Source organism: Sphingopyxis microcysteis, from assembly GCF_012274265.1.
In the GTDB taxonomy this organism is placed as follows: Bacteria; Pseudomonadota; Alphaproteobacteria; order Sphingomonadales; family Sphingomonadaceae; genus Sphingopyxis; species Sphingopyxis microcysteis.
This window is the reverse complement of sequence record NZ_JAANYY010000003.1, coordinates 667385-725055: the sequence shown is the minus strand read 5'-3', so window position 1 is coordinate 725055 and position 57671 is coordinate 667385. Positions and strand designations below refer to the sequence as shown.

Annotated in this window: 49 protein-coding genes, 2 tRNA genes and 1 riboswitch (2 of these 52 running past the window's edge); of the genes, 22 read left to right on the top strand and 29 right to left on the bottom strand. The window is 66.3% G+C overall.

Translation table 11 applies throughout. The features are described 5' to 3' along the window. The 3 genes from G9408_RS11180 to G9408_RS11170 all read right to left on the bottom strand — a co-directional run. Nucleotides 1-819, bottom strand: the 5' portion of a protein-coding gene (locus G9408_RS11180; protein WP_168454035.1) for a hypothetical protein. 15 nt of this gene lie to the left of the window's left edge; the window shows 819 of its 834 coding nt (coding positions 1-819); its start codon is at nucleotides 817-819; the stop codon falls past the left edge of the window. A gap of 59 nt (nucleotides 820-878) precedes the next feature. Then, nucleotides 879-2198 (bottom strand): homoserine dehydrogenase, encoded by a 1320-nt coding sequence (locus tag G9408_RS11175; RefSeq protein WP_168454034.1) that lies wholly within the window; start codon nucleotides 2196-2198, stop codon nucleotides 879-881. A 112-nt stretch (nucleotides 2199-2310) separates the two neighbouring features. Next, nucleotides 2311-3171 (bottom strand): hypothetical protein, encoded by an 861-nt coding sequence (locus G9408_RS11170; protein ID WP_235957687.1) that lies wholly within the window; start codon nucleotides 3169-3171, stop codon nucleotides 2311-2313. A 298-nt stretch (nucleotides 3172-3469) separates the two neighbouring features. Between G9408_RS11170 and G9408_RS11165 the strand changes: the two genes are divergently transcribed. The 5 genes from G9408_RS11165 (at nucleotide 3470) to G9408_RS11145 (ending at nucleotide 7119) form a co-directional block, all read left to right on the top strand. After that, nucleotides 3470-4126 (top strand): energy transducer TonB, encoded by a 657-nt coding sequence (locus G9408_RS11165; protein ID WP_120217831.1) that lies wholly within the window; start codon nucleotides 3470-3472, stop codon nucleotides 4124-4126. A gap of 60 nt (nucleotides 4127-4186) precedes the next feature. Further along, nucleotides 4187-4999, top strand: a complete 813-nt coding sequence (locus tag G9408_RS11160) for a MotA/TolQ/ExbB proton channel family protein (RefSeq protein WP_232014753.1) — start codon at nucleotides 4187-4189, stop codon at nucleotides 4997-4999. Between the two features lie 124 nt (nucleotides 5000-5123). Next, entirely contained in the window at nucleotides 5124-5645 is a 522-nt protein-coding gene (locus tag G9408_RS11155; RefSeq protein ID WP_120217832.1) for an ExbD/TolR family protein, read from the top strand. Nucleotides 5646-5680: 35 nt separating this feature from the next. Beyond that, complete coding sequence (locus G9408_RS11150; RefSeq protein ID WP_120217833.1) at nucleotides 5681-6106, top strand: ExbD/TolR family protein; 426 nt, start codon at nucleotides 5681-5683, stop codon at nucleotides 6104-6106. Nucleotides 6107-6576: 470 nt separating this feature from the next. Then, nucleotides 6577-7119: a superoxide dismutase family protein gene (locus G9408_RS11145; RefSeq protein WP_168454032.1), complete on the top strand. Its 543-nt coding sequence runs from the start codon at nucleotides 6577-6579 to the stop codon at nucleotides 7117-7119. A gap of 241 nt (nucleotides 7120-7360) precedes the next feature. Here the strand turns inward: G9408_RS11145 and G9408_RS11140 are convergent, their stop codons facing one another. Further along, nucleotides 7361-8959 carry a spinster family MFS transporter gene (locus G9408_RS11140; RefSeq protein ID WP_120217834.1) on the bottom strand — a complete coding sequence of 533 codons (1599 nt, stop codon included), beginning with the start codon at nucleotides 8957-8959 and terminating at the stop codon, nucleotides 7361-7363. Between the two features lie 107 nt (nucleotides 8960-9066). Between G9408_RS11140 and G9408_RS11135 the strand changes: the two genes are divergently transcribed. Next, nucleotides 9067-9549: a low molecular weight protein-tyrosine-phosphatase gene (locus G9408_RS11135; RefSeq protein WP_168454031.1), complete on the top strand. Its 483-nt coding sequence runs from the start codon at nucleotides 9067-9069 to the stop codon at nucleotides 9547-9549. Here G9408_RS11135 and thpR read toward each other — a convergent pair. Next, entirely contained in the window at nucleotides 9462-10073 is a 612-nt protein-coding gene (gene thpR, locus G9408_RS11130) for an RNA 2',3'-cyclic phosphodiesterase (protein WP_168454030.1), read from the bottom strand. The genes G9408_RS11135 and thpR overlap by 88 nt on opposite strands. Before the next feature lie 139 nt (nucleotides 10074-10212). Between thpR and G9408_RS11125 the strand changes: the two genes are divergently transcribed. Continuing rightward, nucleotides 10213-10941: a Bax inhibitor-1/YccA family protein gene (locus G9408_RS11125; protein ID WP_120217836.1), complete on the top strand. Its 729-nt coding sequence runs from the start codon at nucleotides 10213-10215 to the stop codon at nucleotides 10939-10941. Nucleotides 10942-11016: 75 nt separating this feature from the next. Then, on the top strand, nucleotides 11017-11913 hold the full coding sequence (locus G9408_RS11120; RefSeq protein ID WP_168454029.1) for a DUF2785 domain-containing protein: 897 nt from the start codon (nucleotides 11017-11019) through the stop codon (nucleotides 11911-11913). Nucleotides 11914-12006: 93 nt separating this feature from the next. Here the strand turns inward: G9408_RS11120 and G9408_RS11115 are convergent, their stop codons facing one another. Beyond that, complete coding sequence (locus G9408_RS11115) at nucleotides 12007-12642, bottom strand: glutathione S-transferase family protein (protein ID WP_168454028.1); 636 nt, start codon at nucleotides 12640-12642, stop codon at nucleotides 12007-12009. 104 nt (nucleotides 12643-12746) lie between these two features. On the opposite strand from G9408_RS11115, the gene G9408_RS11110 reads away from it, so the two are divergent. Beyond that, nucleotides 12747-13508: a competence/damage-inducible protein A gene (locus G9408_RS11110; RefSeq protein WP_168454027.1), complete on the top strand. Its 762-nt coding sequence runs from the start codon at nucleotides 12747-12749 to the stop codon at nucleotides 13506-13508. Here G9408_RS11110 and G9408_RS11105 read toward each other — a convergent pair. Continuing rightward, entirely contained in the window at nucleotides 13481-14731 is a 1251-nt protein-coding gene (locus G9408_RS11105; protein WP_168454026.1) for a TCR/Tet family MFS transporter, read from the bottom strand. The two genes, G9408_RS11110 and G9408_RS11105, sit on opposite strands and share 28 nt — an antisense overlap. 143 nt (nucleotides 14732-14874) lie before the next feature. Between G9408_RS11105 and G9408_RS11100 the strand changes: the two genes are divergently transcribed. Beyond that, nucleotides 14875-15651: a transglutaminase-like domain-containing protein gene (locus tag G9408_RS11100; RefSeq protein ID WP_168454025.1), complete on the top strand. Its 777-nt coding sequence runs from the start codon at nucleotides 14875-14877 to the stop codon at nucleotides 15649-15651. 103 nt (nucleotides 15652-15754) lie between these two features. Here G9408_RS11100 and G9408_RS11095 read toward each other — a convergent pair. Together G9408_RS11095 and G9408_RS11090 are read right to left on the bottom strand one after the other, a co-directional pair. Beyond that, a tRNA-Gly gene (locus G9408_RS11095) sits at nucleotides 15755-15828 on the bottom strand. 48 nt (nucleotides 15829-15876) lie between these two features. Then, nucleotides 15877-16347: an Lrp/AsnC family transcriptional regulator gene (locus G9408_RS11090; protein WP_168454024.1), complete on the bottom strand. Its 471-nt coding sequence runs from the start codon at nucleotides 16345-16347 to the stop codon at nucleotides 15877-15879. A gap of 97 nt (nucleotides 16348-16444) precedes the next feature. On the opposite strand from G9408_RS11090, the gene putA reads away from it, so the two are divergent. Further along, entirely contained in the window at nucleotides 16445-19540 is a 3096-nt protein-coding gene (gene putA / locus G9408_RS11085; protein WP_168454023.1) for a bifunctional proline dehydrogenase/L-glutamate gamma-semialdehyde dehydrogenase PutA, read from the top strand. 178 nt (nucleotides 19541-19718) lie between these two features. On the opposite strand, the gene G9408_RS11080 is transcribed toward putA, so the two are convergent. Then, complete coding sequence (locus G9408_RS11080; RefSeq protein WP_210423316.1) at nucleotides 19719-20669, bottom strand: tetratricopeptide repeat protein; 951 nt, start codon at nucleotides 20667-20669, stop codon at nucleotides 19719-19721. A 158-nt stretch (nucleotides 20670-20827) separates the two neighbouring features. Here G9408_RS11080 and gdhA point away from each other — a divergent pair, with 158 nt between their 5' ends. The 5 genes from gdhA to G9408_RS11055 are packed head-to-tail and all read left to right on the top strand — an operon-like array spanning nucleotide 20828 to nucleotide 31932. Beyond that, nucleotides 20828-22183, top strand: a complete 1356-nt coding sequence (gdhA, locus tag G9408_RS11075) for an NADP-specific glutamate dehydrogenase (RefSeq protein WP_168454022.1) — start codon at nucleotides 20828-20830, stop codon at nucleotides 22181-22183. Nucleotides 22184-22235: 52 nt separating this feature from the next. Further along, nucleotides 22236-23684, top strand: coding sequence for a multiheme c-type cytochrome (locus tag G9408_RS11070; protein ID WP_168454021.1), 1449 nt, complete (start codon nucleotides 22236-22238; stop codon nucleotides 23682-23684). A gap of 3 nt (nucleotides 23685-23687) precedes the next feature. Further along, a complete protein-coding gene (locus tag G9408_RS11065; protein WP_168454020.1) occupies nucleotides 23688-25667 on the top strand; it encodes a heme-binding protein in 1980 nt (659 codons plus the stop codon). A 3-nt stretch (nucleotides 25668-25670) separates the two neighbouring features. Then, nucleotides 25671-27602 carry a hypothetical protein gene (locus G9408_RS11060; RefSeq protein WP_235957686.1) on the top strand — a complete coding sequence of 644 codons (1932 nt, stop codon included), beginning with the start codon at nucleotides 25671-25673 and terminating at the stop codon, nucleotides 27600-27602. A gap of 7 nt (nucleotides 27603-27609) precedes the next feature. Then, the gene (locus tag G9408_RS11055) at nucleotides 27610-31932 is read left to right on the top strand and encodes a hypothetical protein (protein ID WP_408021872.1); all 4323 of its coding nucleotides are present in this window, start codon (nucleotides 27610-27612) and stop codon (nucleotides 31930-31932) included. Between the two features lie 397 nt (nucleotides 31933-32329). Here the strand turns inward: G9408_RS11055 and G9408_RS11050 are convergent, their stop codons facing one another. Continuing rightward, nucleotides 32330-34423, bottom strand: a complete 2094-nt coding sequence (locus G9408_RS11050; protein WP_168454019.1) for a RelA/SpoT family protein — start codon at nucleotides 34421-34423, stop codon at nucleotides 32330-32332. Between the two features lie 259 nt (nucleotides 34424-34682). On the opposite strand from G9408_RS11050, the gene G9408_RS11045 reads away from it, so the two are divergent. The 3 genes from G9408_RS11045 to G9408_RS11035 all read left to right on the top strand — a co-directional run bounded on the left by G9408_RS11045 (nucleotide 34683) and on the right by G9408_RS11035 (nucleotide 37196). Continuing rightward, nucleotides 34683-35204, top strand: a complete 522-nt coding sequence (locus G9408_RS11045) for a winged helix-turn-helix transcriptional regulator (RefSeq protein ID WP_168454018.1) — start codon at nucleotides 34683-34685, stop codon at nucleotides 35202-35204. Nucleotides 35205-35268: 64 nt separating this feature from the next. Continuing rightward, complete coding sequence (locus G9408_RS11040; protein WP_168454017.1) at nucleotides 35269-36393, top strand: sensor histidine kinase; 1125 nt, start codon at nucleotides 35269-35271, stop codon at nucleotides 36391-36393. Further along, nucleotides 36390-37196: a LytR/AlgR family response regulator transcription factor gene (locus G9408_RS11035; protein WP_120217847.1), complete on the top strand. Its 807-nt coding sequence runs from the start codon at nucleotides 36390-36392 to the stop codon at nucleotides 37194-37196. The genes G9408_RS11040 and G9408_RS11035 overlap by 4 nt, the downstream gene beginning before the upstream one ends. A gap of 101 nt (nucleotides 37197-37297) precedes the next feature. Here G9408_RS11035 and ribA read toward each other — a convergent pair whose 3' ends face one another. The 4 genes from ribA to G9408_RS11015 all read right to left on the bottom strand — a co-directional run bounded on the left by ribA (nucleotide 37298) and on the right by G9408_RS11015 (nucleotide 42677). Next, nucleotides 37298-38362, bottom strand: a complete 1065-nt coding sequence (gene ribA / locus G9408_RS11030; RefSeq protein ID WP_168454016.1) for a GTP cyclohydrolase II — start codon at nucleotides 38360-38362, stop codon at nucleotides 37298-37300. Further along, nucleotides 38359-39153: an exodeoxyribonuclease III gene (gene xth / locus G9408_RS11025; protein WP_168454015.1), complete on the bottom strand. Its 795-nt coding sequence runs from the start codon at nucleotides 39151-39153 to the stop codon at nucleotides 38359-38361. The genes ribA and xth overlap by 4 nt, the downstream gene beginning before the upstream one ends. 354 nt (nucleotides 39154-39507) lie before the next feature. Beyond that, nucleotides 39508-40161, bottom strand: a complete 654-nt coding sequence (locus tag G9408_RS11020; protein WP_168454014.1) for a LolA family protein — start codon at nucleotides 40159-40161, stop codon at nucleotides 39508-39510. 203 nt (nucleotides 40162-40364) lie between these two features. After that, complete coding sequence (locus G9408_RS11015; RefSeq protein ID WP_168454013.1) at nucleotides 40365-42677, bottom strand: FtsK/SpoIIIE family DNA translocase; 2313 nt, start codon at nucleotides 42675-42677, stop codon at nucleotides 40365-40367. Nucleotides 42678-42798: 121 nt separating this feature from the next. Between G9408_RS11015 and G9408_RS11010 the strand changes: the two genes are divergently transcribed. After that, entirely contained in the window at nucleotides 42799-44040 is a 1242-nt protein-coding gene (locus G9408_RS11010) for an FAD-dependent monooxygenase (protein WP_168454012.1), read from the top strand. A gap of 293 nt (nucleotides 44041-44333) precedes the next feature. Further along, entirely contained in the window at nucleotides 44334-45035 is a 702-nt protein-coding gene (locus G9408_RS11005; protein ID WP_168454011.1) for a sigma factor, read from the top strand. A 7-nt stretch (nucleotides 45036-45042) separates the two neighbouring features. Here the strand turns inward: G9408_RS11005 and G9408_RS11000 are convergent, their stop codons facing one another. After that, nucleotides 45043-45693, bottom strand: a complete 651-nt coding sequence (locus G9408_RS11000) for an LON peptidase substrate-binding domain-containing protein (protein ID WP_168454010.1) — start codon at nucleotides 45691-45693, stop codon at nucleotides 45043-45045. After that, entirely contained in the window at nucleotides 45693-46604 is a 912-nt protein-coding gene (locus tag G9408_RS10995; protein ID WP_168454009.1) for a tetratricopeptide repeat protein, read from the bottom strand. Before G9408_RS10995 ends, G9408_RS11000 begins: the two co-directional genes overlap by 1 nt. A gap of 192 nt (nucleotides 46605-46796) precedes the next feature. Here G9408_RS10995 and G9408_RS10990 point away from each other — a divergent pair. After that, nucleotides 46797-46871: transfer RNA gene (locus tag G9408_RS10990), tRNA-Gly, on the top strand. Between the two features lie 255 nt (nucleotides 46872-47126). Here the strand turns inward: G9408_RS10990 and G9408_RS10985 are convergent. The 12 genes from G9408_RS10985 to G9408_RS10930 form a co-directional block, all read right to left on the bottom strand. Further along, entirely contained in the window at nucleotides 47127-47402 is a 276-nt protein-coding gene (locus tag G9408_RS10985) for an HU family DNA-binding protein (protein ID WP_088440085.1), read from the bottom strand. A gap of 114 nt (nucleotides 47403-47516) precedes the next feature. Further along, on the bottom strand, nucleotides 47517-48047 hold the full coding sequence (gene cobU / locus G9408_RS10980; protein ID WP_168454008.1) for a bifunctional adenosylcobinamide kinase/adenosylcobinamide-phosphate guanylyltransferase: 531 nt from the start codon (nucleotides 48045-48047) through the stop codon (nucleotides 47517-47519). Continuing rightward, nucleotides 48044-49501: a cobyric acid synthase gene (locus G9408_RS10975; protein ID WP_168454007.1), complete on the bottom strand. Its 1458-nt coding sequence runs from the start codon at nucleotides 49499-49501 to the stop codon at nucleotides 48044-48046. The genes cobU and G9408_RS10975 overlap by 4 nt, the downstream gene beginning before the upstream one ends. Beyond that, entirely contained in the window at nucleotides 49489-50427 is a 939-nt protein-coding gene (gene cbiB / locus G9408_RS10970; protein ID WP_168454006.1) for an adenosylcobinamide-phosphate synthase CbiB, read from the bottom strand. The genes G9408_RS10975 and cbiB overlap by 13 nt, the downstream gene beginning before the upstream one ends. Beyond that, nucleotides 50420-51388, bottom strand: coding sequence for an aminotransferase class I/II-fold pyridoxal phosphate-dependent enzyme (locus G9408_RS10965; RefSeq protein WP_168454005.1), 969 nt, complete (start codon nucleotides 51386-51388; stop codon nucleotides 50420-50422). Before G9408_RS10965 ends, cbiB begins: the two co-directional genes overlap by 8 nt. Continuing rightward, nucleotides 51385-52131, bottom strand: a complete 747-nt coding sequence (locus G9408_RS10960; protein WP_168454004.1) for an adenosylcobinamide-GDP ribazoletransferase — start codon at nucleotides 52129-52131, stop codon at nucleotides 51385-51387. The genes G9408_RS10965 and G9408_RS10960 overlap by 4 nt, the downstream gene beginning before the upstream one ends. Next, the gene (locus G9408_RS10955) at nucleotides 52128-52697 is read right to left on the bottom strand and encodes a histidine phosphatase family protein (protein WP_168454003.1); all 570 of its coding nucleotides are present in this window, start codon (nucleotides 52695-52697) and stop codon (nucleotides 52128-52130) included. Before G9408_RS10955 ends, G9408_RS10960 begins: the two co-directional genes overlap by 4 nt. Continuing rightward, a complete protein-coding gene (gene cobT, locus G9408_RS10950; RefSeq protein WP_168454002.1) occupies nucleotides 52694-53710 on the bottom strand; it encodes a nicotinate-nucleotide--dimethylbenzimidazole phosphoribosyltransferase in 1017 nt (338 codons plus the stop codon). Before cobT ends, G9408_RS10955 begins: the two co-directional genes overlap by 4 nt. After that, on the bottom strand, nucleotides 53707-54114 hold the full coding sequence (locus G9408_RS10945; protein WP_168454001.1) for a DUF1636 domain-containing protein: 408 nt from the start codon (nucleotides 54112-54114) through the stop codon (nucleotides 53707-53709). Before G9408_RS10945 ends, cobT begins: the two co-directional genes overlap by 4 nt. After that, a complete protein-coding gene (locus G9408_RS10940) occupies nucleotides 54114-54662 on the bottom strand; it encodes a hypothetical protein (RefSeq protein ID WP_168454000.1) in 549 nt (182 codons plus the stop codon). Before G9408_RS10940 ends, G9408_RS10945 begins: the two co-directional genes overlap by 1 nt. Beyond that, nucleotides 54662-56611, bottom strand: coding sequence for a TonB-dependent receptor plug domain-containing protein (locus tag G9408_RS10935; RefSeq protein WP_168454128.1), 1950 nt, complete (start codon nucleotides 56609-56611; stop codon nucleotides 54662-54664). The genes G9408_RS10940 and G9408_RS10935 overlap by 1 nt, the downstream gene beginning before the upstream one ends. A 143-nt stretch (nucleotides 56612-56754) precedes the next feature. After that, nucleotides 56755-56939: riboswitch (cobalamin riboswitch) on the bottom strand. Between the two features lie 246 nt (nucleotides 56940-57185). Next, nucleotides 57186-57671, bottom strand: partial view of a S41 family peptidase gene (locus tag G9408_RS10930; protein ID WP_168453999.1) — the final stretch only. The gene runs 984 nt beyond the window's last position; only the last 486 of its 1470 coding nucleotides appear in the window; its start codon lies off the right edge, out of view — the gene reads right to left on this strand; the stop codon is at nucleotides 57186-57188.

The window sequence follows — 57671 nt, the reverse complement described above, 5'->3', positions numbered from 1 at the left end:
GCTCGCCGCGACCTCGGGCTCACTGGCGCGGTAAAGCCCGGCGGGGATCAGGATCTGGCCGAGGAAATAGAGCGCGAACAGCAGGATCCAGCCAAAGCTCATCAGTGTTTCGATCGTGCTGCCCGGCGTATTGTTCAGGATCACCGCGCCGTGGACGATGATCAGCCCGGTCGCTGCGATGCCATAGGGCAGGCCGTAGAGCAGGTAGAAACCGAACAGCCGCCACTGTGCGGTGCGGGTGCGCCGCCACGATTCGACGAAGGCCGCGAGCGGCTCTAGTTTGCCGCGCCCGCCCATGATCGCACCGGCAAGGCAGAGGCGCGCCGCGATCCAGCTACCGACGAGCGCGACTATCAGGCGATAGAGCGCAAGCGCGACGATGAACGCGTCGCTGACGCCATACAGGGCGTAGGTGACGAGGACAAACAACGGCAGCGCCGCGATCAGCCCGAAGCCGATCGCGAGCACCAGGTTGGCGAGCAGATAGGCGACACCCGCGACCATTCCGTACATCACTTCGGACAGGTAGCCTTCGCGGAGGTCTGCCTGAAGGCCGTTCCACGCCGCCAGCATCGCGCCTGCAACGATCACCGCGACGATGCCGAGCAGATAGAGCGGGCCGGTGATCGATCCGCCGACGCGGTAGGTCCAGGGATCGGACAGGATCGCCATCACCGCGCGCAGGCTGAAGATCGGTTCGCTCGACAGCAGCAGGAAGGGGACGACCACCCCGATCGCGACATAGACCGCCAGCATATTGCGGTGCGCGGTCGCCAGCGCCCACGCCTCGGCCAGCCCGCGCCGGATTTCGATGTCCATAATTGCCCCCCTGCTCCCCGCCACCGGGGTAACAGCGCGCGCGGCGATTTCAAGCCGGGTTACAGCGCCAGGATCGGCATCAGCATCGGCGTTCCGACGACATGGTCCGACCCCGCGAGGATCGCGAGCGCCGCGTGGATCGCGCTTGCCGGTCCTTCATGGGTGACCAGCACGATGACGACGCCGTCCTCTTCATCGGTGCCGCGCTGGATAAAGCTTTCGATCGAGACCCCGGCATCGCGCATCGCCGTGGCGATTTCGGCGAGCACGCCGATGCGGTCCTCGACGATCAGGCGGACATAATGTTTGCCGACCCGCGCGCCGGCATCGGCGACCGGCGCCGCGTCGAGCGAATCGACGGGCATGGCAAAGGCGGGGCCATATTCGTCGCGCGCGATGTCGATGATGTCGGCGACGATCGCCGACGCGGTCGGCCCCGCCCCGGCGCCCGCGCCCTCAAAGAACAGCCGCCCGACAAAATTGCCCTCGGCGACCACGGCGTTGAGTGCGCCGGGGACATAGGCCAGCGGGTGATCGGCGGGGACCAGGCACGGCTGGACATGCTGATAGAGCCCGCCTTCGCTGCGTTCGGCCATGCCGATCAGGCGGACGCGGTGGCCGAGCGCTTCGGCCTCGCGAATATCGGCGGCGATGAGCCCGCGGATGCCGTCGGCGGCCACCGCCGCGATGTCGAGCCGGGTGCCGAAGCACAGCGCCGCCAGGATCGACAGCTTGTGCGCGGCGTCGATGCCGTCGACGTCGAACGTCGGGTCGGCCTCGGCATAGCCTTCGGCCTGCGCGGCGGCGAGGGCATCGGCAAAGCTCGCGCCGTTCCGCTCCATTTGCGTCAGGATATAATTGCAGGTGCCGTTGAGGATGCCATAGACGCGCGCGATTTCGTTCGCCGACGCGCCTTCGCGGATCGCCTTGATCACCGGAATGCCGCCCGCCACCGCGGCTTCATATTTCAGCGGCGTGTCGCGCTCCTCGGCGATTCGCGCGAGGTCGAGGCCATGATGCGCGATCATCGCCTTGTTCGCGGTGACCAGCGCCTTGCCCGCGCCCAGCGTGTGGCGGGCAAGGGTGAGCGCCGATCCGTCGGCGCCGCCGATCATCTCGACGACGACATCGACATCGTCGGCGGCGACCAGCGCGTCCATGTCATCTTCCCAGCGATAGCGCGAAAGGTCGATGCCGCGGTCCTTGTGGCGGTCGCGCGCCGACACCGCGACGATCTCGATCGCGCGCCCGGCGCGGCGGGCGATCAGGTCGCGGTTCGTTTCGAGCAGGCGCACGACCCCGCCGCCGACCACCCCGATTCCGGCGAGCGCGACGCGCAGCGGCGGACGGGGAGCGGTCGGGGCGGGATGGGGCGACATGCTGGACTCCGTATTTCAATGCGGAGCCGCGCCCCGCCGTTGCGAGCGCCCTATCGGCTTTTGCCATCGAAACAACCCCGGCGCAGCTAGGCGGCGCCCAAGCTGGCCTTTATCACCCCACCGGCGGTTTGCGCGTCCGCGTACATTGGCCGAGCGCGCCGAGCACGATGCCATAGTCCGACGCGGCCTTGCGGCGATCCTCGGGCGCGGTGCCCGCCAGCTTGTTCAGCGGCAATTGCCGCGGCAGCCCGCAGGCGAGTCGGTACCAGGCCAGCGTCCCGCGCGCCGGCACCGCCGCCGACCCATCGACGATCTCGCCGAACGCCGCCGCCCAGCGCCGCGACCCGTCGGCGGCGGTCAATATGGTCAGCGACACCGGCTCGCCGGTGCTGGTGTTGAGGAACAATTGCGTCTCGCCCTCGCCGGGCAGGGTGCCGGGGACGTGAAAGCCATTGGCAATGCCGGTGATCGCCGGCGGCGCGCCGGGTTTGACCAGTTCGGTCAGCACAGCGCGCAATTGCGCCTCGGTCGCCGCATCCCATGGCAATTGCGCATCGGGGGCGACCAGCCGGACGCTGCTGGTGCTGTTGCTGCCTGCCGCGGCGCCCGCGACAGGGCGGGCAAAGAGCAGGACCGGCGCCTTCTTTTTCAGCTTCTGCGGCTTGCCCTTGGCGTCCAGCGGCAGGTCGACCAGATAGGAAATGCGCGATGCCAGCGGACCCGCGCCGCGAATCAGGCTGACCACATCGGCCTCGACATAGAATCGGCTTTGCCCCGCGCCGACACCCGGCGCCTGCGCGGCTTTCAGCGCCACCGCGCTGTGGATGCGCGCGTGCAGCGCGATCGGCGCCGCGGTCGCCAGATCGGCGATGTCGGCATAGCTGTACGGGCTCGCCGCGGCGGTCGGCGGCGTCGGCTGCATCGCGGAAACGCCAGCGAATCCGGGGGTCAGGGCAAGAAGTCCGGCGATCATAGCCGATCGGTACACGCGCATGGTCGATTACTTTCCGTTGCTTTCGGTCAAATATGACACCGGTGGCGCCGTATCAGTCCCCATCATGGGACAAGCCACATTAACCGCTGATAAAGGGTTTGCGAACTCGGCGCCACCGCGATAGGACGGGCGACGAAGCGTCCGGTCAGAACATAATAAACCGAACGTAGCTCCGCCGGGTCTGTGGAACGCATCGGAATCATCCGAGCATTTGGCAACGGGACCCGTCGGGTGGGAATTGGTGTCAGGATGATCTAGCAAGGAGCGTCGTCCCTGAATGGCTTATGGTGATAATGTCGACCCTAAAAACAGGGTAGTGGCGATTGTCTTGGTTGGTCTGCTTACGGCGGTTCTGGGCTATGGCCTGGTCAACGGCCTGAATATCAGCATCGTCAAGAAACTCGCCGAAAAATTGGACGTGGTGGACGTGGAAGAGCCGCCGCCGCCGGAAGAGCCGCCGCCGCCGCCGCCGCCGGACAACAAGCTGCCGCCGCCGCCGCCGGTCGTGACGCCCCCGTCGCCGATCCCGCCGCCGGTCACGACCAATACGGTCCAGTCGGTGCCCAAAGCGCCGCCGACGCCGCCGCCGCCGGTCTATACGCCGCCTGCGCCGCCCGCGCCGCCGCCCGCACCCGACCTCAGCCAGGCGGGTACGCCGCGTGGCAACCCCGGTCGCTGGGCGACGAACGACGACTATCCGGCGCGCGCCATGCGTGAAGAACGCGAAGGCACGACCGGGTTCCGCGTCACCTATGGCGTCGATGGCAAGATCACGTCGTGCGACGTGACGTCGTCGAGCGGTCATGCCGATCTTGACGCGGAAACGTGCAAGCTCATCCAGCGTCGTGGCCGCTTCAACCCGGGCAAGGACCGGGCGGGCAACCCCACGGGCGGAACTTACAGCAATCGTATCCGGTGGCAGATCCCGCGCTGATCCAGCGCGCGGTCGTCTGACTTCGAATTTACCAGAATTTCTTGAGAGGGAATATCCAACATGTTTAATCTGATCGCAAATGCCGCTGCTGCGGCGCCGGCACATGATGCAGGGCTCAGCCTGATGCCCGCTTCGATGTGCGTCAAGGAAGAGGGCGCCAGCCCCTATGGTATGATCCCCGCGCTGTGCGAGGGCGGCATCGTGTCGCAGGTCACCTTCCTGGTGCTGCTGATCATGTTCGTCGGCACGCTCTACATCCTGTTCACCAAGCTGTTCGAACAGAATAAGGTGATGAGCCAGGGCAAGGCGGTCGACGCCAATTTCTGGCGCGCGCCGACGCTGGCCGATGGTGCGGCGAAGCTCGAAAAGAACAGCGCCTATCGTCAGGTCGTCGAAGACGGCCTGCGCGCCAACGAAGAGCATAACAAGCTGACCGACCCCGTCGAAGCGCACGACTGGATGCACGGCACGCTCGAGCGTTCGCAGAACCACATCAACTCGAAGCTGAACAGCGGCCTCGCCTTCCTCGCGACCGTGGGTTCGACCGCACCGTTCGTCGGTCTGTTCGGTACCGTTATCGGCATTCTGCGCGCGCTGGTGAAGATCGGTGCGTCGGGTCAGGCGTCGATCGACACCGTGGCCGGTCCGGTCGGTGAAGCGCTGATCATGACCGCGATCGGTCTGATCGTGGCGGTTCCCGCGGTGCTCGCGTTCAACTGGCTGCAGAGCCGTAACAAGGCGATCGCGCGCCGTCTGTCGACCTTCTCGAACGACGTGCTCGGTTCGATCATGTCGAACGGCCAGGTCAAGCCGGTCGTGACCGGCCCGGCACCGAAGGCTGCTGCTCCGGCTGCGGCCCCGAAGAAGGCCTGATCGGGCCGAAGGGATCCCTGCCTGCCGCAATCGTGGCAGGCGGGGTCCGCTGGACAGGGCGATACGCCGGTGGCGCACCGACCCGATGTCCGTGACAGAAATTTTGTGACAGGATACTGATCCTATGTCGATGAGTGTAGGCGACAAGGGCGGCGAAGACGCCCCGATGTCCGAAATCAACACGACGCCGCTGGTGGATATCATGCTGGTGTTGCTCATCATCTTCCTCATCACGGTTCCCGTGGTGCTGGAGACGGTGAACCTCGAACTGCCCGACGTGGCGTTCGAAGTGACGACAACGAAACCCGAAAACGTGCTGCTGTCGATCCGTTCGGCGGACACCGACGGCGACGGCCTGCCCAATCCGGAAAGCACCGCTTGCGAAGTTTACTGGGGCCAGGCTCCGGTCGATTCGAAGCAATTGCTGGAACGCGGCCAGGCGAAACTCGAACAGCTGCTCGAGGATATCGGCGGCCCGCAGAACATCACCGAAGAAAACTTCCCCGAAGTGCACATCCGCGGCGACGTCAACACGCCGTATCAGTGCATCGGCGGGGTGATCTACACGATGCAATATGCCGGCTTCCAGAAGATCGGGTTCATTTCCGAACCGGCTGCTGGTTCGGGTACCGTTGGCCGCCTGTAACGGCGCCCGACGTTTAGGAATGAAGGAATAATCGCATGTCCATGGCAGTTGGAGAGCGCGACGACAATGAACCGATGATGGACATGAACACGACGCCGCTGATCGACGTCATGCTCGTGCTTCTCATCATGTTCATCATTACCATCCCGGTCCAGACCCACGCGGTGAAGATCGATCTGCCGGTGCCGACCGATGCCGAAAGCAATGTCGACCCGGAAAAGAACAAGGTGATGATCGACCCCGCCGGGACGATCACCTGGAACGGGACGCCGGTCGACCTGGCGCAGCTGGCGCAGTATCTGGAACAGACCAAGGCGCTGCCGGTCGAGCCCGAACTGCAGGTCCAGCCCGACCCCTTCTCGCGCTATATCGTCGTCGACAATGTGATGGCGGTGATCAAGCGCAGCGGCGTCGGCAAGCTGGGCTTCGTCGGCAACGAACAATATGCCCGCGTCTTCTGATCTTTGATCAGCGCCGTTCGGCAAAACAGATGGGGCCGCGAAGCAATTCGCGGCCCTTTTCTTTTTGGGGCAGGCGAGGATGAATGGCGAGGTTCGATCGCTTGCGGACGCAACCGATCCTCCCCCACCGGGGGAGGGGGACCACCCGAAGGGTGGTGGAGGGGCACAGGAGGTTACCGCAGCGCCGGGCTGGAAGAGCCAAGCGTTCGGGGAACGTCGCAATGGATCACGACTTCGGCGGCAAGGCAAACCGATGGTACCCCTCCACCAGCTTCGCTGGTCCCCCTCCCCGTTCCGGGGAGGATCAGCAACGCCCGCCCCCACCCCAAACCGACTATCCCCTTGGAACTTGCGCCAAAACGCGCCATCGTCGCGGCGAGGGGATCGAAACGCGCCGACCGGACGTTTTGATTCCGATGTTGATGACAGGGAGCAGCATGATGACGACGGGTTCGTACCATAAACCGGCCATGACCGCGGGCCTCGCCCTCTTCGGCGCGCTCGCGCTCGCTGGCTGCGCCAATATGGGCAAGGCGCCGACGTCCAAGCTGCCCGTCCCCGACGCCTATGCCAATCTGGTCGACGCGCGCGGCGCCGACCGCGGGCGCGTCGACATCTTCAAGGATGGCAGCGGGCTGCGGCTCGAACTCGTCGCGCGCGGCTTTGGCGCGGGCACCTATGGCATGCACGTCCACGCCACCGGGCTGTGCGACGCTCCCAAATTCACCACCGCCGGTCCGCACTGGAACCCCACCGGTGCGCAGCATGGCCGCGAAAACCCGATGGGCGCGCATCATGGCGATTTACCCAATCTGGTCGTCGAACCCGACACCATCGGCCGCGCGACGCTGCAACTGGTCGGCACCCGCCTGACGGGTGACGGCGCCATGCTCGACGCCGATGGCGCGGCGTTTGTGATCCACGCCGGTCCCGACGATATGAAAACCGACCCCAGCGGCAACAGCGGCGACCGCATCGCCTGCGGCGTGATTACGGCGACGCCTGCGGACTAGGGTCCCTGCTCAGCCTGAATCATATCACCGTAGCCCTGAGCCTGTCGAAGGGCGCCTCTCGGCGATAGGCGCCCCTCGACGGTCTCAGGGCTACGGATCAATTTGAACAGGACAGACTCAAGGGCGCGATCACTCCGATTTGAATCGTCATCCCGGCGAAGGCCGGGATCTCGACCTTGCAACCGAACGCCCCGATGAAATCCCGGCCTTCACTGAAAACGCATGTCGCCCCGCTTGCGGATCAGCCCGCGGCGGCGCGTTCGACGATCGTCGCTTCGGCCTGCGGAACGGCGCGATAGGCATAGAGCAGCAGGACCAGCGCGATCGGTGCCACCCCGATCAGCGACAAAATCCCCGTGCGCAGGTCGCCGACCGGTTTGCCGTCGACGATCGTCCCCGCCAGATCCGAAATCTGCCCGACCATATACGGGCCGAACGACAGCCCGACCAGCGTGGTGCCAAGGAAGAAGGCGGCGGTTGCCGTTCCGCGCATCCGCGGCAGCACCAGATCCTGCGTCGTCGCGGCCGCGGCACCAAGCGCGGTCGCGCCGAACATCCCGGCCAGGAAGTTCATCACATAGAATAGCGTGCTGTTGTCGGTCGTGTAGCCGATCCAGATCGGGATGATCGGCGCGACGACGCCAAAGATGATCATCAGGATGCGCCCCGCCGGGTTCTTCGCGCGCAGCGCGTCGGCAAGCCGCCCGCCCAGGATAACGCCGACGAAACCGCTGATCGCGCCATTGGCGCCCAGCCAGAAGGCCAGTTCCTGTTTGGGCAGTCCCAGCACGATCTCGGCGTAGGGCGCCGACCAGAAGGCGAGGGCATAGGCGGCGAGGCTGACCATGCCGTAACCCAGCGTCGTACAAATGAACGCCGGGGTGCCCCAGATCAGTCGGAAGGTCGCGCTATCGCGCGCGCGGAGCGTGCAGGCCCAGGAAAAGACCGCATAATAGCCAAGGCCGACGGCCGACCATTGCGGCAAATTGCCGGTCAATTCGATCATCCACCAGGCAAAGGCCGCAATGGCGGCGGCAAAGCCGATGTTGATCGCCAGCGCTGCGGGGCCGCGCTGCCACGCCCCGATCAGCGTGAAGGGCGGGACGATCGTCGACAGGTCCTGGGCAAATTGGCGGAACGGCGCGGGCGAGCTGGGGCTTGCCACCCCGTCCATCGCGCCGCGCACCGGTTCGCGCAGGGTCGCGACCCACAGCGCCACGAGCAGCCCGGGGATGCCGACCGCCAGGAAGGCCGCCTGCCAGCCGACGAGGCCCAGCGGGCCGCCGCCCGGATAGGCATCGTTCCATGCCTTGACGATCAGCGCGCCGATGAACAGCGAAACGCCGCCGCCGATATACAGCCCCGACGAATAGATGGCGAGCGCGGTGGCGCGCTGTTTCTTGGGGAAATAGTCCGAAATCAGCGAGTAAGCGGTGGGGCTCGCGGTCGCTTCGCCGACGCCGACGCCCATGCGGGCAAAGGTCAGCGTGATCTGGTCGCGGGCAAAGCCTGACAGCGCGGTCATCGTCGACCAAAGCGCGAGCCCGATCGACAGCAGCTTCACCCGGCTCCAATTGTCGGCGAGCCGCCCGAGCGGAATCCCGAACAGCGCGTAAAAGACCGCAAAGGCGGCGCCGCCGAGGAAGCCCATGTCGGCGTCGGTCAGCCCCAGGTCGGCCTTGATGTCGACGGCAAGGATGCTCAGGATCTGCCGGTCGATGAAGTTGAGGATATAGACGACGACCAGCACCGACAGCACATACCAGCTGTAGCCGGTGGCTTTCGGTTCCTGAAATTCCGGCGCTGCGGCCGCGTTGGTTTCGCTGGCGGTCTCGGCCATCTGGCAACCCTCTCCCTGACCCACTATCTGTTATCGCTCATGGCTAGCAGAGCCGAAAAATGGCGCAAGTTGAAAGTCGGTTCAACTTTGGCGCGAACAGGAGCGACATGAGCAACAATAGCGACAATGGCCCGGCGATCCTGTTCCTCTGCCTCGGCAATATCTGCCGCTCGCCGCTCGCCGAGGGCGCCGCGCGCGCGGCTTTCGCCGCCGCCGGGATCGCCGCGCGGCTCGATTCGGCGGGAACCGGCGACTGGCATGTCGGCCATCCGCCCGATCGCCGCGCCGCGGCCGAAGCGCGGCGCCGCGGCACCGACATTTCGGACCTGCGCGCGCGGCAATTGGCGGTGGAGGATTTCTACCGCTTCGACCTGATCCTCGCCGCCGATGCCACGAACCTGCGCGACGCCCGTGCGCTCGCGCCCGCCGATGCGACCGCGCGCGTCCGGCTGATGCTCGATCTCGTCCCGGGGCGGCAGGGCGAAAGTGTGACCGATCCCTATTATGGCGCCGACGATGGTTTTGCCGCGACCTGGGCCGACGTCAGCGCGGTCGCCGCCGCGCTCGTCACCGAAACGTCCAAAGGATAGCGCGCCACGGGGTGATAGCGCGACCCGCCATGGCCCATTTCGCTTTCGTAGAGGATAACGTGGTCGAAGACGAACGGCGCGCTCGCCAGATCGCCGTGCTGTGCCAGGAAGGGCGCGACCGGCCCCGCCGACCGGTTGAGCCGCGCCAGCGCGATGTGCGGGACAAAGGCGCGGGGTTCGGCGTCGATGCCGACGCGCCCAAGCAATTGATCGACCTTGCGGTGCAGTCCCGCCAGCGCCGCCGCCGGCTCGACCCCGGCCCAGACAGTGTGTGGCCACCCTTTGCGCTCGAACATTCCCACCCCGGCGATCCGCGCGATGATCGAAGGCGCATGGAGCGCGCCGAGCGCGGCGGCAACGTCTTCGGCGCGGTGGCGGTCGACCTCGCCGATAAAGCGCAGGGTCAGGTGCAGCTGGTCGTCATCCTGCCAGCGCGCCGCCGATATGCCGTGCATCGCGGTGCGCAGCAGGTCGCGGACGGGGCGCGGCGGGCGCAGCGCGACGAACAGGCGGTGGGTCGACATGGCCCCGGCAGCATAATCGCTCGCGCAGCCGCAGCCACCGAAACTTGGGCCATTTCCGGTTTCGCTTGAAAGCCGGAGAGAAAATCACGATATTGCCACCTACGGTCGGTATGGGCTGACCGGTGATGGAGTAATGACAATGGCGAATTGGAACGACCCCAATATGGCGGCTTCCGGTTTTGGGGCCGGCGCGAACGCAATGGACCAGGCCGTCGATGCCGGCCTGCGGTCGTACATGCTGTCGGTTTACAATTATATGGCGTCGGGCGTGCTGCTGACGGGTATCGTCGCGCTGCTCGCCTTCCAGTCGGGCTTTACCGCCTCGATGGTCGGCACTCCGCTGATGTGGGTGGTGATGCTGGCGCCGCTGGCGTTCGTGCTGGTGCTGAGCTTTGGTATCAACAAGCTGTCGACGACGGCGGCGCAGGCGCTGTTCTGGGTCTATGCCGCGGTGATGGGTCTGTCGATGTCGACGATCTTCATCGCCTTTACCGGCACGTCGATCGCCACGACCTTCTTCGCGACGGCGGCGGCCTTCCTTGGTCTCAGCCTCTATGGCTACACGACCAAGAAGGATCTGTCGGGCTTCGGCACCTTCCTGATCATGGGTGTGGTGGGCATTCTGGTTGCGATGCTGATCAACCTGTTCGTGCAGTCGAGCGCGCTGGCGATGGCGATCAGCGTCATCGGTGTGCTGCTGTTCGCAGGCCTGACCGCCTATGACACGCAGAAGATCAAGAGCATGTATTTCTATGTCCGCGGGACCGACTTTGTCGGCAAGTCGGTGGTGATGGGCGCGCTGACGCTCTACCTCGACTTCGTCAACATGTTCACCTTCCTGCTCAATCTGCTGGGCAGCCGCGAATAAGCGGACGGACATCGAACAAACAACGGAGCCCGGCGGAGCGATTCGCCGGGCTCTTTCTTTGTGAGGGGGATGAGGATGAAACGGATTTGGGGCGCGGTCGGTGCCGCGATGTTGCTGACGGCGCTGCCCGGCGCGGCAAACGCCAATGAGGCTTGCGCGGTCGCGCGGCCCGACGATGGCGATCTCAAGGCCTTTGCCGGTCGTTATTTTGCGGTCGCCGACCATGCCGCGATCGACGCCCTAATTGCCTGCCTCGGCGACCCCGATCCCGCGGTTCGGGACGATTTTGCTTTCGCGCTGTGGACGCAGGGACTGCGCGGCAAACATCTGAAACCCGATGGCCTCCGCTACGCGATGCAGCGGCTGACGGCGATCCTTGCCGCGCCCGACGACCCCGCGGGCTTTCGCCGTCCCTTCGCCGTGCTGGCGCTGTCGGAAGTCGCGCGCGCCGACCGCGTCGAACCCTTTTTGACCGAAGCCGAATTGCACGCGCTCGCCGCAACCGGCGCGACCTATTTGCGCGGCGTCACCGACTATCGCGGTTTTGTCGAGGGGCAGGGCTGGCGGCACGGGGTCGCGCACGGCGCCGACCTGTTGATGCAGCTGGCGCTTAATCCGCGTCTGGCGCGCGCCGACGCCGACCTGATGCTCGGCGCGATCGCCGCGCAGGTCGCGCCGGCGGGATCGCATCCCTATGTCCATGGCGAGGCGCGGCGGCTGGCGCGGCCACTTCTGTTCCTGGCGAAGCGCACCGACATCGACGATGCCGCGTGGGCGGCGTGGTTCCAGACGCTGCACCCCAGCGATGCGGCGCGCTGGAAAGCGCCCTATGCCAGCGCTGCGGGGCTGGCGGCGGTCCATAATAGCACGGCCTTTGCCGACGCCGTCTATGTCGCGGCGAGCGAATCGCAGGATCCGCAGGTGCGACGGCTGGCGCCGCTCGCCGCCGGATTGCTGAAAGCGCTGCCCTAGCTCCGCTGCTTCATTCAAACCGTAGCCCTGATCCGGTCGAAGGGCGCTTCTCGGCGAGGCGCCCTTCAACAGGCTCAGGGCTATGGTGAGAATTTACGCCGGATTCGCCGCCTGCATCTCGGCGATCAGCGCATTGTCGATCGCTTTCGCGCGCTGGTACGCGGCGCGTGTCCGCAAAGGCGCAACATAGGCCTCGAATGCCGGGCGCGAGGGGATCGTCCCAAATTGCAGCCCCCAGTCGAGCTGGCTGCCGACATAGACGTCGGCGGCGCTGAACCGATCGCCCGCCACGAAAGATTTGCTCGTCACTGCGGTTTCGAGCGCATCGAGCGCCATTGCCAGCGAACCGAAACCCGCCATCCGTTGCTGCTCGCCCTCCGGCTCCAGCCCGAACTGTTTCGATATGATCGCCTGTTCGACCGGCCCGGCGGTGAAGAACAGCCAGCGATAATAATCGGCGCGCGCTGCGGTCGGCGGCGCCAGCCCGGCAGCGGGGAAGGCGTCGGCCAGATAGGCGCAGATCGCGGCGCATTCGGTGACCACGCGGTCGTCATGGACGATCGCGGGAACCTTGCCCATCGGATTGATCGCCAGATAGGCGGCGTCCTTCATCGTCGTGCCATAATCGAGGATGCGCGGTTCGTAGGACGCGCCGACCTCCTCCAGCATCCAGCGGACGATCTGGCCGCGCGACATCGGGTTGGTGTAGAAAATCAGCTCGTCGGCCATCGCGTTTCTCCCTTGCGCATTACGAGTCGACATTGAACATAACAAGAACAAGGATGCGGGTCCACCGGACTTGTTTTGTCACGGGGTGCGGTTAAGGCAGAGCGATGAGCGAAGAACGCATCTGGACCGCCGCCGTGCTGGTGATTGGCGACGAGATTCTCTCGGGCCGCACCCAGGACAAGAATATCGCCCAAATCGCGACCTGGCTGGACGCACAGGGCATCCGGCTGCGCGAAGTGCGCGTCGTGCCCGATGTCGAGGACGAGATCGTTGCTGCACTGAACGCGGTGCGCGCGCGCTACGATTATGTTTTTACCACCGGCGGCATCGGCCCGACGCACGACGACATCACGGTCGATGCGGTCGCCAAGGCGCTCGGCGTCGGCGTCATCGTCCACCCGGAAGCACGCGCGATCCTTGAACGCTATTATGGCGGGCGCGGGCTGGAACTCACCGAGGCGCGGCTGCGCATGGCGCGCACCCCCGACGGCGCGGAACTGATCCCCAACCGCATGTCGGGCGCGCCGGGCATCCGCATCGGCAATTTGTTCGTGATGGCGGGGGTGCCGCATATCACCGCGGGGATGCTCGACGCGCTGACCGGCCAGCTGGAGGGCGGCGCGCCGCTGATCGCGCACACGATCGGCGCCTGGTCGCCCGAAAGCGAGGTCGCCGACCTGCTGCGCCAGGGCGAAAAGGAGCATCCGGGGGTCGTGATCGGCAGCTATCCCTTTTTCCGCGACGGCAAGGTCGGCGCCAATTTTGTGATCCGCTCAACGTCGGCGGCGGACGTCGCCGCCTGTGTCGCAATGCTGACGGCGGGGCTTGAGGCTGCGGGCTATGCGGTGACCGACGGCGGCATTTGATCGCCCGCGTCGTCGCTGGTCCGGGTGACCCGCGGCAAGCGGCGCAGCATCAGGATCGCGAGCAGGCCAAAGATTGCCGCCACAATGAACGCGGCGCCCGGGAAATGCACCGGGGCCGCGGCGGCGGTGAAATAGGCCATGGTGCCGGTCAGCACGATCGGCGCAACCAGCTGGCCCAGCCCCATCGCCATTGCCGAAATCCCCTGCACCTCGCCTTGCGTGTCGGCGGTGGCGCGGCGCGACATCAGCGCGTTGAGCGACGGCTGCACCGGTGCCTGCAAGGCGATCGGCAGCAACAGCAGGAACGCGCCCCAGGTCGAGGTGACAAAGGCATAGCCCAGATAATTGGCGACGGCGATCGCGATGCCGATCGTCGCCGCATCGCGCTCGCCAAAGCGCGCGACCATCGGGCCGACAACGAACGTCTGCCCCAATGCGATCATCACCCCGACCGCCGCGAGGCTGGCGCCGATCATCCCCGGCGTCCAGCCGAGCTGCGCGATGCAGTAAAAGCTCCACGTCATCGGATAGACGAGGCTCGCGATCTGCCATAACGTCAGCACGCTCGCGACTCCGCCCATGCCGGGCAGGCTACGCATCGTTGCGAGCGCGCCGAGCGGATTGGCACGCCGCCAGTTGAAGGCGCGGCGGCGCTCGGGCGGCAGGGTTTCGGGAAAGATGAACAGGCCATAGAGCATGTTGGCGGCGGCGAGGATCGCCGCGGCGACGAAGGGCGCGCGCGGGCCGATCTCGCCCAGAAAGCCGCCGATCGCCGGACCGGCGACAAAGCCGACCCCGAACGCCGCGCCGACGAAGCCGAAATTGCGCGCGCGCTGCTCCGGCGGGGTGATGTCGGCGATCGCCGCCTGCGCCGCGGCATAGCTGCCGCCGAACACCCCTGACAGTGCCCGCGCGACGAACAGCCATGGCAGTGTTTCGACGATCGTCAGCAGCGCATAGTCGATCGCGAGCCCGCCGAGCGACAAGAGCAGCACGCGCCGCCGCCCGAAGCGGTCGGACAGATTGCCGAGCACCGGCGACGCCAGAAAGGTCGCGACCGCCATCACCAGCCCGATCCACGCTCCGACCTCGATTGCGTGGGGCAGGTCGATGCGCCCGACCTCCATCACGAGCTGCGGCAGCACCGGCATGATGATCCCGAAACCGACCGCGTCGATAAAGATGGTGGCGACGATGAAGGGGATGGTACGCGATGCGGTCACAAAATGCCCCGACGAAGAATGGGTTGGCGGCTCATAGCGCGCGGGCGCCAAATCGCGCCAATGCTTTTCGTCGATATTTTCGATTGTGCCGATGTTTTTCTGGCCCTAGCGGCACCGATCCCGTTTTGGAGCGTTCCCAGCCGATGAAACTCGAAATCACCGCCGCGCTGGACTATCGCCTCGGCGATCCGGTCGACCTGATGCTGCATATCGAGGCGGCGGCAATCCCCGAGCAACTGATCCTGAACGCGGTGCTCGACGTCGGCGACTGCGAGTATTTTGCCCGCGTTCCCGCGCAGGACATGATCGGCGACCGCATCTGGCTGCGCCGCGGCGGCGAGCTCAATGTCCGGTACCGCACGACGGTCGAAATCGTGCGCAATGTGGTTGACTACCGGAGGCTCGACAAGGTGCCGATGCACCGATTGCCGGGCGAGACCGTCCAATATCTCAACGAATCGCGTTATTGCCCAGCGAACAAGTTCATCCACTTCGTCCAGGACGAGTTTGGCGATGCCGAGGGCGGCGCCAAGATCGGGCGGATGCGCGATTGGATCGAGGCGCATTTCACCTATGTGTCGGGGTCGAGCGACGCCGAAACGGGGGCGCTCGACAGCTTTGTTGAACGGCAGGGGGTGTGCCGTGACTATGCCCATGTGATGGTCAGCCTGGCGCGCGCCGCGGCGATCCCGGCGCGCATCGTCAGCGTCTATGCGCCGCACGTCGAACCGCAGGATTTCCATGCGGTGGCCGAGGTGTTTCTCGGCGGTGCCTGGCATCTGGTTGATGCGACAGGCATGGCGAAAGCGAACGAAATGGCCAGGATCGCCGTCGGCCGCGACGCAGCCGACATCAGCTTTCTGACCGCCTATGGCGAAATCGAGCTGCTGAACCAGCAGGTGACGGTACAAGCGATTTAAGGTGGCACCGGCATGGCAAAGCCATGCCGTCGATCCTCGCTGCGCGAGGTCGGCCGGACTTTCGCTGATCGCGATTTAGCTCCGCTAGACCGCTGCGAAAGTCTGGAGCGGGTGAAGGGAATCGAACCCTCGTCGTAAGCTTGGGAAGCTTCTGCTCTACCATTGAGCTACACCCGCCCGGGGCTGCGCGATTGGCACAGGTGAAGGCGGCGGTCAATATCGCGGTCAGCGCGCCGTTTCGCTGATCGTTTCCATCGCGACGAAGGTCGAAGTGCTGGCGACGTGCGGCAGGCTGGAGATTTTTTCGCCGAGCACGATGCGGTAGCGGCGGATGTCGGGGGTGCGAACCTTGAGCAGATAGTCGAAGCTGCTGGCGATCATGTGGCATTCCTCGACCTCGGGGATTGCGCGCACCGCCGCGTTGAATTGCTTCAGCGCCGCCTCGCGCGTGTCGGACAGCTTGACCTCGGCAAAGGCGACATGGTCGAGGCCGACCTTGGCGGGGTCGACGATCGCGGCAAAACCCGTGATCACGCCCTTGTCGACCAGCCGACGGACACGTTGCTGGCACGGGGTCTTGGATAGGCCGACGCGCTGCGCGAGGTCGGTGAAGGTGATGCGGCCGTCGCGGCGCAGAATCGACAGGATTTTGCGGTCAAAGTCATCCATATCGACTGTAGTTGGCGCATCTCTCATATCAATCGACTAAATTAGATCTGAAAATAGGTCAAAAGATATATTTTCTGGCGACCAAATGGTCGGATTGCCGTATCGTCCTGCGCTATGGTGCGGCATGACCGAACTCACTGCCCGCGCGCCCCTTCGCGCCCTCGCCCGCCGCAACGAGGCCGACATCGTCGCCGACCTGCGCGCCGCCCTTGCCACCGCGCCCGCCAGCGTCGAGGCGGTGACCCGGCGCGGGCTCGACCTGATCCGCAAGGCCAAGGCCGAGGGCGACCGCGAGACGCTCGTCGCGCAGCTGATGAACCGCTATCGCCTGTCGACCGAGGAAGGCGTCGTGCTGATGTGCCTCGCCGAAGCGCTGCTGCGCGTTCCCGACAGCGCGACCGCCAATGCGCTGATCCGCGACAAGATCGCCGGGCGCCACTGGAAAGAGGGCGAGGATGAGGACAGCCCGCTGATCGTCGCGCTGTCGGCGCGCGGCCTGTCACTGGGGTCGGCGACGCTGATGCTGGATGCGATGGGCAGCAAGGCGAACCCGCTGACCCTGCTCAAATCGATGATCCGCCGGTCGGGCGAGCCGGTGATCCGCCAGGCGGCGCTCGCGGCGATGAAGCTGCTCGGCCAGCAGTTCGTGATGGGCGAGACGATCGACGCCGCGGTCAAGCGCGCCAATAAGGAAAAGTCCGAGCTTGCGAGCTTTGACATGCTCGGCGAGGCGGCGCGCACCGCGGAGGATGCGGCGCGCTATTATGACAGCTACGCCGATGCCATCACGCGGATCGGCAAGGATGCGAAGCCGGGCGATCCGCACGCGAATCATGGAATTTCGATCAAGCTGTCGGCGCTGCATCCGCGCTATGAATATCTTCAGCGCGACCGGGTGATCGGCGAGCTGGTGCCGAAGGTGATCGAACTCGCGAAAGCGGCGCGCGCGGTCAACATCCCGCTGATGATCGATGCCGAGGAAAGTGACCGGCTGGAACCGCATATGGATGTGTTTGCGGCGCTGATCGACGCGGGCATCGCCGACGGCTGGACCGGCCTCGGCATCGTGATCCAGACGTATCAGAAGCGCGCGCCGGCGGTGATCGACTGGCTCGCCGAACGCGCCCGGACGCGCGGGGTGAAATTGTCGATGCGCCTCGTCAAGGGCGCCTATTGGGACACCGAGATCAAGCGCGCGCAGACGCTGGGCCTCAGCGACTTTCCGGTGTTCACGGCAAAACTCCACACCGACCTCAACTATATGCGCTGCGCCCAGCTGCTGCGCGACGCGCAGGATTGCATCTATCCCGCCTTTGCCAGCCATAATGCGATGACGCTGGCGTTCGTCGCCGAGCTGTTCGCGGGCGCCGATTACGAGTTGCAGCGGCTGCATGGCATGGGCGAGGGCGCACATGACGCGCTCGTCGCGCTGTTCCCGCCGCCGCGCCCCGTGCGCGTCTATGCCCCCGTCGGCACCCACCGCGACCTGCTCGCCTATCTGGTCCGCCGCCTGCTCGAAAATGGCGCGAACTCCAGCTTCGTCCATCAATTTTCCGACCCCGACGTCAGCGCCGAACAGCTCGCGGTCGATCCGCGCAGCGTCGCCAGCGCGGCCTCGTCAAAGATCGCAACCGGCATCGGCCTGTTCGATCCGGCACGCCGCAATTCGCGCGGCTATGACCTTGGCCAACCCGGCGTCCCCGAAGCGCTGGTCGCTGCAATCGGCGCGGCGCGGCGCAGCGACAGGGTCGCCGCCCCGATCGTCGGCGGGGTGACGCGCGGCGGCGCGGCCGAAGCGGTGCACAATCCTGGCACCGGCGCCATCGTCGGACAGGTGATCGAGGCGGACAAGGCCGTGGTCGATGCGGCAGTTGCCGCGGCCATCGCCGCGCAGCCCGACTGGAGCCTCGCTGGCGGTGCGTTCCGGGCCGAGCGGCTCGAACGGGCGGCCGACCTGCTCGAGGAACATGACGCGCTGTTCCTCGGCCTCGCGATCGACGAAGCGGGCAAGACTTTGGTCGATGCGATCGCCGAAGTGCGCGAGGCGGTCGATTTCCTGCGCTATTATGCGGGCCAGGCGCGCGCCGACTTCACTTACCCTGTCGAACTCCCCGGCCCGACCGGCGAGCGCAACGAGCTGATGCTTGAGGGCAAGGGGGTGTTTGTCGCCATCAGCCCGTGGAACTTCCCGCTCGCCATCTTCCTGGGGCAAGTGTCGGCGGCGCTCGCGGCGGGCAATGCGGTGCTTGCGAAGCCCGCCGAACAGACCCCGCTGATCGCCCACGCCGCGGTCGAACTCCTCCTCGAAGCGGGGATTCCCGGTGATGTGCTCGCGTTCCTCCCCGGCCGCGGCGAGACCGTCGGCGCGGCGCTGACGGGCCATGCCGACATCAGCGGCGTCGCCTTCACCGGATCGACCGAGGTCGCCCGCGCGATCAACCGCGCGCTGGCCCTCCGCGACGGGCCAATCGCGACGCTGATCGCCGAAACCGGCGGCGCTAACGCGATGATCGTCGATTCGACTGCGCTTCCCGAACAGGTCGCGCGCGACGCCGTCGCCAGCGCCTTCCAGTCGGCGGGGCAACGCTGTTCGGCGTTGCGGCTGCTGTGCGTGCAGGAGGATGTCGCCGACACGATGATCGCGATGGTCGCGGGCGCGATGGCCGAGCTCAACATCGGCGACCCGGCGCTGCTGGCAACCGACGTCGGTCCGATCATCGATGATGAAGCGCAAGCGAACATCGCCGCCTATGTCGCCGAAGCGCGCGCTGCCGGGCGGGTGATCGCCGAAGCGGCGCGCACCGATCTGCCCGCGGGCGGTCATTTTGTACCGCCGGTGGTGATCCGCCTCGATCATGTCACCGACTTGAAGCGCGAGATTTTCGGCCCCGTGCTGCACGTCGCGACGTGGAAGGGCGGCGAGCTCGACGCGCTGATCGACGCGATCAACGCCTCGGGCTATGGCCTCACGCTCGGTGTGCATACGCGGATTGACGGGGTCGCGGCGCATATCGCGGCGCGCGCGCAGGTCGGCAATGTCTATGTGAACCGCAACCAGATCGGCGCGATCGTCGGCTCACAGCCCTTTGGCGGGCGCGGGCTGTCAGGGACCGGGCCCAAGGCGGGCGGGCCGCACTATCTGCACCGCTTTGCTGAGGAAAAGACGATCAGCACCGACATCACCGCCGCGGGCGGCAACGCGGCGCTAATGGCGGGTTAGAAGCGTTTCGCACGAAGACACAAAGGCACAAAGAGCGTTTTGTCCCGTTCGCCCTGAGCTTGTCGAAGGGCCGTTCTTTCTTTTGACCGCGGAAGAAGAACGGTGCTTCGACAAGCTCAGCACGAACGGAGAGTGGATGGTCTTCGTGTCTTTGTGTCTCCGTGCGAACCAAATCATTCTACGCCCCCGGCACGCCCAGCAACTGCGCTTGCGCCTTGAGCCGCCCCGCCGCGCCGGGGTTCGCCGCAATCCCGTCCTTCAGCGCCTGCGTGGCTTTCGCCGTCTCGCCCAGCGTCATCCGGCTGCGCATCAGCATGATCCAGCGGTCGACATCGGCTGGATTCGCTTTCAGCTTGGCCTCCAGCCCGTCGACCATGCCCTGGATCATCGCATCCTGCTGTCCCTTCGGCAGCTGTGATGCCGCTTCCATGTCGGCGCGGCTCGGCCCCGGGATCGCGCGCGCCGCGACGGGCATCTCGTCGGCGGTCAGCGGGCGCGGCTGCGTGCTGGCGAGCCGCGCGGCGACGTCGATCTTGTGGATCGCGCCGACCTGTTCGATCGTGCGGCGGAGGTCCGCTTCCCACGGCGCCCCCTGCGGCGTGTCGGCGAGCAGCGCAAACCAGTCGTCGATCGCGCCCTGATGATCGCCGCCGATGTCTTTCTTGACTGCCAGGAAATAGCGCGCGCGCGGATCTTTGGCATCGAGCGCGATCGCCTTGTCGAACGCGGCAAGCGCCGCGGCGGGCATCGGGTCGCTGTCGCTGCCCATCACCCGCGCTTCGCCCAGCGCCGACCAAAGGCCCGCCGAACTGGGGGACAGCGCGGTCGCCTTTTCATACGCCGCCGCCGCCGCGCCAAATTCGCCAAGGTCGAATCGCGCCGCGCCCAGTGCGGTCCAGGCGTCGGCGCTGTTCGGCTCGCTTTTCGTTCGCGCCTCCAGCGCGGCGAGCTGGTCGCCGGGCGCAGCTGCATTTGGCGCCGCCGGGTCGATCGCGGCAGGCGCCGAATCGCGCCAGATCGCATAACCGATTGCGGCGGCGAGCAGCACGACTGCGGCGATCAGGATGGCGCGGTTGGTACCGGTCATGCCGCGCTGCTTGTCGTCGGCCATGCTCTTGGTCTCGCTCATTTTTGCCCCTTTACCCGGCGCGCGAAAAAATGCCGCCTGTGCGCGCTGTCATATTGCCTTTGCTTGGCGATGGTGTAGCCTTTGACATACAAGGTCGGTCAACGATTAAAATATCGTCGGGGTCGCACCGGCTTTCCCAGTCATCAGGGGAGGGGTGCATGGCAGTATCGGATCACGTCGATTTTGCGACGTTCATGGAGGGCGTGAAGAAACGCAACCCGGGGCAACCCGAGTTCGTCCAGGCGGTGCAGGAGGTGTCCGAGGACATCTTTGATTTTATCGCCGACAAGGAAGAATATCACGCGCAGCAGATTTTGCGGCGGATCGCCGAGCCCGACCGGGTCGTGTCGTTCCGCGTCTGCTGGGAAGACGACAACGGCAATATCCGCGTCCAGCGCGGCTGGCGCGTCCAGAACAATAACGCCATCGGCCCATACAAGGGCGGCATCCGGTTCCACCCGTCGGTCACCGAATCGGTGCTGAAATTCCTCGCCTTCGAACAGACGTTCAAAAATGCGCTGACCGGGCTGCCGATGGGCGGCGGCAAGGGCGGGTCGAACTTCAATCCCAAGGGCAAGAGCGTGCGCGAGATCATGCGCTTTTGCCAGAGCTTCATGACCGAGCTGTATCGCCACATCGGCGCCGACATCGACGTCCCCGCGGGCGACATCGGGGTGGGCGGACGCGAAATCGGCTTCATGTTCGGCCAGTATAAGCGGATCACCAACGAATTTACCGGCGTGCTCACTGGCAAGGGGCTGGAGTGGGGCGGTTCGCTGATCCGCACCGAAGCGACCGGCTATGGCGCCGTCTATTTCCTCGCCAACATGCTCGCTGCCAAGGGGCAGGATCTGGTCGGCAAGACCGCGGTCATCTCGGGGTCGGGCAATGTCGCGACGCACGCGGCGGAAAAGATCGTCCAGCTGGGCGGCAAGGTGCTGACACTCTCCGATTCGGGTGGCTTCATTCACGATCCCGACGGCATCACCCAGGAGAAAATCGACTGGGTGAAGGCGCACAAGACGCACCGCCGCGGCCGGATTGAGGAATATTGCGACGAATTCAAGGGCGCCACCTTCACCGCGGGCAAGACCCCTTGGGGCGTCAAATGCGACGTCGCCTTGCCATGCGCGACGCAGAACGAGCTGCTCGGCGACGATGCCAAGACGCTGGTCGCCAACGGCTGTATCGCGGTGTCGGAAGGTGCCAACATGCCGACCAACCTTGAGGGCGTGCACGTGTTCAAGGATGCGAAGATCATGTTCGCGCCGGGCAAGGCCGCCAATGCCGGCGGGGTCGCGGTGTCGGGGCTGGAAATGAGCCAGAACAGCGGACGCCGCAGCTGGAGCGAGGCCGAGCTGCAACAGATGCTGAAGGACATCATGGACGGCATCCACAAAAGCTGCCTGACCTATGGCGATCGGGGCGGCGGCTATATCGACTATGTGAAGGGTGCGAATATCGCCGGTTTCAAGAAAGTCGCTGACGCGATGCTGGCTTTCGGGGTAGTGTAGTTGCGGTCCTGAGCGCAAAAGCGCCGGACCGGGGGAAAAGGGGTATTCGCGAATGACGACGCACGCTGGAAAGGGGCGCGGCGATCGGGTCTGGGCGGCGCTTGCTGTTCTGGCGCTGATGCTGCTCGCGATTGCGGCGTTCGCCTTCGCTCCCCCGGCGCAGTCGCAAGGCGACGTCGGCGCCCGCTACACCGGGGTCGCTTCGTGCGCGGGATCGACCTGTCATGGCCGGATGGAAGGCGACGGCACCGTCGTCCGCCAGGACGAGCTGATGAAATGGCAGGAACCCTCGACCCCCGGCGGCGCGCACAGCCGGGCCTGGGCGGTGCTCAGTAACAACCGCAGCCAGTTCATTGCGCGCAACCTCGGCATCGGCGACCCTGCCACCGCGCAGATGTGCATCGGCTGTCACGCCACCGCAGGAGCGGTCGCCGCCAAGGGCGCAATGCGCGGCAGCGTGCCGACCGAGGATGGGGTCGGGTGCGAATCCTGCCACGGTCCCGCGGGCGGCTGGCTTGCCAGCCATTATGCCGGAGTCGGGACCAGCGCCAATCCCGACGCCGAAATGCGCCAGAAACATCTCGCCAATCTGGCGGCGGGTCTCAAGAAACTCGAGGATCCGGTGGTCCGCGCCGGGGTTTGCGTCGATTGCCACTTCGGATCGGCGACCGACGGCCAGTTCGTCACCCACCGCATCATGGCGGCGGGGCATCCGCGCATCGCTTTCGAGCTCGACCTCTTCTCGACCCTGCAGGCGCATCATCAGGAAGATGCCGATTATGGCTGGCGCAAATTCGGTTCGGCGACCGGGCGCACCGACCATGTCCAGATGTGGGCGGTGGGACAGGCGACCGTGATCGAACGCAGCCTCACATTGTTCCAGTCGCGCCGCGGCACCGAGGGGATGTTCCCCGAATTCTATTTCCTCGACTGCCACAGCTGTCACCGCCGCATTTTCGATCAGGCGAAGCCGGTTCGGACCGGCGTTGACAATCCGGGGCGCCAGATTCCCGAGGGGATGCCGCCCTATAATGACGAAAATCTGATCATGCTCGCCGCCGCCGCCCGCATGGCGTCGCCCGCACTGGCCGACCAGCTGGCGGCGCGCACCGTGGCGTTCCACAAGGCGATGGCGACCGACCGGGCGAGCGCGGTGCAGGCGGCGGCGCAGCTGTCGCAGACCGTCGCGGCGCTCAAGAGCGCCTTTGCGGCGCGCAGCTTTTCGGGCGCCGACGCCTTTGCGATGGTCGACGCGATTTCGGCGAAAGCGATCAACGATCGCTTCACCGACTATTCGGGATCGCAGCAAGCGGTGATGGGGGTCGATACCTTGCTCAACGCGATGGTGTCGTCGGGGCGCGTCACCGTCGGCGCAGCCGCGGGCATCCGCAGCGACATCGACCGCGCCTATGCTGCGGTGAAGGACCCCAACGCGTACAAGCCCGCCGAATTCCAGGCATCTTTCGGCAGCGCGGTGCGCGCGATCCGGGCGCTGCGGTAAGTCATGCAGGGCAAGGCGCATCTTTTCCGCTCGGCGGCGTTTGCGGCGATGGGGGCGCTGCTGCTGACATCGTGCGGCGGTGGCGGGGGCGGTGGCAGCACCCCGACCCCCAGCCCAGCGCCCGCACCGGCGCCCACCCCGACCGGCGGCCTCTATACCCCGCCTGCCGCCGAAGCGCTGACCGTCGCCGACGTCGAGCGCGTAATGGCGCAGGCGATCGCCGAAGCGCAGGCGCGTAATCTGCCGTCGGTGATCGCGGTGACCGACCGCGTCGGCAATGTGCTCGGCGTCTTCCGCATGACCGGCGCGCGCGCCACCGCGACGACGTCGGCGGCGCCGAACGGCATCAGCATCGACGCGCAGAACGTCACTTTCCCTGCCGAGGGCGGCGCGATCGCCAAGGCGGTAACCGGCGCGTATCTCTCGAGCGGCGGCAACGCCTTTTCGACGCGCACCGCCAGCCAGATCGTGCAGGAACATTTCCCGCCCGCACCGACCACGGTCGGCCTCGAAAGCGGCCCCTTGTTCGGGGTGCAATTTAGCCAGCTGCCGTGCAGCGACCTGTCGGCGCGTTTCGGCGCGGCGGGCAGCGCGGCGCTGATCGGCCCGAAACGCTCGCCGCTCGGCCTCGCCGCCGATCCCGGCGGGCTACCGCTCTACAAAAATGGCGTGCTCGTCGGCGGCATCGGGGTGATGGGCGACGGCGTCTATGGCAGCGACCCCAACATCCTCGACATCGACAACGACGCCGAAGAGTTCATCGCGCTCGCGGGGACGCGCGGGTTCGAGGCGCCGTCGACGATCACCGCCGACAAGATCACCGTCGACGGCACAAGCTTGCGCTTTTCCGACGCGACCTTTGCCGGGGTGCAAACGAGCGGCAGCGCCAGCTTTGCCAGCCTCAACGGCAGCGCGGGCAATCTGGTGGCGGTGATCGGCTATGCCAATGCCGCGATCACCGCGGGGGTTGCCTATGGCAGTGAGGCGTCGGGCATCCGCGCCGCGACCGCTGCTGAATTTTCGAACCGCGACGCCTTTATCCTGACCGACGGCAGCGGGGCGAACCGCTATCCGCTCCGCGCCGGGACCGATGGCGCAACCAACAGCGCGCCACTGACGCAGGCCGAAGCCCGCGCGGTGCTCGAGGAAGCGTTCACGGTGATGAGCCGCGCCCGCGCCCAGATCCGCCGTCCGCTCGACAGCCGCGCGCAGGTGACGATCAGCATCGTCGATACCCATGGTTCGGTACTCGGCATCGTACGCTCGCCCGACGCGCCGATATTCGGCACCGACGTCAGCTTGCAGAAGGCGCGCACCGCAGCCTTCTTCTCGCATCCGCAGGCCGGCGCCGAGCTCAGCGCCAACGCCAGCGCCGACATCCGCCAGTTCGTTCCCGCGACGCGCAGTTTTCTGAACAATTCGGCGGCGCTCACCGGGACGATCGCCTTTTCCGACCGTGCCAATGGCAACCTGTCGCGCCCCTATTTTCCCGACGGCGAAGTCGGACGGCCGCAGGGGCCGCTGTCGCGCCCGATCGCGCAGTTCAATCCCTTCTCGACCGGGCTGCAATCGGCGCTCATCATCGGCAATCTCGGTGCGCATCTGGGGTTTGTTTCGGGCGCCAGCGCGACCGACACACCGGCACGCTGCACCACTTTGCCCGACGTCGCGGCGGGGCAGAACCGGCTGCAGAACGGCATCCAGATCTTCCCCGGCTCGGTCCCCATCTATCGCGGCAGCCAGCTCGTTGGCGCGATCGGCGTGTCGGGCGACGGCATCGATCAGGATGACATGATCAGCTTCCTCGGCGCGCATAATGGCGGCGCGCGCGTCGGCGGCATCGGCAATGCGCCAAGGACGATCCGGTCGGACAATGTGGTCGTGACGCTCGCCGACAATCGCACCGTCCGGCTGCGCTATATCAGCTGTCCGTTCGCGCCGTTCCTCGACAGCGCGACGCAAAATGTCTGCGACGGACTATAGGCGATGATGACGGGGGGCAGCCTGTGGCCGATCATCGCAACGCTCGCGGCGCAGGGCGCGCCGGGGGGCGAGGTCGCGACGCCGCCGCCCACGCCTGCCGATCCCGCAGTCGCAAAGGACACCGCGACCGCCGAGCAGCCTGTCGACGAACTGACGCCGCCGCCACCGCCGGTCGACTGGCAAGAGATGATCAAGGACGATCTCGTCACCCAGATCATCGAGGGCCGCCGCCGCCCCGGCTATCGCCCCGACCTGCCTGATGCGTTGACGCAGGACAATGTCGGTGCGCTGCGCCCGCCGCCGCCGCAGGCGTTTCCGGGGATGGAGGACCAGCTGCCGGTCCCCGACCGCTGGCGCCTCATCGAAAGCCTGGGGGTAGTCAAGGAACGCTGGTTCGATCCTTATCACCAGAACACCTACAAGGGTGACCGCGCGATCGATCCGGCGAAGGTGCCATGGCTGCCGATCAAGGGCGACGACTGGTTCATCGTCGCCAATGCGGTGTCCGACACGGTGTTCGAACCGCGCACCTTCCCGATCCCCGTCGGGGTCCAGACCACCGAACGGCCGGGCAGCCTCGACGTGTTCGGCAAGGACCGCAGCTTTGTCTTTGCGCAAACCTTCATCGTCGGCGCGGCGCTGATCAAGGGCTCGACCGCGTTCAAGCCGCCCGACATCGAATATCGCGTCACGCTGGCGTACCAGGCCAATTATGTCGACGTCCCCGAACGCCGCGTGCTCGACGTGCGCCCGTCGAAGGCGAGCCATCGCTACGACGCGTTCCTGGGGGTGCAGGAATTGTTCGTCGACAAACATCTCGGCAACACGTCAGACCGTTATGATTTTTACTCGGTGCGGCTCGGCATCCAGCCGTTCCAGAGCGACTTTCGCGGCTTCCTGTTCAACGACAGCCAGCTCGGGCTGCGTTTCTTCGGCAATCGCGACAACAACCGCTTCCAGTATAATTTCGCCGCCTTCTGGCGGCTCGAAAAGGATACCAATTCGGGGCTCAACGACATCACCCAGACCCCGCGCGACGATTTCGTCCTGACCGCCAATCTTTATCGCCAGGATTTCCCGGTCGTCGGGCTGACCAGCCAGGTCAGCGTGACGTACAACATGAACCGCGAAAAAAACGACGTTCAGATCGACCATAACGGCTTTCCGGTGCGTCCGGCGCTGCTTGGCGACCTGCGCGGGCGCGAATATGATGTCGTCTATCTGGGCTATAGCGCCGACGGGCGGATCGGGCGGATCAACCTGACCGCCAGCTTCTATGCCGCGCTGGGCGAAGACCGGAACAGTTTCTTCACCAGCAAACCGGCGCAGATCCGTGCCGGGTTCGGCGCGGTCGAACTCAGCTATGATGTCGACTGGCTGCGCTTTCGCCTCTCTGGCCTTTACGCCACCGGCGACGGCGACCCCTATAACAACACCGAGGGCGGCTTCGACGCGATTTTCGAGAATCCGATCTTCGGCGGCGCCGACACCAGCTACTGGATCCGCCAGACGATTCCCTTTGCCGGCGGCGGGCGCGTCATTTCGGTCAACGGCCGCAACGGCATTTTGAACTCGCTGCGCTCGTCGAAAGAGGAAGGGCAGTCAAATTTCAACAACCCCGGCACCGTTTTTATCGGTGCGGGCGCCGATTTCGACCTGACCCCCGAATTTCGCATCAGCGCCAACGCCAATCATCTGTGGTTCGCCGACACGTCGAGCCTGCAGGCGCTGCGCATGGAAGGCTCGATCCCCAAGGACATCGGTTTCGACCTGTCAGTGGCGACGATCTGGCGCCCGAAAGCGACGCAGAACATCGTCGGGCGCCTCAGCGGCGCGGTGCTGCTGCCGGGCAAGGGGTTCAAGGACCTGTTCGACAACAAGCAGAAGAACGACGCCTATGTGTCGATCCTCGCCAATGTGATCTTGAGTTTCTGAGATGCTGATGCGCAAACTCTTTGCCCTGTTGGCCTTCATCGCGATGGGCGCCGCCTTCGGCGCCAGCGTTACGCGCGCCGCCGAGGAAGAGAAACCGCTCAAGATCACCTATCGCTTCACCCCGCCCGCGCCGCGCGAGCAGAGCGAGGCCGATGTCGCCGCCAAGTCGGAGGGTTGCTACAGCTGTCACACGCGCACCGACCAGCCGTCGATGCACGCGACCCCCGCGGTTCGGCTCGGCTGCACCGATTGCCACGGCGGCGACGCGAGCCAGGTCGGCACGCCTTCGCTGGGCTATAAACATCCGACGAACAAGGCGGTGATGGCGCTCGCGCATCCGCAGCCGACGCTGCCCGGCGCCTGGCACGACAGTTCGGCCAACCCCGTGCGCAGCTACACCTTGCTCAACAAGGAATCGCCCGAATTCATCCGCTTCGTGAACCCCAGCGATTACCGCGTCGCGCGCGAGGCGTGCGGCGCCTGCCACCTCGAGGTGATCGAGGCGACCGAACGCTCGCTGATGTCGACCTCGGCGATGCTGTGGGGCGGCGCGGCGTACAATAACGGCATCGTGCCCTATAAGAATTACGTGTTTGGCGAGGCATATACGCGCGACGGCAAGCCCGCGTGCATCCTCTCGCCCTCGTCGCGGCTGACGAAAGAGGAATATGCCGAGGCGTGCAAGCCGAGCTTTGGCTTCGACAAGATATTGACCGACGAAGAGAAAAAGCGCGGCGCGCTCGCGAAAATGTACCCGCTGCCGCGCTGGAGCGTCATCCCGCCGGGCGACGTGTTCCGCGTCTTCGAACGCGGCGGGCGCAACATCAACACGCAATTCCCCGAAATCGGCCTGCCCAATCCGACCGGCAGTATCCAGCGGCTCGAGGAGCCCGGCCGCCCCGACCTCAAGCAATCGAACCGCGGCCCCGGCACCGGGCTGCGCGTCGCGATCCCCGTGCTCAACATCCACAAGACGCGCCTCAACGATCCGCTGATGTGGTTCATGGGCACCAACGACCAGCCGGGCGACTATCGCCATTCGGGCTGTTCGGGCTGCCATGTCGTCTATGCCAACGACCGCGAACCGCGCCACAGCCTGACCTATGCGAAGTTCGGCCGCGACGGCGAAACCGACACCGTCGACCCGACGATCCGCGAGAAACGATGGACCGGCGGCGGTTACGACGGCGGCAAGAAGCCCGCGGGCGGCGGTCATTCGGACGCATCGCATATGGCGCCCGATGATGGCTTTGTCGGCGGCACCGGCCATGGCGGCTTGATCGACCCCGCCGCCGCGGCGCCCGGCGCTCCGCAACGCGAACCGCGCCCGCGCCGCGAATCGGGGCATCCGATCAGCCACGCCTTCACCCGCGCGATCCCGACCTCTCAGTGCATGACGTGCCACATGCACCAGCCGAATATCTTCCTGAACTCGTACCTCGGCTACACGATGTGGGATTATGAATCGGACGCGCCGCAGCTGTGGCCGGGGCCGGACAACACCGCGCCGCGCCCGCCGGGGATGAGCGACGAAGACTATCAGAAAAAATACAAGCAACAGCGCTACCCGACCGCCGCCGAGGCGCATGCCGTGCTCGAACGCAACCCCGAGGGCGCGGCGACGCGCGGGCTGTGGGCCGATGTCGAATTCCTGCGCGACGTCTATGACGTCAACGACACCAACAAGGACACGCAGTTCGCCGATTATCATGGCCATGGCTGGAATTTCCGCGGCATCTTCAAACGCGACCGAAACGGCAATCTGCTCAACGCCGACGGCAATATGTCGACCTATGGCACCGATACCGCGAACATCATCGACCCCAAGGATCCCGAAAAATGGCGCAAAAGCTGTAGCCATTACACCGATTCCAAGGAGCGCGACCTCTGCCTGGCGAGCGCCGATCCGGAGCGGCCCGGGGTCGAGGGCAAGTTTGTCGCGCCCGGCATCAACCCCGGCAAGGCGGTCCATATGATGGACATCCATGCCGAAAAGGGCATGCAATGCGCCGACTGCCACTTCGCGCAGGACAGCCACGGCAATGGCTATATCCAGGGCGAGGTTGCGAACGCGGTCGAGATCAGTTGCAAGGATTGCCACGGCACCGCCGACGCCTTCCCCAACCTCTTGACCTCGAACGTCGCGGCACGGCCGCAGGGCAATAATCTCGCGCTGCTCCGCAATCCCGACGGGCGGCGGCGCTTCGAATTCCAGTATAATGACGATGCCGAGGTCATCGGCCTGATCCAGCGGTCGATCGTCGATCCCAAGCTCGAATGGCAGGTCAGCCTGGTCAAGCAGGCGGTGACCCCCGGGCCGCATTTCAACGCCAAGGCGGCGCGCGCCAAGCTGATGGCGCGCAGCGGATCGGACGACGGCAAGTTCGAATGGGGCCCGGGCGTCGCCAAGGAAGATCGCGCGCATGGCGACGACAAGCTGACCTGTTTCACCTGCCACCTGTCGTGGACGACCAGCTGCGGCGGGTGCCATTTGCCGATCGAGGCGAACTGGAAGACCAAGATGCACCATTTCGAGGGGGAGGAGACGCGCAACTTCGCCACCTACAACCCGCAGGTGGCGCGTGACGAAATGTTCCAGCTTGGCCGTCACCAGCTGACCAAGCCCGGCGAACCCGGCCCGAACGGCGAGGTGCGCGGCATCATCACCCCGGTGCGTTCGACCTCGGCGCTGATCCTGTCGTCGACGAACATCAATCGCGAGCGCATCTATGTGCAGCAGCCGCCGATCTCGTCGGCGGGCTATTCGAGCCAGGCCTTTGCGCCGCATTTCCCGCACACGGTGCGCCGCCAGGAAACCAAGCAGTGCAGCGACTGCCATGTCTCGGCGAATGACGACAATAATGCGATCATGTCGCAGCTGATGCTGCTTGGTACCAACTTCGTGAACTTCGTCGGGCTCAACGTCTGGTCGGGGATGGAGGATGGCTTCCAGGCGACCCGCGTCACCGAATGGGACGAGCCGCAGGCGGTCATCGGCAGCTATCTGCACAAATACAGCTACCCCGATTACTGGCGCCTCCACGTCGACCAGAACGGCCGCGAGCTCAAGAATTGGGTGCGCGGCAAGATTTTCGACAAAAAGGGGTCGGGCGAGACGCAGGCGCTCGAGGAATTCGCCAATATCGTCCAGGGGACCAGCGGGCGCGTGAACTGCCTGCAACAGCGCGGCGAATATATGTTCGTGGCGGAGGGCAAGGGCGGCTTCCGCGTCTATGACGTCGCCTCGATCGGCAACAAGGGCTTCTCCGAACGCATCGTCCGCGCCCCCTTCTCGGCGCTCGGCCACGACACGCATGTGAAGGTCAAAAACGCGACCTGCATGGCGCTGGCGACCACGCAGCCGATCAGCGTGTCGCGCAACGAAGCGATCGTGAAGAATTTCCCCGAAAATCACGAACAGGTGATGCACGACATCTACCGCTACGCCGTCATCACCGACAGCGTCGAGGGGCTGGTGCTGGTCGACGTCGACACGCTCGCCGACGCAGAGTTCCGCAACAACAAACTGAAACGCGCGCTGACCTGGAACGAGGGCAATGTGCTGGCGGGGGCGCGACACGTCACGCTGGCGGGCAGCATCGCCTATATCACCACCGACGCGGGGCTGGTCGTGCTCGACCTGACGGTGCCGCTCGCACCCAAGGTCACCGCGCAGCTGCCGCTCACCGATGCGCGCGCGAGCGCGGTGCAGTTCCGTTACCTCTGGGTCACCGATGCCGAAGGGGTAAAGCTGTTCGACGTCACCAATCTGGCGCTGCCGGTCGCGGTGCCCGAAGGGACGGTGCGCCTCGCCAATGCCCGCAAAATCTACCTCGCGCGCACCTATATGTATGTCGCGGCCAAGGCGGACGGTCTCGTGATCGTCGATGTCACGCGCCCCAAGGCGCCGATCGTCTGGCCGGGGCTGACCTTTGGCGGCAGCATGACCGACGCCGAGGACGTCATCGTCGCATCGACCAACGCCTCGCTGTTCGGCTATGTCGCCGACGGGCGCGGCGGCATCAAGGTGATCCAGCTGACCAGCCCCGACAATCCCGGGCTCTATGGCTTCTCGCCCAAGCCGACCCCCGAACTCATCGCCTGGGCCAAGACGCCGTCACCGGCGCTCGCGCTGTCGAAAGGGCTCGACCGCGATCGCGGGGTCGACGAGACCGGCGGCCAGATGGCGGTGTTCGGCCGCCTCGGCTCGCGGCCCTTCACCCGGCCCGAAATGGAGAAGCTGTTCCTGAACAGCAAGGGGCTGGTTTACAAGGTCCGCGACGAGGTCGATCAGGGCGCGTGGCGACCGCCGTTGTTGTACGCGAACTGAGGATCGCGACAGATTACGACCGGAACTGGCCGTCGCCCCCGCGCAGGCGGGGGCCGCTGTCGGTTTACGCAGCGACGCAGCGATAGGCAGCTAGCGGCCCCCGCCTGCGCGGGGGCGACGGTCAGTCGGAACGTCCGCTCCCCACCCCAAAGCAGACGTCGCCGCACAAAAGTCTTTCCTACAATTTTCAGCTGTGCCAGCCTGCGTCCCTGCTCATTCATTCGGCGGGCACGGGCGGTCAATGTGCGGCTTGCGGGCGCCGCGTCAGCCGGGTGACAGGGCGGGTCCAGCACGCTGTGAGGTCCGAACGGGAACGCACAGGGCTGAACTTTCCTGAACTTTGGAACGGCGTTGGGCGCGGCGACCTGCGCTCCGCCGCAGAGTTGCCGTCGCGGACCTAAAGCCGCTCCGCCTGCACCACCGTGTCCGACGCGCGCAGCGCCGACAGGATCCGCATCACATGCTGCACGTCGCGTACCTCGACGACAACGTCATAGGTGTGGAAACCGCCCTCGCGGTTCGACAGCCGCAAATTTGTGATGTTCGCCGAATTGGCGGCGAGGATGCCTGACATTTCGGCGAGCGTCCCGGGTTCGTTGAGGATGACGATGCACAGCCGCGCATTGCCGCCTTCGCTGTCTTCCTGCCAGCGCAGGTCAATCCAGTCGGCGTCGACCCCGTCCGCCAGGCTGGGGCAGTCGATGACGTGCACCTCGATCCCCTCGTCGGGGCGCGCCAGCCCGACGATGCGGTCGCCGGGCACCGGGTGGCAGCAATCGGCGAGCTGGTAGGCGACGCCGGGGGTCAGCCCCGCGATCGACACCGCGGCGCCCTGCGCCAGCTTGCCGGGCTTTGCTTTCATCTCGGCGGTGATGCCGGGGACCAGCGCTTCGAGCACCATATTGTCGGTCAGCCGCTGCTTGGCGATCGCCACGTAAAGCGCGCTGTCATTGTCGAGCTTCAAGCGGGTCAGCGCCGCGGCGCGCGCCTTGTCGCCGACCTTGTTGGGCAGGCGCGCGACAATCTCGTCGTACATCTTGCGGCCGAGCGCTGCGAGCTCGACCTTTTCCTTTGACCGCACGTGGCGGCGGATCGCGGCGCGCGCCTTGCCGGTGACCGCAAAACCGAGCCACGCGGGTTGCGGCGTCTGCTTGTCCGACGACAGGATTTCGACCGTATCGCCGTTGTTGAGCTGGGTGCGCAGCGGCACCAGCCGCCCGTTGACCTTGGCGCCGACGGTGCGGTCGCCAAGGCCGGTGTGGACGGCGTAGGCGAAATCGACCGGCGTGGCGCCTTTGGGCAGCTGGTGCAGGCTGCCCTTCGGGGTGAAGGCAAAGATGCGGTCCTGATACATCGCGATGCGGGTGTTCTCGAGGAACTCCTCGGGATCGTGCGTCTGCTCGAGGATTTCGATCAGGTCGCGAATCCACCCGGCCTGGCCGTCGGGCGTGCTGCCGCCCTGCTTGTACGCCCAATGCGCGGCGAGCCCGAATTCGGATTGCTGGTGCATGCCGAGGCTGCGAATCTGGATTTCGATCCGCATATTCTGCTGGTGCATGATCGTCGTGTGCAGCGATTTATAGCCGTTGCGTTTCGGGGTCGAGATATAGTCCTTGAACCGGCCCGGGACCATTTTCCATTTGCGGTGGAGCAATCCCAAGGCGGCGTAACAATCGGCGTCGGTCGGGGTGATGATCCGGAACGCGATGATGTCGGTCACCTGTTCGAAACTGACGTGGCGTTCCTGCATCTTGCGCCAGATCGAATAGGGGTGCTTTTCGCGGCCCGATACTTCGGCCTCGATGCCGCTTTTCGCCAGCAGTTCCTTGAATTCGCGGCTGATCTCGGCAACCTTGTCCTTGCCGCCGGCGGTCAGCTTGGCGAGCCGCCCGGTAATCGTCGCATAGGCTTCGGGTTCGAGCTCGCGAAAGGCCAGCAGCTGCATTTCGCGCATATACTCATACATGCCGATCCGCTCGGCGAGCGGGGCATAGATGTCCATCGTCTCCTTGGCGATGCGCCGCCGCTTGTCGGGATTTTTGATGAAATGCAGCGTCCGCATATTGTGCAGCCGGTCGGCCAGCTTGACCAGCAGCACGCGGATATCGTCGGACATCGCGAGCAGAAATTTGCGCAGATTCTCCGCCGCGCGCTCATTTTCGGTCTGCGCTTCGATCTTGCTGAGCTTGGTCACCCCGTCGACCAGGCGCCCGACATCGGCGCCGAACAGCCGCTCGATTTCCTCGGGCGTCGTCAGCGTGTCCTCGAGCGTGTCGTGGAGCAGCGCGGTGACGATCGTCTCGCTGTCGAGGTGCAGGTCGGTCAAAATCCCCGCCACCTCGACCGGATGGCTGAAATAGGGATCGCCCGAGGCGCGTTTCTGGCTGCCATGCTTCTGGACGGTGAAGACATAGGCGCGGTTGAGCAGCGCCTCATCGACGTCGGGATCATAAGCGCGCACGCGCTCGACAAGTTCATACTGCCTCAGCATTACGTTCAATGTCGTTCATGTCGGCGCAATTGCAATGCGAAATTTGATTGCGCCGTTCGCCAGTGCGTTAGCAACTTTGATAACGGCGATTGGAAGCATCGGTCGCGCGCGGGCGCACCATCGCACGCGCGAAGCGAGTCGCGCGCGCCATCGGGCGGATTCGCAGAGCCTGCTGGAGCGAATGTATCGCGTTGCGAAATGCAACGAAGCCCCTATATTTTTTTGGCGCAGGGGTCGATTTTACGTTAGGGCATAGGGCATGGGAAAATTACGCGAACTGCTGAACGACATGGATGGGGGCAATTGCGCCCTGCCGCTGGCGCTGGAAGCGATGGGTGAACGCTGGTCGTTCATGATCCTGCGCGCCGCCTTCAACGGCGTCCATCATTTCGAGGAATTTCAGCAGGAACTGAACATCGCGCGCAACATCCTGTCGAACCGGCTGTCGCGGCTGGTCGATCATGGCATCATGGCGCGCGAAGTGATGACCGAAGACCGCCGCAAGGTGCGTTACCAGCTGACCCAAAAGGGTATCGAGCTGTTGCCGGCGATGATCGCGCTGCGCCAATGGGGCGAGAAATGGGGCGCTGGCGTCCCGTCGACCCCGGTGCTGGTCGACGCGCGCGACGAACAGCCGATCGGGCCGGTGACGCTGACCGCGCATGATGGCCGCGTGATCGGTTACAAGGAATTGCTGTGGAAGCATCGCGCGGAGCTCCAGCCGCTTGGCCAGGCGCGCCAGCGCGCCGACGGTGCGATGGCGCCGGTGGCCGCCGAATGATTGGCTACGCCGGGTTCCGGCTGCGTATCCGCGGCCGCTGACCATCGCGACCTACCGGACCCCCATGCCGCTGTTTCGCCTGTCTTCGCCGGGACCCTTTTTCGACAACAAGGTCCGCGCCTTCTGGAACCTCCAGCTATTGGGCTGGGCCGCGTGGCTGGGCCTGCGCGGGGTTTCGGGTCTCGCCAACGGGCAGCCGCTGACCTTTCTGATCCCGCAGACGATTTCGGCGATCACCGGCTTCTCGCTCTCGCTCATTCTGGCGGTCTGCTACCGCGCCTTGATCAGCCGCCGCCCCCTGCTGATGTGGGGCGTGAGCTTCGGCCTGTCGGGGCTCGCGACGGCGCTATGGGCGTTTATCGACGCCTGGGTGGCGCAGATCCAGAATCCAAACAGCGAGGCGGGGTTCACCAGCCTGCTTCTCGGCGCCGTCTATATCGACGCGACATCGCTCGCGGCGTGGTCGGCGCTTTATTTCGCGATCAACTATTTCCTTCAGCTCGAAGAACAGAATGACCGCGTGCTGCGGCTCGAGGCGCAGGCGGCGTCGGCGCAGCTTGCGATGCTGCGCTATCAGCTCAACCCGCATTTCCTGTTCAACACGCTGAACAGTATTTCGACGCTGGTTCTGCTCAAGCAGACCGAACCCGCCAACGCGATGCTGTCGCGGCTGTCGGCGTTCCTGCGCTATACGCTCGCGAACGAGCCCACCGCGCAGGTCACGCTGGCGCAGGAGATCGAGACGCTGAAGCTCTATCTCGACATCGAAAAGATGCGCTTCGAGGACCGGCTGCGACCCCATTTTGCGATCGATCCGCTTGTGGCGCGGGCGCGATTGCCGTCGCTGTTGCTGCAGCCGCTGGTGGAAAACGCGATCAAATATGCGGTCACGCCGCAGGAGGAGGGCGCCGACATCACGCTTTCGGCACAGCTGGCCGGTCAAAATGTCCGGATCACCGTGTCCGACACCGGCGCGGGATTGCCAGTCGAAAGCACGGACCCCACCACGGGTCTTGCAACGGAATCGACCGGCGTGGGTTTAGCCAATATCAGGGACCGTCTGGCGCAGGCTTTTGGCGACCAGCACCGGTTCGACGCTCAACGTGGCGCTGATGGCGGGTTCACGGTGATTATCGAGTTTCCGTTTCAGCCCGATGGGCAAATGACGATTGGAACCGAACGGACATGACGATCAGAACCATCCTGGTGGATGATGAAAAACTGGCCACCCAAGGCCTGCAACTGCGGCTCGAACCGCATGCGGACGTTGAAATCGTCGACACCGCGCAAAATGGCCGCGAGGCGATCCGAAAAATCAAGACGCACAAGCCCGATCTGGTCTTTCTCGACATCCAGATGCCGGGTTTCGACGGCTTTTCGGTGATTCAGGGCTTGATGGAAGTCGAACCGCCGCTGGTGGTGTTCGTCACCGCCTATTCGGACCATGCGATCCGCGCGTTCGAGGCGCAGGCGGTCGATTATCTGGTGAAGCCGGTCGAACCCGAACGGCTGGCCGATGCGCTCGACCGCGTGCGCCAGCGCCTCACCGAAAAGCGCGGCGCGGCCGAGGTCGAGCGGCTGAAGACCGTGCTGGCCGAGGTCGCCCCCGATGCGGCAGACGATTATGGCAGCGAGGCGGCGCCCGACGCGCATGCCGCCGATCGCTACGAAAAGATGATCAATATCAAGGATCGCGGCCAGATCTTCCGCGTCGATGTCGACAGCATCGAACGCATCGACGCTGCGGGCGACTATATGTGCATCTACACCGCCGACAACAGCCTGATCCTGCGCGAAACGATGAAGGATCTGGAAAAGCGGCTCGACCCGCGCAACTTCCAGCGCGTGCATCGCTCGACGATCGTCAACCTGTCACAGGTGAAGCAGGTGAAGCCGCACACCAACGGCGAATGTTTCCTGGTGCTCGGTTCGGGCGCGCAGGTGAAGGTCAGCCGCAGCTACCGCGATGTGGTGGCGCGGTTCGTGCATTAAGGTCGGCAAATAATGAAACGTCGCCCCCGCGCCGGCGGGGGCCGCTGGCAACGTAGAACTTCGCCGATGGCGGCCCCCGCCTGCGCGGGGGCGACGTCTTTCTAAAGCTGATGCCCGGTTCGGTCGCGCTTCGTCGCGAGATATTGCTCATTGTGGGGGTTGGTCGGCAGCGCCAGCGGCAGGCGTTCGACCACCTCGACGCCTTCCTTTTGCAGACGCGCGACCTTTTCGGGGTTGTTGGTCATCAGCCGGATGCGCGGGATATTGAGCAATTCCAGCATCCGCCCGGCGATCGCAAAATCGCGCGCTTCGACCGGAAAACCCAGCCGCAGATTGGCATCGACCGTGTCATAGCCTTGATCCTGCAACGCATAGGCGCGCAGCTTGTTGACGAGGCCGATGCCGCGTCCCTCCTGCCGCAGGTACAGCAGCACCCCCCACGGCGCATCGGCCATCGCGTGGAGCGCGGCGTGGAGCTGCGGCCCGCAATCGCATTTCAGACTGCCGAGCACATCGCCGGTCAGGCATTCGCTGTGCAAGCGGACGACCGGGGGATTGCCGTCGCGCTGGCCGATGACAAGCGCGACATGGTCCGACGCTTCTTCGGGCGAGCGGAAAGCAATAATCTCAGCGCTTTCGCTCGCCGCGACGGGCAGCCGCGCGCGCGCGGCGACCTCCAGCCGCGCGGGGTCGAGCAGCGCCGCGACATCGTCGGCGGTGCAGAATGTCTCGGCCTCGCCAGCCGCTTCGCGCACGAAAAAAGCCGGAAGCAGGCCCGCGTGGCGCGCCATCGTCATCGCGGCCTCCGCGGCAGCTTCGCCGCCCGTCGCAATGGTACGAAACGGACCCTTGAGCGGATGGGCGAGGTCGAGCGCCGGATCGGCGATCGCCAGCGCCGCGGTCACGGTCGCGGCGGCGGCATCGAGGCGCACCGGACCCGGGGTCGCCGCGACGCGCTGGTTGGTGAGCTTCAGCGTGACCGCGCGCTCGCCCGACAGCAGCACGTCGTGGCTGGCGAATTCGGCGAGCGCGTCGTCGCGCGCGCTTTCGACCGCGAGCAGGTCGAGCGCGCCGTCGGCGCTCTCGACGCGAAAGGGCCAGCCGCGGCGTAAGGCGTCGATCGCGCGCGCGGCGCGGCGGGCGCCTCTATGGTCGGCGTCGCTCAAAAAGCGAATTCCGTGACCAGCGGGATATGGTCCGACGGCCGCTCCCAGCTGCGCGCCGGCTGCACGATGCGGTGCGACACCGCCTTGTCCTTGAGGTCGGGGGTCACCCACATGTGGTCGAGACGGCGACCGCGGTTCGACGCTTCCCAATCCTTGGCGCGGTAACTCCACCAGGTATAGAGCCGCTCCGGCGCCGGAACGAAATGGCGACCTAGATCGACCCAGTTCGACGCCGCCTGCAACCGCGCGAGCGTTTCGACCTCGATCGGCGTGTGGCTGACGACGTCGAGCAGCGCCTTGTGGTTCCACACGTCGCTTTCGAGCGGCGCGACGTTGAAATCGCCGGTGAGCACTGTCGGCGTGCCGTTCAGCGCCCCCGACCACTCGGTCATGCGGCCAAAGAAATCGAGCTTCTGCCCGAATTTCGGATTGAGCTCGCGATCGGGAATGTCGCCGCCCGCGGGGATATAGACATTGTCGAGCCGCACCCCCGACGGCAGCGTAACGCCGACGTGGCGCGCCTCGCCATTCGCCTGCCAGTCATATTTGCGCACTTCGGTCAGCGGCACCTTGCTGACGATCGCGACGCCATGGTGCATCCGCTGGCCGTGGGTAACGATGTGGCCATAGCCCAGCGCCTCAAACATATCCTTGGGAAAGATGCCGCATTCGACCTTGGTTTCCTGCAGGCACAAAATGTCGGGCGCTTCTTCGCGAAGGAATTTCTCGACGATGCCGATGCGGGCGCGGACGCTGTTGATATTCCACGATGCGATGCTGGTGCGAGTCATGCGGTCGGCTCTATCGGCGCCACGCGTGCGGCGCAACGAGGATGCTCGGGCTGCGCCAGTACCGGGAATCATAAACCCCCGTCCCAGGGGCGGTGGAACGGGGGTTCAAGGTCAGCGTTCGTCACGCTCTTGAATGAAGACACCGGGCAATCCGGGTGGGGCAACAGGGGGAAACCCAAATCCGGGGCCGTGTTGGCGTCTTCGAGAGTTGAAATAGCCCGCTTTCCCTGTCGCCAAGCTGAACAGAAATTGGCCGCAAAGCGCCGATTTTGCAGTTCGTCGATGCTGGGCGACGGTTCGGCGGAAAAAGGCCGGGGAATTTTGCAAGAAAACGCCCCGGCCTGAATTTTTCGTTCAGCGACCGCGCTTGTTCGGGCGCGGGTCGGTCCAGCGGAACGCCGAATCGGCGACCGCGACGTTGAATTTCTGGTTGCTGAGGTCGATCCGCGTCCGGTTGTTCTGCGAATCGAGCGCGACCCAGCCGCGCAGGCGCAGACCCGCGGGCGCGCCACCGTCGCGCACGAACACCATCGTGATCGTGCCATATTCGGGGCGCTTGGGATCCTTGACCTCGACGCTCAGCACATCGTTGCTGCCGGTGGGCAGGACCTTCGCATATCGGGTGAGATCGCGGTCGGGGTCGAGCAGCGCGCCCAGCGGCGAATTCTTCACCGGCCAGCGCTGCACCTGCCGCACCTCATAGTCGATCATGGTCAGCGAGCTGCCGTCGCCGACGATCAGCAACGGCACGCCCTTTTGATACTGGAAACGGATCTTGCCCGGACGCTTCAGGGTGAGCTTGCCCGACAGGCGCTGGCCGTTGCGATCGGTCTGGACAAAGTCGGCGGTCATCGAACTCGTCGATTTGAGGTGCGATTGGACCGAGGACAACGCCGACGCCGATTGCGCGGTGGCGGGTACGGTCGCGGCAAGGCCAGCCGCGGCCAGCGGCGCTAGCGCCAGCGCGGCGGCGCGCGTCAGGTTCAGGCGAGGAAAGGTCAGGGTCATGATACTCTCATTCTGAAAAATCGTGGTTCGCATGTGACGTTGGGGCGTTGAATATCCACTGAACCGTCGTTTCATCTCTCCGTCATCCCGGCGAAGGCCGGGATCTCACCTTCGCGCAACGACGCCATGGCGAGATCTCGGCCTTCGCCGGGATGACGATGATAGGAAGTCCGGATTGAAACCCTAAACCCCGTAAAAGTTCCCTACCGCGGCTGGCCATATTGATCGGTCAGCACGTCGCGGCGGCCGACATGGTTCGGCGGGCTCACCAGCCCTTCCTCCTCCATGCGCTCGATCAACCGAGCCGCGCTATTATACCCGATGCGCAATTGACGTTGCAGCCAACTCGTCGATGCCTTCTGGCTTTCGACGACGATCTGGCAGGCTTTGGCATACATGCGGTCTTCGGCGCTGTCGCCGCCCGCCGGGGCGCCCTCCATCGCAAAGCCGCCGTCCTCGGGATCCTCGGTGACGCTTTCGATATAGTCGGGGCGGCCCTGCCCCTTCCAGTGATCGGCGACCGCGCGCACTTCGTCGTCGGACACGAACGGGCCGTGGATACGCGTGATCTGCTTGCCGCCAGGGACATAGAGCATGTCGCCCTTGCCGAGCAGCTGTTCGGCGCCCGCCTCGCCCAAGATCGTGCGGCTGTCGATTTTCGACGTGACGTTGAAGCTGATGCGCGTCGGCAAATTCGCCTTGATGACGCCGGTGATGACGTCGACCGACGGGCGCTGGGTCGCAAGGATCAGGTGGATGCCCGCCGCGCGTGCCTTTTGCGCGAGCCGCTGGATCAGGAACTCGACCTCCTTGCCCGCGGTCATCATCAGATCGGCGAGCTCATCGACGACGACGACGATCTGCGGCAGCGGCGCATAATCGAGCGTCTCTTCCTCATAGACCGGCTGGCCGGTGTCGGGGTCGTATCCGGTCTGGACGCGGCGGCCGAGCGACTTGCCCTTGGCGAGCGCGGCGCGCACCTTGTCGTTGTAGGACGCCAAGTTGCGCACCGACAGCGACGACATCATCCGGTAGCGGTCCTCCATCTGCTCGACCGCCCATTTCAGCGCCCGGATCGCCTTCTTGGGTTCGGTCACCACGGGCGCGAGCAGGTGCGGAATATCGTCATAGACGCTGAGTTCCAGCATCTTGGGATCGATCATGATCATCTTCACCTGATCGGGGCCGAGCCGATAGAGTAAAGACAGGATCATCGCGTTGAGCCCGACCGACTTGCCCGAACCGGTGGTCCCCGCGATCAGCAGGTGCGGCATCGGCGCGAGATCGGCGATCACCGCGTCGCCGCTGATATTCTTGCCCAGGATGATCGGCAGCGCGCCGGTCTGGTCCTGGAACAGCGCGCTGCCGATGATCTCGTGCAGCACCACCGATTCGCGGTGCGCGTTGGGGAGCTCAATGCCGATCACCGTGCGGCCGGGGATCGGCGCGATACGCGCCGACAGCGCCGACATGTTGCGCGCGATATCGTCGGCGAGGTTCGACACGCGGCTCGCCTTCGTCCCCGGCGCGGGTTCGAGTTCGTACATGGTGACGACCGGGCCGGGGCGGACCGCGGTGACGACGCCCTTGACCTGAAAATCCTCGAGCACCGATTCGAGCAGCCGCGCATTGCGTTCCAGCCCCGCCTTGTCGATCTGGCCCGTCGGCCCCGGCGGCGGCGGTGCCAGCAGGTCGATCGACGGCAGCTGGTAATTGGTGAACAGCTCGGTCTGCGGCTTGGGCCGGGGCTTCGACGGTGCGGTGCGCTCGGCGGGGTCGGCGATTTCGGGCGGCGCGCGGTCGCTCGGCTCGGCGATCGCGCGGGGGCGCACGACGCGTTCCATCAGGTTCGGTGCGCGGGCGCCCTCGTCGGCGACGCGCACCGGCTCGGCGACGCGGCTGCGCTCGACGGCGGGGAGACGGAAGCGCGAGGCCCATCCCTTTTCCAGCCGCAGCGCGCGCCACGCGAGCCACAGCCCCGCGGTGACCAGCAGCAGGATGGCGGCAATGCGGATCAGCGCGGCGGCGGGTTCGCCCGCGGCGGCGAACAGCGGCGTGATCGCGCCGCCGACAAGCAGTGCGATGATGCCGCCCCAGCCCGCGGGCATCGGCGCCCCCGTTGCGGGCGACCAGAGTTCGGCGCCCAGCCCGACGAGGAGGATGCCGACGAAGCTGTACGCGAGCTGGCGCGGCCAATAGGGTTGGGGTTCGCCCGTCCACAGCCGCCACGCGAGCAGGCCGAGCAGCGGCAGCAGCAACGCGATCCCGATCCCGCCGATCGACAGCCCCAGATCGGCGAACCACGCTCCCGTGCTGCCCATCCAGTTGGCGGCGGCGCCGTCGGCGGCGGTATTGAGCGCCGCATCGGTGCTGTCGTAGGTGGCGAGCGCAAGCGCCAGGAACAGCGTGAACAGCCCAAGCGCCGCCGCCGCGGCGATCACCAGCGATCGCGCGATGCTCTGGCGGAAAACGGTGCGCCAATCGGCCTTTACCGGTGCGGCCTTGCGGCTAGCCATGTTCTTCACGGTCCCTGTCAGTTAACCACGGCGATATGCGCATGGGGGGGAGTCGCCGTCAAGCGCGGCCCGGCGCGCGCACGGCCTTTCCAACCGCCCTGCCGCGCGCTAGGGCAGCCCCATGAGCGAAACGCTGCGCAGCGATGTCCTGATCTCCGGCGGCGGCCTCGTCGGCCAGGCGCTTGCCCTTGCCCTGTCGCACCATGGCCTGTCGGTCCAGATCGTCGATCCCGCCGACCCGGTGGCGACGATCGCACCGGGATTCGATGGCCGCGCCTCGGCGATCGCGAGCGCGACCTGGCAGATGTTCGAGGTGCTGGGGATTGCGGAGCGGCTGACCGGTCACGGCTGCCCGATCCGCGCGATCAAGGTCGGCGATGGCGCGCCCGACAGCGGCCGTGGCGGCGAGCTCGATTTCGTCACCGCCGATGGCGATCCGCCGCTCGGCACGATGATCGAGAACCGCCAGCTGCGTCTGGCACTCGCCGCGGGGCTGGCCGATGCACCGCTGGTGCGGCTGCATATGCCCGCCACCGTCACGACGCGCGACATTGGCGTCCATGGCGTCACGCTGACGCTCGCCGACGGGACGAGGCTGGCTGCGCCGCTGCTGATCGTCGCCGAAGGCCGCCGCTCGCCGACGCGCTATGCGGCGGGGTTCAGTATCGCGAGCTGGTCGTACCACCATCACGCAATGATCGGCGCCGTTGCGCATGAGCGGCCGCATGGCCATGTCGCGCACGAAATCTTCTACCCCTCGGGCCCTTTCGCGCTGCTGCCGCTGGTCGATGACGGCGAAGGTCGGCACCGCTCGGCCTTTGTGTGGACCGTCGCCGAAAAGGACGGCCCCGGATTCGCCAAGCTGGGCGACCGCGGTTTTGTCGCCGAACTCGAAAAGCGCGCCGGCGGGGTGCTTGGCGCGATGGAACTCGTCGCGCCGCGGATGACCTATCCGCTCGGTTTCCACCACAGCGCGTCGATCGTCGCCGAGCGAATCGCGCTCGTCGGCGACGCCGCGCACGGCATCCATCCGATCGCGGGACAGGGACTCAACCTTGGCCTCCGCGACGTCGCGGCGCTCACCGAAGTGCTCGTCGAGGGCGCCCGGCTCGGGCTTGACCTCGGCGATGCGGCGCTTCTCGCGCGCTATCAGCGCTGGCGCGGGCTCGACAATATGATGGTCAGCCTCGCGACCGACGGGCTCACCCGGCTGTTCGGTATTCCCGGCCGCACCGCCGCCGCGGTGCGCCGCACCGGGCTCGGCGCGGTGCAGCGGCTGCCGATCCTCAAGCGTTTCTTCATGGACGAAGCGCGCGGCGAGGCCGGCGATCTGCCCAAGCTGCTCGCGGGGGCGGAAGTCTAAAGTCTGTCCTGATAAAGCAGAATCATATCACCGTAGCCCTGAGCCTGTCGAAGGGCGCTTATCGGCGATAAGCGCCCTTCGACAGGCTCAGGGCTACGTTTCCGTTTGAACAGGACAGACTCGAACCGGTTTTGTTCATCCGTCATCCCGGCCTTCGCCGGGATGACGGAACATCTAAGCCTTGTTCGGCCGCGGTACGTATTTCTACCTAGCCCTCCAGCAGCCCACCGCTCACCCTGTTTCCTTATCCTTGTCACCGCGGCACCCCCGCCGCGGCACGATGGGGACGGACCATGTCGGCAAAAAGCGATGCACTCGAAACAGCGGTGACGGACTATATCCAGGCGCGAACCGCGCTCGATATGGCACCGGGCGCGCGGGCACGGACGCGCGCCGACCGAGCCTTCGCGCGCCTCGCGGAGCTGGCAGCGCCGCGCATCCGCTATTTCACCCGCCGCTACGGCCTCTCCGATGTCGCCGATGATGCAGCGCAGGTCTGCGCGATCGCGCTGCACCGCGCCGCCGAACGCTATGATCCCGCCCGTGCGCGCTTCACCACCTATGTGAACTGGCAGCTGCGCGCCGAACTGCAGGCGCTGCGCCTTCGCCTCCATGGCGACCAGCGGACGGCGGGGCGGCGGCATGTCACCGCAACCTTGCCGCTCGATGCCTTGCAGGCCGATGGCGCCGAAGACTGGCTGATCGATCCCGCCGCCGAAGCCGCGACCGAGCAGCGCGCGGCCGACGGGCTGGCGATGCTCGCCGCCGATCGCCTGGTTGCCGATTGGGCGACGCGGCGCCGCGCGACAATGTCGCGGTCGGCACGACACACGAATGCGCGGATCGAGGCGCGCGTCGCTGCCGAACAGGCGCTGGTCCGCCACCAGCTGACGGCGACCGCAACGAGCGAGCGACTAAGCGAAAGCGACCGCCATATCGTGCGCCGCGCGATCGCCGACATCGCGCGCCACGCGGCGCCGCGCAAATCGCATTGAATGCCGCCTATTGCAGCGTGGCGCGGCCGTCGTCGCCATCGTAGCGACCGAAAAACTGCATCAGCTGGACGACCAGCTCGGCGCGCGCGTCGATCGGCGTCGCTTCCAGCAGCGCCTGTTTGGCGGCGGCGTCGAACGGCGCAACCTGCGCGATGCCGTTGACCAGCGTCGCATCATCGAGCTGCCCGACCGAATCCCAATCGACGACATAACCCTGCCTTGTCGCAAAGCGCTTTGCCTCGCGTTCCAGACTGGCGCGCTCGACGCTCGACAGCACCGCATCATCCTCGATCTCGGCTTCGATTTCAGCCTCGACCTGACGAAAGGGAGTGGTGACATCGAGTTCGCGGCGGACGCGAAACCGCGCCACGCCTTCGAGCACAAGATTGAAACGTCCTTCGTCGAGCGCCTCGACATCGACAATCCGCCCGACGCAGCCGACGTCATAGAGCGCGGGCGGCTCGCGGCTTTCCTCGCCCGGCAGCATACGCGGCTGGATCATCCCGATCTGGCGATCGCGCGCCAGCACCTCCTGCACCATCGCCGAATAGCGCGGCTCGAAAATATGCAGCGGCAGGTGCAGCCCGGGAAACAGCACCGCGCCGGGCAGCGGAAAAATCGCGATCCGCTGAATGGTCAGGGGCGCCTCCGCGTTCATCAACCAAACAGCACGAGCGACAGGCGGCGGCGCTGCGCCGTCACCCACGGATCCTCCAGCCCCACGGCTTCGAACAGCGACAGCAGCTTGGCGCGCGCCGCGTCCTCCTGCCATTCGCGGTCGGCGGCGACGATATGGAGCAGATTGTCGGCAGCCGCGTCGCGTTGCCCCGCGCCGATCTGCGCACTGGCGAGGTCGAAGCGCGCCTGATGATCGGCAGGATTCGCCGCAAGAGCGGCTTCAAGCGCCGCCAGTTCGCCCGCATCGGGGGCGTCGGCGGCCAGTGCGAGTGCGCTTTTCGCCTGCGCGATCGCGGGGTCGTCGGCGATTTCAGCGGGCAGCATGTCGAGTGCACCTTGCGCGCTGGTCAGATCGCCTGCGAGGACAAAGGCGCGGATCAACCCGCCATGTGCCGCAGCATTGTCGGGCGCCATTTCGAGGATCTGCCCGAAGATGCTCGCGGCACGCTCGCCGTCGCCTTCGGCCAGCACGGTTTCACCCATGTCGATCAGCGGCGCGATCTCGACCGCGCGTGCCGTCGCTTCGCTTTCGATCGGCAGCTGCGCGAGCAGCTGGTCGAGCATCGACTTCAGCTGGCTTTCGGTGCGCGCGTTGGTGAGGTTGGCAACCGGCTGGCCCTGGAAAATCGCATAAACGGTCGGGATCGACTGGACCTGGAACTGGCTGGCGATGAAGCGATTCGCATCGACGTCAATCTTGGCGAGCAACACGCCCTTGTCGGCATAATCGGCGGCGACCTTTTCGAGGATCGGGGTCAGCTGCTTGCACGGCCCGCACCATTCGGCCCAGAAATCGAGGATCACGAGGCTGGTCATCGACGGTTCGACGACGTCGCGACGGAACGCTTCGACGGCTTCCTTTTCTTGCGGATTCAGACCCAATGTGGCCACGAAATCATGCTCCTGTTACGCGTCCCCGGGCGTCGGCGCGCCGACCGCAGAGACTCTTGTCCTGCTTATGTGGGAATTGCGGGCGATATGCCAACCCTTCGGCAAAAAACGCAAACAGGGCTTGCCGAGTCAAAAAGCCGGTGCTAATCGCCCGCCTCACCCGCTGGAACCGACCGGTTTCCAGCCGCCAGAGCGGGCGTAGCTCAGGGGTAGAGCACAACCTTGCCAAGGTTGGGGTCGAGGGTTCGAATCCCTTCGCCCGCTCCAGTTTTCTCAAATTATGTAAAGTTCCGCCTCCTTCGGGGAGGCGATGCGATTTCCGGGCGGTCGGCCATGCCGCTGCATTCCGCCTTGCGGCTGGGCTTATCCCGATCGACAGAACCAGGCGGCACGCTGTGGCTGCAGTGCGGTGCGCTGTGACGATGCTTCGCTTCGGCGTCGGTCGTCCATAGCACAAGGGCTCCGCCGATGGTTCAGCGGAGCCCTGCGTACGGCGTTGAGCCGCAATCGATCAGCCGTGGATTAGCCGTTCAGGCGGTCCTTGACGGCCTTTGCCGGGCCAAAGGTCAGCTTCTTGGCGGCCTTGATCTGGATCGTCGCGCCGGTCGAAGGGTTGCGGCCTTCGCGGGCCGGGGTTGCCTTGACCTTGAACTTGCCAAAGCCGTTGACCGAAACTTCGTCGCCCTTGGCGGCGGCATCGGCGATCGCGGCGAAGACGGCGTCGACGGCCTTGCGCCCGTCGGCTTTGCTGAGGTCCAGCGACGCGGCGACGGCGTCCGACAGTTCGGCGTGATTCATAAATTCTCTCCTGGTCTCGACCGGGCGATTCCCGATCAATGCGCTGCCATAGCCGCATGATACGGCGTTCGCCAAGTCCCGGTTTTGCGGGCGGTCGATGCGCGAATCGGCGCGTTATGGCCCGATGGCGCGCGGCTTGAGCGTCAACGGCAGCCCGGCGGTGAGCAGCACGACCTCGGCCGCGGTCGCGGCGACCGCCTGATTGAGCCGGCCGGCGGCGTCGCCGAAACGCCGCGCCAGCGCATTGGCGGGGACGATCCCCAGCCCGACCTCGTTGGATACCAGGATGATCTGACCGGAGAACTGTTTGATTGCCCTGCATAATTCGCCTTCGGCCAGACCCGGATCGGCGTCGGCGAGCAGCAGGTTCGACAGCCACAATGTCAGGCAATCGACCAGCACCACCGCATCGGGCGCGTTCAGCGCATCGAGTACCGCGGGCAGGTCGCGCGGCGCCTCGACGGTTTGCCAGCGCGCGTCGCGGTCGGCCTGATGCCGCGCGATACGCTCGTGCATCTCATCGTCGAACGCTTCGGCGGTTGCGACAAAATGATGGCGGCCGCCCAGCATCTCGGCGCGCGCCTGCGCATAACGGCTCTTGCCCGACCGCGCCCCGCCGAGGACGAACAGGCTGCTGCCGGTCATCCGCGCACCCCGGCAAGCGCCAGCAGGCCGTAGAGATCGACATGCACCGCCAACTCGGCCGCGATGTCGTCGAGCGCCGCGTCGACATCGGCAGCATAGTCGCGCCCGCCGCCGGCCACCCCGATGCGCGCCAGCAATGCGCGGCGCAGCTCGGCCGAGGCGAACAGGCCGTGGAGATAGGATCCGATCACGCGGCCATCGCCGCCGACCGCGCCGTCGCGCGCGCCATCGGCCAGCATCGCAAAGGGCTGGTCCGTGCCTGACCCGCGCGTTTCGCCCATATGCATTTCATAGCCTTCGAGCGCAGCACCGAGCGCCGATCCGGTGACATGGCGCAGCGTCTTGGCGGGCGAAAGCGTCGTTTCAACATCGAGCAACCCCAGCCCGTCGACCGCCGCGGGCGCGCCCTCGATCCCCAGCGGGTCGGCAATCCGCCGCCCGAGCATCTGGTAGCCGCCGCACAGCCCGACGATCATCCCGCCGCGGCGGTGATGCGCCCTGATGTCGATATCCCAACCCTCGGCGCGCAGCGCCTTGAGATCTGCAATTGTCGCTTTCGATCCGGGCAGGACGATGATCGCCGCCTCGGCGGGGATCGGACGCCCCGGCGGCACCATCACCACCTCGACCCCGGGCTCGAGCTTGAGCGGATCGAGGTCGTCGAAATTGGAAATGCGCGGCAGGATAGGGCAGGCGATGATCCGCCGCGCCTCGCGCGGGTCGGCGGGGCGTTCGAGGATCACGGCATCCTCGCTCGGCAGCCGCGCTGCGGCGCCGAGCCAGGGAATGACGCCGAAACCCGGCCAGCCGCTGCGCTTTTCGATCTCGCGATAGCCATCGTCGAACAGCGCCGGATCGCCGCGGAACTTGTTGATCAGGAACCCGCGGATCATCGCCGCATCCGCGGGATCGATCACTGCGCGGGTACCGACGACCGACGCGATCACGCCGCCGCGGTCGATGTCACCGATCAGGATGACGGGGACATTGGCGGCGCGGGCAAAGCCCATATTGGCGATGTCGCCGACGCGCAGGTTGATCTCGGCGGGCGATCCCGCGCCCTCGACCACCACGATGTCGCACTGCGCTTGCAATCGTTCGTAGCTTCGCATGACCTCGGTCAGCAGCGCGCCGCGCGCTTCGCGAAAATTGCCGCTGCCCAGCGTCCCGCGCACCCGGCCATGGACGATCAGCTGCGACGTGCGGTCGGCCTGCGGCTTCAGCAGCACCGGGTTCATGTCGCTGTGCGGCGCGGTCCGGCACGCCATCGCCTGCAGCGCCTGCGCGCGCCCGATTTCGCCGCCGTCGATCGTCACCGCGGCATTGTTCGACATATTCTGCGGCTTGAACGGGCGCACCGTCAGCCCGCGGTTGGCAAAGGCGCGGCACAGCCCCGCGACGAGCACCGACTTGCCGACGTCCGACCCGGTACCTTGCACCATCAGCGCAGCCATGCGGCGACCCCTGCAATTCCCCACAACAACAGGCAGGCGCGGAGATAGAGCGCGAGCGCGCGGTCAATGTCGCCGCTGTCGGCGTCGTGGCGGCCGTCGCCGATCCAGGGCTTGTCGTGCATCACCCCGTCATAGGCGACCGGCCCCGCCAATCGAAGCCCCAACGCGCCCGCCATTGCCGCCTCGGGCCAGCCGGCGTTGGGCGACGCGTGGCGCCGCGCGTCGCGTCCCATCACGCCCCACCCGCCGCGACCGGCAAGGCAGATCAGGGCGCCCGACAGCCGCGCCGGGATCCAGTTGGCCAGATCGTCGCCGCGCGCCGCCGCCCAGCCGAAGGCACGCCAGCGCACCTCGCGGTGGCCGATCAGGCTGTCGGCGGTGTTCACCGCCTTATAGGCCCAGATACCCGGCAGCCCGAGCAGCAGCAGCCAGAACAGCGGCGCGGCGACCCCGTCGCAGAAACTCTCGGCAAGGCTTTCGATCGCAGCGCGCGCGACCCCGGCCCGATCGAGCGGCGCGGTGTCGCGGCCGACGATCGCGCCGACCGCGCCGCGCGCCGCGGGCAGGTCGCCGCGGTCCAGCTGCTCGACGACCGCGCGGACATGGTCGAACAGGCTGCGCTGCGCGAGCGCAGGCCAGGCCAGCACAGCAATGCCGACCCAGCCCCAGCCACCGAAGAACGCGAGCAACCCATATTGGATTGCCCCCGCCGGACCCGCGGCGACGATCAACAGCAGCAGCAGGGTCAGCACGCCAAAGGCGCGACGTCGCCGATCGCTGCGCTTCGGACGGTTCCACCGCGTCTCGCAGGCGGCGATGATCCGCGCGAACAGCCCGACCGGGTGGCCGATATGGCGATAGAGCCGCCGCGGCCAGCCGAACGCCGCGTCGAGCGCCAGCGCAGTGAGCGCGATGGGCTCAGCCATCGACGAGCGCCGCGTCGAGCCGCGCCAGCGCAGCGCCGTCGGCGGGCAGGCCGATGCGCAGCCACCGTGGCTGGTCGTCGAAGGGGCGGATCAGGATCGCGCGCCGTGCGAGCCGTTCGAACAGCGCGCGCGCGTCGTCGACCGCGATCAGCCGAAACAAGGGGCAGGCGCCGATGGGCTGATGCCCATGGCGGATCAGAACCGCGTCGAGCGCGGCGGCGTCGCGCGGCAGCCGCGCGCGCGCCGCGGCGATCCATTCGTGGTCGGCGTAGGCGGCGGTGCCGATCGCAATCGCCGCCGCCGACAACGGCCATGCGCCCAGCCGGTCGCGCAGCGCCGCGATCATCGCGGGTGGCGCGATAACAAAGCCCAGCCGGACGCTCGCAAGCCCGAAAAATTTGCCGAACGAGCGAAAGACGACGAGCCGCCGGTCGTCGCCGACCGCCGCCGCAACGCTGTGCGCCGGATCGGTGTCGGCGAACGCCTCGTCGACCAACAGCCAGCCGTCGCGGTCACGCAGCAGGCCGAGCATCGCCTCGCCGTCGATGACGCGCCCGTCGGGATTATTCGGGTTGGCGAGGATCAGTGTGCCGCGACTTTCGCGCGCTGCTTCGGGATAGACCGCCGCGCTGCCCGCGATCATCGCGCCATGGGTGCGGTATCCGGGGGCGATATGCGCCGCCGGACCGCCGATCATCGCGCCGACCAGCCGCAGCCCGATCTCGCTGCCCGGCACCGCGCAGACATGGCGCGGATCGGCGCCGAAATACGACGCCGCGGCGGCTTCGAGTGCCGCCAGCGCCGCGGGGTCGGGCAGGCGCTGCCAGTCGAACGCCATGTCGGCGGCGCCCGGCCAGCGATGCGGGTTGATCCCGGTCGACAGGTCGACCCAGTCGCTACCGCCGAAATGGCGCTGCGCCGCTGCCAGTGCGCCGCCGTGCCAGGTCCATGCGTCGCTCATGCCAGATGCACGACCAGCAGCGCCGCAGCGAGCAGCGCGCTTTCGCCGAGCTCGATCCCCGCGCCATGGCCGTCGCCCGAAATGCCGCCGATCTGGCGCTTCAGCCACCAGCCCCACAGCAGAAAGACCAGCGGCGCGGCCAGCAACGACGGTGACGCCCATGCCGCCGTCAGTAGCAGCGCGCTCCAGATCGCGAAATCAACGGGACGCACGACATTGCGGAACCGCGACCCCAGTCCCGCGTGCAGGTCGGGCAGCGCGCGCGACCAGACGAGCGGGCCGATGCGCGCTGCGAAAGGGATCAGCGCGATGGCGATGAATGACTCGCCATCGATCAATGCGCGGAGCAGCACCAGCTTGGCCAATAGTTGCAGCGCGATCGCGACGACCGCAAAGCTGCCAGCGTGCGGGTCCGCCAGCACCGCTAGCAAGCGTTCGCGGTCCTCGACGGCGGACAGCCGTCCGCGGGCCTTGTGCGCCGCGCCGCTCGCGTCGGCGATGTCGCCCAGCCCGTCGAGGTGCAGCGCGCCGGTGACCACAACCCAGACCAGCAGCGCGAACAGCGCGCCCGTCCACGGATCGATGCGCCCGCCGACCCAGCCTGCACCCGCAACGAGCGCGCCGACGATCAGCCCGACCGCGGGGAACCAGCGCATCGACGCGGCGAACTCTTCGCCCGACACCGCGATGCGCGGCGTCGGCAGCCGGGTCAGGAACTGGATCGCGATCAGCAAGCCCTTCATGGCGTCAGTCCGACGATTTGCGCGCTCATCGGCTCGCCCGGCCAGACGTGGAGCGACAGCCGCGCCGCATAGGGCAGGTCGAAGGTCCACAGCTGGCGCCGGTCGAAGCCGCAGAGGATATGCAGCGCCGCGCGCATCGAACCGCCGTGCGCGACGACCAGCGTCGGGACCGGCGCCAGATCGGCCAGCGCGGCCGCCACGCGCGCGACCAGCGCCGACCAGCGCTCGCCGCCGGGCGCCGGATTCGCGTCGGGATCGTCCCAGAATCGCCCGAGCGCGTCTTGATCGACCGTGCAGCTCGCGCGCCCGTCCCAGTCGCCGAAATCGAGTTCGCGCCAGCGTGGATCGATCGTGAGTGGCAGCGCGAGGGCGCGGCCGATTGCTTCGCCCGCAGCGCGGCTGCGCATCAAGTCCGACGCGAGGAGCCGTTCGATGCCCAGCCCCGCCGTCTGCGCTGCGCATGCCGCGATCCCCGCCGCCGTCGGTGCGCCATCGGTGCGTCCCATGAGCAGCCCCGGGGTGTCGGGCGCCCCGTGGCGCAGCAGATGGAGCGCAAAGCCGCTCACAGCGACCCCGACACCTGCGCTTCGGCAAAGGTCGCCATCTCGTCATGCGCAGCGAGCGCGCTGCGGATGATGTTCGCCGCCACCGCCGCGCCGCTGCCCTCGCCGAGCCGCATGTTCAGCGCCAGCAGCGGATCGAGCCCGAGCAGACCCAGCAGGCGCCGGTGCCCCGGCTCGGCCGAACAATGGCCCGCGATGCAATGCGCCGCGATCGCCGGATTGTCGGCGGCGAGCGGGGCAAGCGCCGCGCTGCAGATGAAACCGTCGAGCAGGACCGGAATCCTCAATTGGCGGGCGCGGACAATCGCGCCCGCGATCGCCGCAATCTCGCGCCCGCCGACGCGGCGCAGCGTCTCGAACGCCGTCACAGGCGCCCTGCCATGAAAGGCGAGGGCGCGCGCGACCACCTCGGCCTTGCGCGCGACGCCATGGCCATCGACCCCGGTGCCGGGGCCGACCCACGCCGACGCGTCGCCGCCGAAACTGCGCGCGCAGAGCGCTGCTGCCGCGGTCGAATTGCCGATCCCCATTTCGCCCAGCACGATCAGGTCGAGCTCGGCATCGACCGCCGCGGCGCCGCGGTTCAGCGCATCGAGGCACTCCTCCTCGGTCATCGCCGCCGCGACGGTGAAATCGGCGGTCGGCCGGTCGAGGTCGAGCGCGACGACCGCCAGCTCCAGCCCCGCCGCACCCGCCAGCGCGTTGATCGCCGCGCCGCCGCTCGCAAAATTCGCCACCATCTGCGCGGTCACGCTCGCCGGGAAAGCGCTGACCCCGTGCACGGTGACGCCGTGGTTGCCTGCGAAAATGATTGCGCGCGCGCGGTCGATCCGCGGCCGTGCCTTGCGACGCCAGCCCGCGAAAAAGATTGCGAGATCCTCGAGCTTCCCGAGCGAGCCCGCCGGCTTGGTGAGTTCGGCCTGCCGAATCTGGGCATCAGCCACGGCATACGGATCGGGTTCGCTGAGATCGGCCAGCGCCGCCGCGAAGCCCTGGGGCGAGGTAAAGCTGGTCATTCGGCGACATATCCTGGCGGCGGCGTGCGGGTGATGAAATGGCCTTTGACGCCCTCGGGCCACAGCGAATAAGGAACGCGGCCATGCTCGCTCGCGGCATAATGGACCGCATAGTCAAGGATCGCGCGCGCCGTATATTCGCCCGCAACGAAGCGACCCAGCACATAGGCGATCTTTCCCGGCGCGCGCAGGTGGACGGTGCAAAAGTCCTGGCACGCGAACAGACACGCCATCTCCTGCACCGCAATTTCCGCGTAGCGCGGGTCGGCGGCCTTCGCGTCGTGCAGCGCTGCGACCAGCCGCGCGCCGCCGCGCACGCCGCCCGCGTCGACCTGCGCCTCGCGGCTGTGGCGACAGCTGTTGCACACCACCACCGCGGGACCCGGATCGACGCGCGTCAGCATCAGGCCGCGCTCGCTACGGGCAGCGGCGGTGGCGGAACCCCCACCGCGACGAGCAGGCGATAGAGCGCGTACAGCCCGATCAAGATCGCGCCATTGCGGACAAATTGCTCGGCCAGCAGGTCGGGTGCCGTCGCGGTATGCAGCCCGCCGAGCACCAACGCCCAGCCGACGATGATCCCCTTATACGCGGCAAAACCCGCCGCATAAGCCAGGCTCAGTCGCGCCGCGACCGATCGGTAATTCAGCGCGCGCACCGCGGCATAGCCCGCCAGCGCCGACCCCGCCGCCGCCGTGCCGAGCGCAAAGCCCCACGCCAGCGTGCTGCCGTCGCGCGGATAACCGAGCAGGAAAAAGCCGACGCACTGGCTCGCCAGCCACGCCAGCAGCATCAGCGCCACGCCGCCCGGGCGGCGCATATGCACCGCCGCGAGCGCCGCGAGCGACGGAAAGGGCGTCGCGCAGGCGAGCGCCAGCGTCGTCGCCGTGCTCGCGGCGGTGAGGAGGGCGACCCATAGCGCCGACGCGCCGCGCTGCGACAGCGCCGCCATCAGAAGCGCCCCCGGATGCCGGCGTAGATGCTGCGCCCGATCGAGCCGTAGCGGAATGCCGTCATATATTGCTCGTCGAAGACATTCTCGGCGCGCGCGAACAGTTTCACCGCGTCCGACAGCGCGAACTCGGCGCGCAAATCGACGAGCGTATAGTCGTCGAGCCGCGTCGCGTTGCTCGCATTGTCATAGCTTTTGCCCGACCAGCGCAGCGCCGCGCCGATGTCGAGTCCGAAGTCGAAGCCATAGCTGACCGAGGCATTGGCGGTCTGGCGCGGACGGCGCGGCAACCATTTGCCGAAATTGGCGGTACCCGGCGATCGGTCCTCGCTCGCGATCCAGCTATAATTGCCGTCGAGGACCAGCCCGCCCAGCGTCAGCGCGGCGGCGGCTTCGACGCCCTGCGCCTTGCTGCGCGCGACGTTCGAATAATAGCCGAAGCGCCGCGTCGTCGGATCGCCCGGAACAAAGCACAGCGGGTTGGTCGAAGTGCCCGAACAGCTGTTGTAGATGATCTGGTTCGTGGTCGTGCGGTCGAACCAGCTCGCGCTGACGACCAGCTTGCGATCGAACAGCGACTGCTCGATCCCCGCTTCCCAACCATCCGCGGCCTCGGGATCGAGCGCCACATTGCCATATTCGCTGAACAGCTGGAACAGCGACGGCGCCTTGAACCCTTCGCCATAGCTGGCGCGGAGCACCGTCCCCGTCGGGAGGCGCCAGACGCCGCCCGCCGCAAACAGCGTCTGGCCGCCATAGCGGTCGTGGTCGTCGTAACGGACGCCGCCGTTCAGGATCAGCCCGTCCACCGGTTCGACGCTGAGCTGGCCATAGGCGCTGGTCAGCTCGGCCTTGCCGCGCGCGAAAGCCGGAAGCGGGACCGTGAGCGAAGCCGAAGGCGAGCGGCTGCGGAAATCCGATCGTTCGTTTTCGGCTCCGAAGATCGCGGAGATGCGGTCGGAGAGGGCGAAGCTGCCCTGATATTCCCAGCGCTTGTTTTTGCCGTCGGCTTCGAAACTGCGCGGCCGCGCGCGGTCGGGGTTGAAATTGTCGCGGTTTGTGTCGGTGTGGCCATAGGCGATGCGGTTGCGGAAACGCCCGCCGACGAGGTCGAAATTCAGCCCCGCATAGCCGACGAATTCCTTGTTCAGCCCATAATCGTTGCTGTCGACGTTGAAGCCGTCAAATTCGACGCGGCCGCTGGAATAATAACCGCGCACCTCGGCGCTGACATTGTCGGCGAGCGTCAGTTCGGCGCGGCCCGATACGCTATGGTTGCGATAACCGTCGCGTTCGACCCCGCCGAACGCCTTTCCGTGCGACGAAATGCCGTCGGTGGTGAAACGCTGCCCGCCGATGCGCCAAGCGAGCGGCCCGGTGCGACCACCGATTGCGGCGCGCGCGCTGACGGTGTCGCGCGATCCGGCCTCGAGGTCGAAACTGCCTTCCAGCCTCTTTTCGGGCGATGCGGTCACGATATTGACCACCCCGCCGATCGCCTGGCTGCCCCACAGGATCGATTGGGGGCCGCGCAGCACCTCGATCCGCGAAATGTCGCCGACGAGCAGGTTGGTGAAGTTGAACCCGCCGCCCGTCGACGACGGATCGTTCAGCTTCACCCCGTCGATGACGGCGACCGTATGTTCGGACTCGGCGCCGCGGATGCGCAACGACGTCGCGGTGCCATAACCGCCGTTGCGCGAGATGCTGACGCCGGGGGTGCGCAGCAGCAATTCGGTGACGCCAATGTCCTGCGCGCGGTCGATCGCATCCTTGTCGAGCACCGCGATCGCGGCGGGGATCTCGTCGAGGGTCAGCGGCGCGCGCGTCGCGGTCACGACGATGCTGTCGCCGTCGGCAGCGACGGCATGCGCCGCTTCCTCGGCGAGTGCGGGGGATGACGCCGCCAGCGCGGCGAGCGAAACGGAGTGACGGAAAACGCAATTCATCTGGGTAACCTCATCGACAACACCGCACGCACGCGGGATCGATGTCTGGGCCACCGGGCGCACGACAGCGTCCCCGCGCGAACGCGGTCCACTTTGTCGTCATGCGGGTTCACCCCCGTCCGCCCGGTGCACCCTGCCCGCGCGAAAGACGACGGCGACGGGCAGGTCTCCTGGCTTGCGGGTCAGCGCCGTCCGGCCGCCTTCTCGGGACTGAAAGTCCCAATGGCATGTGGCCGATGGCTCGCCGCGTACAGTTGCAGGGGCAGCCGGGGTTTTCCCGTTCCCTCTTAGTCCCCGTCGCCGAGGAACCTGTCGCTTGCCGCCCGTTAGCTTGGTTTCGATCAGATGGTCAATCGCCGTTTGTCGGGCAGATCGCCCTTCCCCCTTGATGGGGGAAGGATATGCAGCCTTATCGCGAAGCGATTAGGCGAAGTTGGATGGGGGTGACGGTGCGTGCATGCACCGTCGCGTCAGGCCGAGAGCGCACCCCCACCGCTGCGACTAAGCCAGCAAGCTGGCAAGTCTCGCTGCCTCCCCCATCTAGGGGGAGGGCAAAGGGCGCATCGCGCCGACCCTAAAACAGCCCCGGCAATTCGCGCTGCGCAACGCTTGGCCGCGCGGGGACCAGCATTTCGGGTTCCGCCTGCACCCGCGTACTGCTGCGCTGCGCGGCCGCCCCGACGCTCGCTTCGGCGATCCGCGTCGTACAGCTGCCGGTGGCCAAAAAGTCAATCGCAGCGCGCACCGACGCTTCGCGTGCATCGCCCAGCGGCAGGTTCAAATCGTCGCCCGCGGCGCAGCTGTTCGAAATCTGGGGTGCGAGGCCATTGTAATAATTGCCCGCCCCGGTCGAATTGGCGGTGGCAAAGGCGACGACGCGCATCCGGTCGTCGCACTCGGCCTTGTCGAGCGCGATCTGGCCGACCGGCTTGCCGAAGGTATTGCTGCCGACCAGCGTCATGTTGGTACCGAGGTAAGGCAGCATCGAATTGATCACCAACTCGCTCGCTGATGCGGTCGATCCGGTGCCGATAAAGGCGATGCGCGTCGGGGCGATCGA

Coding starts and splice junctions, on each gene's coding strand:
- G9408_RS11175 (WP_168454034.1), bottom strand. CDS start 2,198: ATGTCGCCCCATCCCGCCCCGACCGCTCCCCGTCCGCCGCTGCGCGTC.
- G9408_RS11170 (WP_235957687.1), bottom strand. CDS start 3,171: ATGATCGCCGGACTTCTTGCCCTGACCCCCGGATTCGCTGGCGTTTCC.
- G9408_RS11165 (WP_120217831.1), top strand. CDS start 3,470: ATGGCTTATGGTGATAATGTCGACCCTAAAAACAGGGTAGTGGCGATT.
- G9408_RS11160 (WP_232014753.1), top strand. CDS start 4,187: ATGTTTAATCTGATCGCAAATGCCGCTGCTGCGGCGCCGGCACATGAT.
- G9408_RS11155 (WP_120217832.1), top strand. CDS start 5,124: ATGTCGATGAGTGTAGGCGACAAGGGCGGCGAAGACGCCCCGATGTCC.
- G9408_RS11150 (WP_120217833.1), top strand. CDS start 5,681: ATGTCCATGGCAGTTGGAGAGCGCGACGACAATGAACCGATGATGGAC.
- G9408_RS11145 (WP_168454032.1), top strand. CDS start 6,577: ATGACCGCGGGCCTCGCCCTCTTCGGCGCGCTCGCGCTCGCTGGCTGC.
- G9408_RS11140 (WP_120217834.1), bottom strand. CDS start 8,959: ATGGCCGAGACCGCCAGCGAAACCAACGCGGCCGCAGCGCCGGAATTT.
- G9408_RS11135 (WP_168454031.1), top strand. CDS start 9,067: ATGAGCAACAATAGCGACAATGGCCCGGCGATCCTGTTCCTCTGCCTC.
- thpR (WP_168454030.1), bottom strand. CDS start 10,073: ATGTCGACCCACCGCCTGTTCGTCGCGCTGCGCCCGCCGCGCCCCGTC.
- G9408_RS11125 (WP_120217836.1), top strand. CDS start 10,213: ATGGCGAATTGGAACGACCCCAATATGGCGGCTTCCGGTTTTGGGGCC.
- G9408_RS11120 (WP_168454029.1), top strand. CDS start 11,017: ATGAAACGGATTTGGGGCGCGGTCGGTGCCGCGATGTTGCTGACGGCG.
- G9408_RS11115 (WP_168454028.1), bottom strand. CDS start 12,642: ATGGCCGACGAGCTGATTTTCTACACCAACCCGATGTCGCGCGGCCAG.
- G9408_RS11110 (WP_168454027.1), top strand. CDS start 12,747: ATGAGCGAAGAACGCATCTGGACCGCCGCCGTGCTGGTGATTGGCGAC.
- G9408_RS11100 (WP_168454025.1), top strand. CDS start 14,875: ATGAAACTCGAAATCACCGCCGCGCTGGACTATCGCCTCGGCGATCCG.
- G9408_RS11090 (WP_168454024.1), bottom strand. CDS start 16,347: ATGAGAGATGCGCCAACTACAGTCGATATGGATGACTTTGACCGCAAA.
- putA (WP_168454023.1), top strand. CDS start 16,445: ATGACCGAACTCACTGCCCGCGCGCCCCTTCGCGCCCTCGCCCGCCGC.
- G9408_RS11080 (WP_210423316.1), bottom strand. CDS start 20,669: ATGAGCGAGACCAAGAGCATGGCCGACGACAAGCAGCGCGGCATGACC.
- gdhA (WP_168454022.1), top strand. CDS start 20,828: ATGGCAGTATCGGATCACGTCGATTTTGCGACGTTCATGGAGGGCGTG.
- G9408_RS11070 (WP_168454021.1), top strand. CDS start 22,236: ATGACGACGCACGCTGGAAAGGGGCGCGGCGATCGGGTCTGGGCGGCG.
- G9408_RS11065 (WP_168454020.1), top strand. CDS start 23,688: ATGCAGGGCAAGGCGCATCTTTTCCGCTCGGCGGCGTTTGCGGCGATG.
- G9408_RS11060 (WP_235957686.1), top strand. CDS start 25,671: ATGATGACGGGGGGCAGCCTGTGGCCGATCATCGCAACGCTCGCGGCG.
- G9408_RS11055 (WP_408021872.1), top strand. CDS start 27,610: ATGCGCAAACTCTTTGCCCTGTTGGCCTTCATCGCGATGGGCGCCGCC.
- G9408_RS11050 (WP_168454019.1), bottom strand. CDS start 34,423: ATGCTGAGGCAGTATGAACTTGTCGAGCGCGTGCGCGCTTATGATCCC.
- G9408_RS11045 (WP_168454018.1), top strand. CDS start 34,683: ATGGGAAAATTACGCGAACTGCTGAACGACATGGATGGGGGCAATTGC.
- G9408_RS11040 (WP_168454017.1), top strand. CDS start 35,269: ATGCCGCTGTTTCGCCTGTCTTCGCCGGGACCCTTTTTCGACAACAAG.
- G9408_RS11035 (WP_120217847.1), top strand. CDS start 36,390: ATGACGATCAGAACCATCCTGGTGGATGATGAAAAACTGGCCACCCAA.
- xth (WP_168454015.1), bottom strand. CDS start 39,153: ATGACTCGCACCAGCATCGCATCGTGGAATATCAACAGCGTCCGCGCC.
- G9408_RS11020 (WP_168454014.1), bottom strand. CDS start 40,161: ATGACCCTGACCTTTCCTCGCCTGAACCTGACGCGCGCCGCCGCGCTG.
- G9408_RS11015 (WP_168454013.1), bottom strand. CDS start 42,677: ATGGCTAGCCGCAAGGCCGCACCGGTAAAGGCCGATTGGCGCACCGTT.
- G9408_RS11010 (WP_168454012.1), top strand. CDS start 42,799: ATGAGCGAAACGCTGCGCAGCGATGTCCTGATCTCCGGCGGCGGCCTC.
- G9408_RS11005 (WP_168454011.1), top strand. CDS start 44,334: ATGTCGGCAAAAAGCGATGCACTCGAAACAGCGGTGACGGACTATATC.
- G9408_RS11000 (WP_168454010.1), bottom strand. CDS start 45,693: ATGAACGCGGAGGCGCCCCTGACCATTCAGCGGATCGCGATTTTTCCG.
- G9408_RS10985 (WP_088440085.1), bottom strand. CDS start 47,402: ATGAATCACGCCGAACTGTCGGACGCCGTCGCCGCGTCGCTGGACCTC.
- cobU (WP_168454008.1), bottom strand. CDS start 48,047: ATGACCGGCAGCAGCCTGTTCGTCCTCGGCGGGGCGCGGTCGGGCAAG.
- G9408_RS10975 (WP_168454007.1), bottom strand. CDS start 49,501: ATGGCTGCGCTGATGGTGCAAGGTACCGGGTCGGACGTCGGCAAGTCG.
- cbiB (WP_168454006.1), bottom strand. CDS start 50,427: ATGGCTGAGCCCATCGCGCTCACTGCGCTGGCGCTCGACGCGGCGTTC.
- G9408_RS10965 (WP_168454005.1), bottom strand. CDS start 51,388: ATGAGCGACGCATGGACCTGGCACGGCGGCGCACTGGCAGCGGCGCAG.
- G9408_RS10960 (WP_168454004.1), bottom strand. CDS start 52,131: ATGAAGGGCTTGCTGATCGCGATCCAGTTCCTGACCCGGCTGCCGACG.
- cobT (WP_168454002.1), bottom strand. CDS start 53,710: ATGACCAGCTTTACCTCGCCCCAGGGCTTCGCGGCGGCGCTGGCCGAT.
- G9408_RS10945 (WP_168454001.1), bottom strand. CDS start 54,114: ATGCTGACGCGCGTCGATCCGGGTCCCGCGGTGGTGGTGTGCAACAGC.
- G9408_RS10940 (WP_168454000.1), bottom strand. CDS start 54,662: ATGGCGGCGCTGTCGCAGCGCGGCGCGTCGGCGCTATGGGTCGCCCTC.
- G9408_RS10935 (WP_168454128.1), bottom strand. CDS start 56,611: ATGAATTGCGTTTTCCGTCACTCCGTTTCGCTCGCCGCGCTGGCGGCG.